Source organism: Streptomyces sp. NBC_01429 (assembly GCF_036231945.1).
Taxonomy (GTDB): Bacteria; Actinomycetota; Actinomycetes; order Streptomycetales; family Streptomycetaceae; genus Streptomyces.
The window spans coordinates 2521629-2579299 of record NZ_CP109599.1 but is presented as its reverse complement, the minus strand read 5'-3'; the positions used below and the strand labels follow the sequence as shown (position 1 = coordinate 2579299).

Annotated in this window: 51 protein-coding genes (2 of these 51 cut by a window edge); 31 read left to right on the top strand and 20 right to left on the bottom strand. The window is 72.4% G+C overall.

The genetic code is table 11. The features are described from left to right. From OG627_RS10800 to OG627_RS10790, 3 genes are all read left to right on the top strand, one after another. On the top strand, positions 1–1225 hold the 3' portion of the coding sequence (locus tag OG627_RS10800) for a trypsin-like peptidase domain-containing protein (protein WP_329063825.1). Its footprint begins 428 nt before the window's first position; 1225 of the gene's 1653 nt are visible here — the last part of the coding sequence; its start codon lies off the left edge, out of view; it ends in the stop codon at positions 1223–1225. A 151-nt stretch (positions 1226–1376) separates the two neighbouring features. Further along, the gene (locus OG627_RS10795; protein ID WP_329063823.1) at positions 1377–1871 is read left to right on the top strand and encodes a sec-independent translocase; all 495 of its coding nucleotides are present in this window, start codon (positions 1377–1379) and stop codon (positions 1869–1871) included. Positions 1872–1985: 114 nt separating this feature from the next. Next, positions 1986–2648 carry a hypothetical protein gene (locus OG627_RS10790; RefSeq protein WP_329063822.1) on the top strand — a complete coding sequence of 221 codons (663 nt, stop codon included), beginning with the start codon at positions 1986–1988 and terminating at the stop codon, positions 2646–2648. Positions 2649–2724: 76 nt separating this feature from the next. Here OG627_RS10790 and OG627_RS10785 read toward each other — a convergent pair whose 3' ends face one another. From OG627_RS10785 to OG627_RS10775, 3 genes are read right to left on the bottom strand one after another with little or no spacing between them, the layout of a single operon-like run. Next, positions 2725–3885: an Mrp/NBP35 family ATP-binding protein gene (locus OG627_RS10785; protein ID WP_329063819.1), complete on the bottom strand. Its 1161-nt coding sequence runs from the start codon at positions 3883–3885 to the stop codon at positions 2725–2727. A gap of 42 nt (positions 3886–3927) precedes the next feature. Then, positions 3928–4548: a DUF1003 domain-containing protein gene (locus tag OG627_RS10780; RefSeq protein WP_329063817.1), complete on the bottom strand. Its 621-nt coding sequence runs from the start codon at positions 4546–4548 to the stop codon at positions 3928–3930. After that, a complete protein-coding gene (locus OG627_RS10775; RefSeq protein WP_329063815.1) occupies positions 4541–5887 on the bottom strand; it encodes a magnesium transporter MgtE N-terminal domain-containing protein in 1347 nt (448 codons plus the stop codon). Before OG627_RS10775 ends, OG627_RS10780 begins: the two co-directional genes overlap by 8 nt. Positions 5888–6081: 194 nt before the next feature. Here OG627_RS10775 and OG627_RS10770 point away from each other — a divergent pair, with 194 nt between their 5' ends. Then, entirely contained in the window at positions 6082–6858 is a 777-nt protein-coding gene (locus OG627_RS10770) for a hypothetical protein (RefSeq protein ID WP_443073449.1), read from the top strand. Positions 6859–6940: 82 nt separating this feature from the next. Here OG627_RS10770 and OG627_RS10765 read toward each other — a convergent pair whose 3' ends face one another. From OG627_RS10765 to OG627_RS10745, 5 genes are all read right to left on the bottom strand, one after another. Further along, a complete protein-coding gene (locus OG627_RS10765) occupies positions 6941–7462 on the bottom strand; it encodes a hypothetical protein (RefSeq protein WP_329063811.1) in 522 nt (173 codons plus the stop codon). Positions 7463–7547: 85 nt separating this feature from the next. Beyond that, positions 7548–8099, bottom strand: a complete 552-nt coding sequence (locus OG627_RS10760; protein WP_329063809.1) for a hypothetical protein — start codon at positions 8097–8099, stop codon at positions 7548–7550. A 29-nt stretch (positions 8100–8128) separates the two neighbouring features. Further along, positions 8129–8515, bottom strand: coding sequence for a hypothetical protein (locus OG627_RS10755; protein ID WP_329063807.1), 387 nt, complete (start codon positions 8513–8515; stop codon positions 8129–8131). 19 nt (positions 8516–8534) lie between these two features. Continuing rightward, positions 8535–8930, bottom strand: a complete 396-nt coding sequence (locus OG627_RS10750; RefSeq protein WP_329063805.1) for a hypothetical protein — start codon at positions 8928–8930, stop codon at positions 8535–8537. 23 nt (positions 8931–8953) lie between these two features. Continuing rightward, entirely contained in the window at positions 8954–10078 is a 1125-nt protein-coding gene (locus OG627_RS10745) for a magnesium and cobalt transport protein CorA (RefSeq protein ID WP_329063803.1), read from the bottom strand. A 426-nt stretch (positions 10079–10504) separates the two neighbouring features. On the opposite strand from OG627_RS10745, the gene OG627_RS10740 reads away from it, so the two are divergent. Beyond that, positions 10505–11101 (top strand): suppressor of fused domain protein, encoded by a 597-nt coding sequence (locus OG627_RS10740; RefSeq protein ID WP_329063801.1) that lies wholly within the window; start codon positions 10505–10507, stop codon positions 11099–11101. A gap of 34 nt (positions 11102–11135) precedes the next feature. Here OG627_RS10740 and OG627_RS10735 read toward each other — a convergent pair whose 3' ends face one another. Then, on the bottom strand, positions 11136–12410 hold the full coding sequence (locus OG627_RS10735) for an MFS transporter (protein WP_329063799.1): 1275 nt from the start codon (positions 12408–12410) through the stop codon (positions 11136–11138). A gap of 156 nt (positions 12411–12566) precedes the next feature. Here OG627_RS10735 and OG627_RS10730 point away from each other — a divergent pair, with 156 nt between their 5' ends. The 3 genes from OG627_RS10730 (at position 12567) to OG627_RS10720 (ending at position 14943) form a co-directional block, all read left to right on the top strand. Further along, on the top strand, positions 12567–13205 hold the full coding sequence (locus OG627_RS10730; protein WP_329063797.1) for a DUF6758 family protein: 639 nt from the start codon (positions 12567–12569) through the stop codon (positions 13203–13205). Positions 13206–13284: 79 nt separating this feature from the next. Beyond that, positions 13285–14163 (top strand): PHP domain-containing protein, encoded by an 879-nt coding sequence (locus OG627_RS10725; protein ID WP_329063795.1) that lies wholly within the window; start codon positions 13285–13287, stop codon positions 14161–14163. A gap of 174 nt (positions 14164–14337) precedes the next feature. Next, positions 14338–14943 (top strand): MarC family protein, encoded by a 606-nt coding sequence (locus OG627_RS10720; protein ID WP_329063793.1) that lies wholly within the window; start codon positions 14338–14340, stop codon positions 14941–14943. Positions 14944–15027: 84 nt separating this feature from the next. Here OG627_RS10720 and OG627_RS10715 read toward each other — a convergent pair whose 3' ends face one another. Then, the gene (locus OG627_RS10715) at positions 15028–15180 is read right to left on the bottom strand and encodes a hypothetical protein (RefSeq protein ID WP_165840668.1); all 153 of its coding nucleotides are present in this window, start codon (positions 15178–15180) and stop codon (positions 15028–15030) included. A gap of 176 nt (positions 15181–15356) precedes the next feature. On the opposite strand from OG627_RS10715, the gene OG627_RS10710 reads away from it, so the two are divergent. After that, positions 15357–16304, top strand: a complete 948-nt coding sequence (locus tag OG627_RS10710; protein ID WP_329063785.1) for an NYN domain-containing protein — start codon at positions 15357–15359, stop codon at positions 16302–16304. Between the two features lie 60 nt (positions 16305–16364). Here OG627_RS10710 and OG627_RS10705 read toward each other — a convergent pair whose 3' ends face one another. Both OG627_RS10705 and OG627_RS10700 read right to left on the bottom strand, forming a co-directional pair. Continuing rightward, positions 16365–17234, bottom strand: coding sequence for an alpha/beta fold hydrolase (locus tag OG627_RS10705; RefSeq protein ID WP_329063783.1), 870 nt, complete (start codon positions 17232–17234; stop codon positions 16365–16367). A 114-nt stretch (positions 17235–17348) separates the two neighbouring features. Next, positions 17349–19121, bottom strand: coding sequence for a DEAD/DEAH box helicase (locus OG627_RS10700; protein WP_329063781.1), 1773 nt, complete (start codon positions 19119–19121; stop codon positions 17349–17351). Positions 19122–19649: 528 nt separating this feature from the next. On the opposite strand from OG627_RS10700, the gene OG627_RS10695 reads away from it, so the two are divergent. Further along, positions 19650–20396 (top strand): ferritin-like fold-containing protein, encoded by a 747-nt coding sequence (locus OG627_RS10695; protein WP_329063780.1) that lies wholly within the window; start codon positions 19650–19652, stop codon positions 20394–20396. 101 nt (positions 20397–20497) lie between these two features. Here OG627_RS10695 and OG627_RS10690 read toward each other — a convergent pair whose 3' ends face one another. The 4 genes from OG627_RS10690 to OG627_RS10675 all read right to left on the bottom strand — a co-directional run bounded on the left by OG627_RS10690 (position 20498) and on the right by OG627_RS10675 (position 22488). Then, positions 20498–20764 (bottom strand): hypothetical protein, encoded by a 267-nt coding sequence (locus OG627_RS10690; RefSeq protein ID WP_329063779.1) that lies wholly within the window; start codon positions 20762–20764, stop codon positions 20498–20500. A gap of 277 nt (positions 20765–21041) precedes the next feature. Continuing rightward, a complete protein-coding gene (locus tag OG627_RS10685; RefSeq protein WP_329063777.1) occupies positions 21042–21269 on the bottom strand; it encodes a DUF3107 domain-containing protein in 228 nt (75 codons plus the stop codon). A gap of 142 nt (positions 21270–21411) precedes the next feature. Next, complete coding sequence (locus tag OG627_RS10680) at positions 21412–22053, bottom strand: TetR/AcrR family transcriptional regulator (protein WP_329063775.1); 642 nt, start codon at positions 22051–22053, stop codon at positions 21412–21414. A 204-nt stretch (positions 22054–22257) separates the two neighbouring features. Further along, positions 22258–22488: a hypothetical protein gene (locus OG627_RS10675; protein WP_329063773.1), complete on the bottom strand. Its 231-nt coding sequence runs from the start codon at positions 22486–22488 to the stop codon at positions 22258–22260. 112 nt (positions 22489–22600) lie between these two features. On the opposite strand from OG627_RS10675, the gene OG627_RS10670 reads away from it, so the two are divergent. From OG627_RS10670 to moeZ, 12 genes are all read left to right on the top strand, one after another. Next, entirely contained in the window at positions 22601–23608 is a 1008-nt protein-coding gene (locus OG627_RS10670) for an alpha/beta fold hydrolase (RefSeq protein ID WP_329063771.1), read from the top strand. Positions 23609–23616: 8 nt separating this feature from the next. After that, entirely contained in the window at positions 23617–25098 is a 1482-nt protein-coding gene (locus OG627_RS10665; protein ID WP_329063769.1) for a DUF3152 domain-containing protein, read from the top strand. A gap of 111 nt (positions 25099–25209) precedes the next feature. Next, the gene (locus OG627_RS10660; RefSeq protein ID WP_329072557.1) at positions 25210–25308 is read left to right on the top strand and encodes an Ms4533A family Cys-rich leader peptide; all 99 of its coding nucleotides are present in this window, start codon (positions 25210–25212) and stop codon (positions 25306–25308) included. A gap of 195 nt (positions 25309–25503) precedes the next feature. Next, positions 25504–27225 carry an ABC transporter substrate-binding protein gene (locus OG627_RS10655; protein WP_329063767.1) on the top strand — a complete coding sequence of 574 codons (1722 nt, stop codon included), beginning with the start codon at positions 25504–25506 and terminating at the stop codon, positions 27223–27225. Then, the gene (locus OG627_RS10650) at positions 27222–28256 is read left to right on the top strand and encodes an ABC transporter permease (protein ID WP_329063765.1); all 1035 of its coding nucleotides are present in this window, start codon (positions 27222–27224) and stop codon (positions 28254–28256) included. The genes OG627_RS10655 and OG627_RS10650 overlap by 4 nt, the downstream gene beginning before the upstream one ends. Then, positions 28253–29242 (top strand): ABC transporter permease, encoded by a 990-nt coding sequence (locus OG627_RS10645; RefSeq protein ID WP_329063763.1) that lies wholly within the window; start codon positions 28253–28255, stop codon positions 29240–29242. Before OG627_RS10650 ends, OG627_RS10645 begins: the two co-directional genes overlap by 4 nt. 8 nt (positions 29243–29250) lie before the next feature. Further along, on the top strand, positions 29251–30984 hold the full coding sequence (locus tag OG627_RS10640) for an ABC transporter ATP-binding protein (RefSeq protein ID WP_329063761.1): 1734 nt from the start codon (positions 29251–29253) through the stop codon (positions 30982–30984). A 189-nt stretch (positions 30985–31173) separates the two neighbouring features. Continuing rightward, positions 31174–33009, top strand: coding sequence for a glycosyltransferase (locus OG627_RS10635; RefSeq protein ID WP_329063759.1), 1836 nt, complete (start codon positions 31174–31176; stop codon positions 33007–33009). Next, a complete protein-coding gene (locus tag OG627_RS10630; RefSeq protein ID WP_329063757.1) occupies positions 33006–34382 on the top strand; it encodes a hypothetical protein in 1377 nt (458 codons plus the stop codon). Before OG627_RS10635 ends, OG627_RS10630 begins: the two co-directional genes overlap by 4 nt. A 159-nt stretch (positions 34383–34541) precedes the next feature. Continuing rightward, the gene (locus OG627_RS10625; RefSeq protein WP_329063755.1) at positions 34542–35549 is read left to right on the top strand and encodes an NAD-dependent epimerase/dehydratase family protein; all 1008 of its coding nucleotides are present in this window, start codon (positions 34542–34544) and stop codon (positions 35547–35549) included. After that, positions 35537–36346 carry a spherulation-specific family 4 protein gene (locus OG627_RS10620; RefSeq protein WP_329063753.1) on the top strand — a complete coding sequence of 270 codons (810 nt, stop codon included), beginning with the start codon at positions 35537–35539 and terminating at the stop codon, positions 36344–36346. The genes OG627_RS10625 and OG627_RS10620 overlap by 13 nt, the downstream gene beginning before the upstream one ends. A gap of 72 nt (positions 36347–36418) precedes the next feature. After that, on the top strand, positions 36419–37597 hold the full coding sequence (moeZ, locus tag OG627_RS10615; RefSeq protein ID WP_329063752.1) for an adenylyltransferase/sulfurtransferase MoeZ: 1179 nt from the start codon (positions 36419–36421) through the stop codon (positions 37595–37597). Positions 37598–37727: 130 nt separating this feature from the next. Here moeZ and OG627_RS10610 read toward each other — a convergent pair whose 3' ends face one another. Continuing rightward, a complete protein-coding gene (locus tag OG627_RS10610; protein ID WP_329063750.1) occupies positions 37728–39332 on the bottom strand; it encodes an alpha/beta hydrolase in 1605 nt (534 codons plus the stop codon). A gap of 146 nt (positions 39333–39478) precedes the next feature. Beyond that, positions 39479–42283 (bottom strand): lysylphosphatidylglycerol synthase domain-containing protein, encoded by a 2805-nt coding sequence (locus OG627_RS10605; protein WP_329063748.1) that lies wholly within the window; start codon positions 42281–42283, stop codon positions 39479–39481. Between the two features lie 239 nt (positions 42284–42522). Between OG627_RS10605 and OG627_RS10600 the strand changes: the two genes are divergently transcribed. The 5 genes from OG627_RS10600 (at position 42523) to nudC (ending at position 52846) form a co-directional block, all read left to right on the top strand. Further along, a complete protein-coding gene (locus OG627_RS10600) occupies positions 42523–42936 on the top strand; it encodes an MGMT family protein (RefSeq protein ID WP_329063746.1) in 414 nt (137 codons plus the stop codon). Positions 42937–43454: 518 nt separating this feature from the next. Further along, positions 43455–46712: an ATP-dependent helicase gene (locus tag OG627_RS10595; protein ID WP_329072554.1), complete on the top strand. Its 3258-nt coding sequence runs from the start codon at positions 43455–43457 to the stop codon at positions 46710–46712. 110 nt (positions 46713–46822) lie between these two features. Next, positions 46823–50434, top strand: a complete 3612-nt coding sequence (locus OG627_RS10590) for a UvrD-helicase domain-containing protein (RefSeq protein ID WP_443073448.1) — start codon at positions 46823–46825, stop codon at positions 50432–50434. 10 nt (positions 50435–50444) lie between these two features. After that, positions 50445–51863: a dipeptidase gene (locus tag OG627_RS10585; RefSeq protein ID WP_329063744.1), complete on the top strand. Its 1419-nt coding sequence runs from the start codon at positions 50445–50447 to the stop codon at positions 51861–51863. 38 nt (positions 51864–51901) lie between these two features. Then, complete coding sequence (gene nudC / locus OG627_RS10580; RefSeq protein WP_329063742.1) at positions 51902–52846, top strand: NAD(+) diphosphatase; 945 nt, start codon at positions 51902–51904, stop codon at positions 52844–52846. Positions 52847–52921: 75 nt separating this feature from the next. Here the strand turns inward: nudC and OG627_RS10575 are convergent, their stop codons facing one another. Then, the gene (locus tag OG627_RS10575) at positions 52922–53164 is read right to left on the bottom strand and encodes a mycoredoxin (protein ID WP_329063740.1); all 243 of its coding nucleotides are present in this window, start codon (positions 53162–53164) and stop codon (positions 52922–52924) included. Positions 53165–53296: 132 nt separating this feature from the next. Between OG627_RS10575 and OG627_RS10570 the strand changes: the two genes are divergently transcribed. From OG627_RS10570 to OG627_RS10555, 4 genes are all read left to right on the top strand, one after another. Beyond that, positions 53297–55582: an ATP-dependent DNA helicase UvrD2 gene (locus OG627_RS10570; RefSeq protein WP_329063738.1), complete on the top strand. Its 2286-nt coding sequence runs from the start codon at positions 53297–53299 to the stop codon at positions 55580–55582. A gap of 180 nt (positions 55583–55762) precedes the next feature. Next, positions 55763–56101: a hypothetical protein gene (locus OG627_RS10565; RefSeq protein WP_329063736.1), complete on the top strand. Its 339-nt coding sequence runs from the start codon at positions 55763–55765 to the stop codon at positions 56099–56101. A gap of 171 nt (positions 56102–56272) precedes the next feature. After that, entirely contained in the window at positions 56273–56641 is a 369-nt protein-coding gene (locus tag OG627_RS10560; protein ID WP_329063734.1) for a WhiB family transcriptional regulator, read from the top strand. Further along, the gene (locus tag OG627_RS10555; RefSeq protein ID WP_329063732.1) at positions 56638–56961 is read left to right on the top strand and encodes a hypothetical protein; all 324 of its coding nucleotides are present in this window, start codon (positions 56638–56640) and stop codon (positions 56959–56961) included. Before OG627_RS10560 ends, OG627_RS10555 begins: the two co-directional genes overlap by 4 nt. A gap of 77 nt (positions 56962–57038) precedes the next feature. On the opposite strand, the gene OG627_RS10550 is transcribed toward OG627_RS10555, so the two are convergent. After that, positions 57039–57671, bottom strand: the final stretch of a protein-coding gene (locus tag OG627_RS10550; RefSeq protein WP_329063730.1) for an ABC1 kinase family protein. 822 nt of this gene lie beyond the right edge of the window; only the last 633 of its 1455 coding nucleotides appear in the window; its start codon lies off the right edge, out of view — the gene reads right to left on this strand; it ends in the stop codon at positions 57039–57041.

Below are 57671 nucleotides of genomic sequence, written 5' to 3'. Positions count from 1 at the left end.
GCCCCAGCCCCAGGTGCCGCACCAACTGCCGGCCCCGTCCCCGCAGTGGGGCCAGTACGACCCCTGGAGCGCCCCCGGACAGCAGCAGCCGCTCACCCAGTACGGGGAGCCGGCCGGCAAGCGCCGCCGCGTCGGCGTCGCCGCCGTCGTCCTGCTGGCCTTCGCCGGCTGTGTCCTCGGCGGCGCGGTCGGCGCGTACATCGAGCGCAACGGCGGCTTCACCCGGGTCGAACTCCCGCAGGCGGGCCCGGAGACCACCGACCGCGCCCCCGACAGCGTCGCGGGCATCGCCGCCAGCGCGCTGCCCGGCGTCGTCACGCTCCACGTCAGCGGCAGCGGCGAGCAGGGCACCGGCACGGGCTTCGTCCTTGACCGCAGCGGTCACATCCTGACCAACAACCACGTCGTCCAGCCCGCGTCCTCCTCCGGCGAGATATCGGTCACGTTCAGCGGCGGCCAGACCGCCCGCGCCAAGCTCGTCGGCAAGGACAGCGGCTACGACCTCGCCGTGGTCAAGGTCACCGGAGTCTCCGGGCTCAAGCCGCTCCCGCTGGGCAACTCCGACAACGTCCGCGTCGGCGACCCGGTCGTCGCCATCGGCGCCCCCTTCGACCTGTCCAACACCGTGACGTCCGGGATCATCAGCGCCAAGGAGCGCCCCATCACCGCGGGCGGCGAGAAGGGCGACGGCAGCGACATCAGTTACGTCGACGCGCTCCAGACCGACGCCCCGATAAACCCCGGCAATTCGGGCGGCCCGCTGGTCGACGGCCGGGCCCGGGTGATCGGGATCAACAGCGCGATCCGCGCCGCCGACAGCGGCTCCGGCCTCAGCGGCGGCCAGTCGGGCTCCATCGGCCTGGGCTTCGCCATACCGATCAACCAGGCCAAGCGTGTCGCCGAGGAGCTGATCAACAGCGGGAAGGCCACCCACCCCGTCATCGGGGTCAGCCTCGACATGGAGTACGCGGGCGACGGCGCCAAGGTCGGCGCCGAGGCGGCCGACGGCGGCCCCGCGGTGACCGAGGGCGGTCCCGGTGCCAAGGCCGGTATCCGGCCGGGGGACGTCATCACCAAGGTCGACGGACAGCGCGTGCACAGCGGCGAGGAGCTGATCGTCAAGATCCGCGCCCACCGCCCCGGCGACCGGCTGGAGCTGACCCTCGTCCGCGCCGGCAAGGAGCGGACCATGACGCTGGCCCTCGGCTCGGCGGACGGCACCTGACGGCCACCTGAAGGTACCGCCCCGACAGGTCAGGAAGGTACCGTGGAGCGGCCCGGACCCCGATCCACCGCGACCCGCCCCGGTATTCCTCGGGCCAGGACGACCCGCGTCCCCCCCGGCCGCGGCCCTGGAGAACACAAGGAGCAGCAAAGTGTTCAGTGATATCGGCGCCCTTGAGGTGGTCACGATCGTGGTGATCGCCGTGATCGTCTTCGGACCGGAGAAGCTTCCCAAGGTCATCCAGGACGTCTCGCGCTTCATACGGAAGATCCGCGAGTTCTCCGAGAGCGCCAAGCAGGACATCCGCTCGGAGCTCGGCCCCGAGTTCAAGGACTTCGAGTTCGAGGACCTCAACCCCAAGACCTTCGTGCGCAAGCAGCTCATGGAGAACGACGATCTGGGGCTGAAGGAGATCCGCAGCAGCTTCGACCTCCGCAAGGAGATGAACGACGTCGTTGACGCGGTCAACGGCCATGAGAGTGGAACCGCCGTGTCGGACGCACCGGTTTCCATGGTCAAGTCCCTGAACGGTGCGGCCGCCACCGGCGCCGCCACGACCGCTGCGGCGGCCACTCCGGACCTGCTCAAGAAGGCCGAAAAGCCCGCTCAGCCCGAACGTCCCCCCTTCGACGCAGACGCCACCTGAGCACGACCAATCCCTACGAGTCGGTAGCGGGTGGCTATCCTCCATCTGTCCGGCAGTGAGACGCCCGTCGGGGGCGGGCCACTTCGGACGTACGAGACGAGGAGGCGCCGGCAGATGGAGACGACGAGTCGGGAAGGTGCGCGGGACGCGGCCGGGCCGGCGAAGACCGGGGAGGGCCCCGCGGCCCTGCGTACGGTCGCCGGTTATCTGCGGGCCCCGTTCCCCTGGTACGGACTGGACGAGGCATTCACGGGCCCGCGCTGGCTCATGCAGGTCGGCGCCGACTCCGACGGCGTGGTGCAGCACGGCGCCACGGGCCATGGTGAAGGGCCGTCGATAAGACCGGACACGTCGGCCGCGGACAAGGGACGGTTCGCGGTCGTCGTCACGGTGGGTACGAGCCCGGTGCGCAGGACCAGCGACGGTACGGGCCAGCTGGAGGCCACCACGGCCTCCTCGGCGGCGTGGCTGGCCGGTTCGGGGCTGCTGGCCTCGACCTGGCCCGCGCTGCTGGACCACGCGCTGCGCGACGACTGGCTGAAGCAGCAGACGGAGGCTGCCTTCGAGCTGGCCGACGATCTGACCGGGGAGGCGTGGTCGGCGCTCTCGCTGCCCGTGGACGGGGTGCCCACGCCCTTCCACTACCGGGAGTCCGAGTTCGGCTGGGTGCTCGCCGGCTCGACCGCCGGCGATGTGCACCTGGGCGCGTACGGGCGCGGGATGAGCGCCTACGGCCTCGGGTTCTCGGTGATCGAGGACATCAACACGTACGCCTGAGCGGCCGGTGGGGGCGACCGCCTCCGGTCGGCCTCCGATCCGTCCGTACGGCGCCCGCGGGGGCGCCGTACGGCGCTCAGAACTTGTTGCGCGGGGTGATCCCCAGCGACATGCCCGACAGGCCGCGCTGCCGCCCGCCCAGCTTGTTCGCGATCCCGCGCAGCGCGGCGGCGGCCGGTGAGTCCGGGTCGGAGAGCACGATGGGCTTGCCCTCGTCGCCGCCCTCGCGCAGCCGTACGTCGATCGGGATCGCGCCCAGCACCGGCACCTCGGCGCCGGTCGTCCGCGTCAGCCCCTCGGCGACCAGCTTGCCGCCGCCGGTGCCGAAGACGTCGATCATCTCGTCGCAGTGCGGGCACGGCAGCCCCGACATGTTCTCGACCACACCGACGATCTTCTGATGGGTCTGTACGGCGATGGAGCCGGCCCGCTCCGCCACCTCGGCCGCCGCCTGCTGCGGGGTGGTGACCACCAGGATCTCGGCGTTCGGTACGAGCTGGGCCACCGAGATCGCGATGTCTCCCGTCCCCGGCGGCAGGTCCAGCAGCAGCACGTCCAGATCGCCCCAGAAGACGTCCGCCAGGAACTGCTGGAGCGCGCGGTGCAGCATCGGGCCGCGCCACACCACCGGGGCGTTGCCCGGGGTGAACATGCCGATGGAGATCACCTTCACGCCGTGCGCCGACGGCGGCATGATCATGTTCTCGACCTGGGTGGGCTTCCCGTCAGCGCCGAGCATGCGCGGCACGCTGTGCCCGTAGATGTCCGCGTCGACGACGCCGACCTTCAGTCCGTCCGCCGCCATGGCCGCCGCCAGGTTGACCGTCACCGACGACTTCCCGACGCCGCCCTTGCCCGACGCCACCGCGTACACCCGGGTCAGCGACCCCGGCTGCGCGAAGGGCACCTCGCGCTCGGCCGTGCCGCCGCGCAGGGATGCGGCCAGCTCGCGCCGCTGCTCGTCGCCCATCACGTCCAGCGTCACGTCGACCCGGGTCACCCCGGCGACGCGGGCGACCGCGTCGGTCACGTTCCTGGTGATGGTGTCGCGCATCGGACAGCCGGACACCGTCAGATAGACCGTGACGGCCACCGCGCCGTCGGCACCGATCTCCACGGATTTGACCATGCCGAGGTCGGTGATCGGCCGGTGGATCTCGGGGTCGTTCACCGTCGCCAGCGCATCGCGCACCGCGTCTTCCGCGGGAACGGCGGTTCCGTACGTGTCGGTAGCCATACGGAGATGGTACGGCGATCCGCGCCGCCCCACGAAAGCCCCTCAGCGGTCGCCTTCCTCGCGCCCCCGCGCGGCTCCGTCACCGGCCCCCGGCCCGTCCGGCGGCCGCCGCTCGGCCATCTCCCGCACCAGGTCCTGGAGCTCGGAGCGGATCCAGTCGCGCGTGGCGACCTCGCCCAGGCCCATCCGCAGCGCCGCGATCTCCCGGGTCAGATACTCGGTGTCCGCGATCGACCGCTCGTTCTGCTTGCGCTCCTGCTCGTGCGTGACCCGGTCCCGGTCGTCCTGGCGGTTCTGCGCCAGCAGGATCAGCGGAGCGGCGTACGACGCCTGGAGCGAGAGCACGAGCGTCAGGAAGATGAACGGGTACGGGTCGAAGCGCAGCTCGGCGGGGACGAGGATGTTCCACGCCAGCCAGACCACGATGACCAGCGTCATCCAGACGATGAAGCGGCCCGTCCCCAGGAACCGCGCGACCCGCTCCGACAGACGCCCGAACGCCTCGGGGTCGTACTCGGGCAGCTCCGGCAGGATCCCGCGCCGCCGCGGACGCGGCTGGTCGAGCCGTACCCGGCCGCCGTGCGTCAGGGCCGTCGCCCCCGCCCCGGAACCGGCCTTCGTCCGCTCCCGGCCGCCGCCCTCCCACTCCGGACGCTCAGGCATCGCGGTCCGCCTCTTCCGCCTCTTCCTCTTCCATTCCGTGCGCCGCTTCCGTCTCTTCCGTCCTGTGCGTCTCTTCTGTCCCGTCGTCGCCCGCGTACCCGGTCTCGCGCCAGTCGTCCGGCAGCAGGTGGTCGAGCACGTCGTCGACCGTCACCGCGCCCAGCAGCGCCCCGGTCTCGTCCACGACCGGCGCCGAGACCATGTTGTACGCGGCGAGGTGGCTGGTGACCGCCGACAGCGGGGTGCCCGGCGCCAGCGGCGGCAGATCGCTGTCCACGATCGAGCTGACCAGCGTGTACGGGGGATCCCGCAGGAGCCGCTGGAAGTGCACGGTCCCCAGGTACTTGCCCGTCGGCGTCTCGTCCGGCGGCCGGCACACGTAGACCTGCGCCGCGAGCGCCGGGGAGAGGTCCTGCCGCCGCACCCGGGCCAGCGCGTCCGCCACGGTCGCGTCGGGGCGCAGCACGATCGGATCGGTCGTCATCAGACCGCCGGCCGTGCGCTCCTCGTACGACATCAGCCGCCGGACGTCGGCCGCGTCGTCGGGGCGCATCAGCGTCAGCAGCCGCTCCTTGTCCGCCTCGGGCAGCTCGGAGAGCAGGTCGGCCGCGTCGTCCGGGTCCATCGCCTCCAGGACGTCGGCCGCGCGCTCCTCCTGGAGCTTGCCGAGGATCTCCACCTGGTCGTCGTCCGGCAGCTCCTCCAGGACGTCCGCGAGCCGGTCGTCGTCCAGGGCGGCCGCCACCTCGGCGCGCCGCTTCGGCGTCAGATGGTGCAGCACATTGGCGAGATCGACCGGGCGCAGCCGCTCGAAGGAGGCGACCAGGCGCTCCGCGCCCTGCCCCTCCTCCTCCAGTGAGAAGCCGGTGACGGCCGACCACGGGACGGTCAGCGCCTCCCCGCGCCTGCGCAGCGCGCCGCTCTTCCTGCCGCGCTCCACGAAGACCTTGTCGATCTCCCAGTCGCGGCGGGCCGGCAGCTGGTGGATGGCGACATCGAGGACGGTCACCTCCTCGTCGCTCTCGACCAGCCGCACCCGCCGGTCGAGCAGCTCGCCCAGGACGAGACGCTCGGTCGGCCGCTGCTCGAAGCGCCGGACGTTCAGCACACCGGTGGTGATCACCTGGCCCGACTCGATACCGGTCACCCGGGTGATCGGCAGGAAGATCCGGCGCCGGCTCAGCATCTCGACCACCAGACCGAGCAGCCGCGGCGGCCGGCCGGTGACGCGCAGCATCGCGACGAGATCGCGGACCCGGCCCATCTGGTCGCCGGTGGGGTCGAAGACCGGCACCCCGACCAGATGCGAGACGAAGACCCGGGGCGTGCCTGCCGCCATCGCCGAGCGCCTCCTTGTCGTTGATTGTCCTTCTATCCTGCGTGATTACGGGTTCAGGCTAGCCCGAGTCACTGTGGCCCGCCGTGACGGATCCGTCCGCGCGGCGTCCCCGGTACTCCGCGTCGAGACGTCGCTCCGGCCCGGGTACGCTGCGGTCTGCCACCCCCCAGCAGCGTATGAGAGGCAGTGCGTCTGTGACCGTTCTCCCATCGTCGGACCGGGCCCGCCGGGCCGTCCTCCCCGTCGCGATCTGCCTGGGACTGGCCGTGGGCCTCACGGCGTGCGGCGAGGATCCGGACGAGGGGACGAACGGGGTCGGCAAGCTCTCCGCCGCCGAGATCGACAAGAAGGCGCGGACGGCGGCGGGCACGGCGGGGGCGGTACGGCTCGCCGGCACGCTGGTCAGCGGCGGCGAGGCGTACAAGCTCAACATGCGGCTCAAGGAGAACGGCGCGCTCGGCTCCGTCGTCTCGAAGAACAGCACCTTCCAGCTGCTGCGGATCGAGGACGCGCTCTATCTGAAGGCCGACGCGGGGTTCTGGAGCCACGCGGACGACGGAGCCGGCGGCAAGGCGACCGCGACGCCCAGCGCCTCGGACTCGGAGGCGGCGGGCAAACTCGGGGACAAATATGTGAAGGTGCCCGAGGAGGACCCCGCGTACAAGCAGCTGACCGGGTTCACGGACATGAAGGTGCTGCTCGGCGGAATCCTGTCCCTGCACGGCGAGTTGAACAAGGGCGCCCGCGACCGGATCGGTGGCGTACGGACCATCAAGATCAGCGGCAGCGAGGGCGACGGCGGCACGCTGGACATCTCGCTGGAGGGCACGCCGTACCCCGTACGGCTGGAGCGCGCGGGCAACGCCGGGACGCTCACCCTCGCCGACTGGGGCAAGGACTTCGAGCTGGAGGCCCCGTCCAAGGGCCAGACCGTCGACTACGGCAGCCGGCTGCCCAAGACCGGCGAATAGGCCGGGGAACGGGCCGGGGAACGGGCCGGGAGAGGCACGCGGGCGCGACGCGCGCCGACGGTTCGCGCTTCTCCCCGCGGGACTACGCCGACCGTGCCGACTTCTTGCCGCGCCTGAACAGCAGGCGCCCCAGCGAAGCCGGTACGGGCTCACGGGTCGTCGCGCCGGTCGGCAGCGGGGCGGCCGCCAGCGAGCCGCTCGGCAGCTCGGTGGTCGAGTCCCCGGGCACCAGCCGCAGCACCCGGCACTCCCGCGCCCAGCGCTCCGTCATGACCTCCGCGTCCGGCGCGTTGAGCCGCTTGCCCTTCAGCTCGGCGACGGCCGCCTCCCACTCCGGCGAGTGCGGCGCCAGTTCCACGACGGCCGCGGTCCAGACCACCAGCCGGCCGCCCTTGTCCTTGCTCCGTACGGTCACCTCGGCGGTGGAACCGGCCACCAGTCCCGGCAGCGGCTGCTCCCCGGGGCCGTCGCCGACCAGCACCGCCGCGCCCTCGTGCCAGACGTGCCACAGCGGGCGGTCGGGGCCGGAACCCCTGACCCACACGAGGCCGGACTTCTTGGTGGCCTCCTCGACGAGCGCCGGGCCGAGCGGTGGTGGTGTCATGCCCGCAGCTTATCCAGCGTCCGGGGAGCGGCTGCCGGCCACCGGCCCTTCGCCCGCCGGCCCTTCGTCCCCGCACCCCGCCCGCTCACATCGGGATGATCCCGGACTGGGTCAGCGCGAGCGGTACGACCACCTGGAACAGCAGCAGGTCGGCGGGGATCAACTCCCACCGCCGCGAGACGACTTCCCGGTCCCGCCGCGCCGGCGCCGGCGTGTCCCGGGAAGCGGCCCTGATCGCCTCGGCCGCCCGGACGGTCCGGCTCCGGCCGCGCGAGGCGAGCATCTCCTCGATGAGCGAGCCGCCGAACGCGGCGACCTCGTAACTCCGTTCGCCGCGCGCCCGCACGGTGAGTCCGCCCTCGGTGTCGACCATCAGATACGCGCCCCAGGGAATCCAGTCCCTGCCCAGCACCCCCACCAGCACCAGCCCGCCGTCATGGATCTCCACCCGGGCCCGGCCGATCCGGAACACGAGCCAGGAGACGGCGAGCAGGACCGAGGAGACCATGAGCAGGTCGCCCAGGGAGTTGTACGTGTACGAGAGGGACCAGAGCACCGGAATCGCCACGTAGCCCGCGAAGCAGGCCGTCAGGGTGGAGTACCGGATGCTCGGTCTGCGCAGCACGCGCGGCTTCACGCGGTTCCCCCTCATCTCCGTCGGCTCCGTCATCCGCCGGTGGCGACGAAGGAGAAGACGGCCCAGAGACATACCGTGCAGGTGAAGACCCAGACGGCCCACGTCGGGGGCGCCGCCTCCTGCCAGTCGACTTTCTCCCCGGCCGCCTCGCGCCGGTACAGCTCTCTCCTCCTGCCCCTGGGGAAGGCCATCAGGGCCGCCAGCATGAAGAAGCAGCCGCCCAGGCTGAAGAGCAGCACATCGATCGACTCGCCCTTGCCGAGGCCGAGTCCGATCCCGCCGGTGAGCGGGATGAGCATCCACAGGAGCACCGAGCGCTGGCCCCAGGTGACGGTCAGCATGATGTAGGCCAGGGCGAAAACGGCGATGCCGAGCGCGAACACCAGGAATATGACCGCACGGGGTATGTCGAGCATGGATTCTCTCCCGGTCCGCTCAGAAGTCCTCGAAAAGATTCCCGCCGAGCACGAAGAGCGCCCCCATCACGCCGAAGAGCTGGATCATCATCAGACCGGACAGCTGATTCTCCTTGCTCGGGCCCTCGGCGGCCTCGCGGCTCGCGACGGCTCTGATCGACGTGGAGTGGCCGAGCGTACCGATCGCGAACGACACCATGATGACGAGGTAGTAGGCGAGCGCCGTGCTCAGCGGCCAGCCGAACTTCACCACCCCGCCCGCGCCGATCGCGACAAGTCCCAGCGCCGCGGCCACCCCGACCTTCACCTTCTGCTCCGTGGTGTCCATCAGCGGCAACCACGCGCGCAGAAAGACGGCGATCGCGAGAGCCACCGCCACGATCATGACGGGCAGTGGTACCGAGGAAAGCCGCATGGCCGCCTCCGAGGGCCCGGTACTCAGAGCCAGCCGTTGCGCTTGAGCATGCGGTGAATCGTCAGACAGATGGTGGCTATCGCGGCCAGGACCAGTGGATAGCCGTACTTCCACTCCAGCTCCGGCATGTGCTCGAAGTTCATGCCGTAGATCCCGCAGACCGCCGTCGGTACGGCGATGATCGCCGCCCAGGACGTGATCTTGCGCATGTCCTCGTTCTGCGCGACGGTCGCCTGGGCCAGATTGGCCTGAAGAATCGAGTTCAGCAGCTCGTCGAAGCCGATGACCTGCTCGTGCACCCGGGCCAGATGGTCCGCGACATCGCGGAAGTACTTCTGGATGTCCGGATCGATCAGCCGCATCGGCCGCTCGCTGAGCAGCTGCATCGGCCGCAGCAGCGGGGAGACGGCCCGCTTGAACTCCAGTACTTCCCGCTTGAGTTGGTAGATCCGGCCGGCGTCCGAGCCGCGGGTGCTGCCCTTGGCGGGCTCGGAGAACACATCGATCTCGACCTCGTCGATGTCGTCCTGCACGGCCCCGGCCACCGCGATGTACCCGTCCACCACATGGTCGGCGATGGAGTGCAGAACCGCCGAGGGCCCCTTGGCCAGCAGCTCCGAGTCACCCTCCAGCCGGTGGCGGAGATTGCGCAGCGAGCCCCGGCCGCCGTGCCGGACGGTGATGACGAAGTCCCGGCCGGTGAAGCACATCACCTCACCGGTCTCGACCACCTCGCTCGTCGCGGTCAGCTGGGTGTGCTCGACGTAGTGGATGGTCTTGAAGACGGTGAACAGCGTGTCGTCGTACCGCTCCAGCTTGGGGCGCTGGTGCGCGTGGACGGCGTCCTCGACGGCCAGCGGGTGCAGTCCGAACTCGGCCGCGACACCGGCGAATTCCTCCTCGGTCGGCTCGTGCAGGCCGATCCAGGCGAAGCCCCCGCTCTCGCGCACCCGCAGCATCGCCTCGTGCGGGGTGACACAGGGGGCGCTCACCACCCGGCGGCCCTCGCGGTAGACGGCGCAGTCCACGACCGCGCTCGACGCGGACGGGTCACGGGTGGCGTCGTAGGTGTCGTACTTGCTGTGCCCGGGACGGTTCTTGCGCAGGGACGGGCGGACCGCTGCGCGAAGGTCACGAATCATCGACATGGCGGGCTCCTTCACGGAGAGGCCGTCGGTGGGGGCGCGTGGCACAGCCCGGAATGGGGACGTGATGCGTACGTCCGCAAAGCGGGCGGCACCGCGGGGCTCACGGTGACGGCTGTTCGCTACAGACAGGCAATTACACCGGCGGGTGAAAAGTGCTCTTCCGTCGTGCGCGAGGCCGTCTGCCCTAGCGGGCGGGGCGTCGGATCACCGGGAGACGGTGCGGGCGGAAGAGCGGCTGGTACTGGCCGGATGACTTCGATCCACCGCAGCCCCACCTCCTCCGGCCGGTCCCCCGTGGGGGATGACGTGTGTCGGGACTGGAGAGCGACGCTTCAGCGTGCTGTCCCGACCAGCGGCCAAGACTATCAGCTGACAGAGGGCCAATCGGTACCCCTGCCCCAAGCGCAAGCGATCTATGCTCCCCGGATGGAAGAAATTCTCGCGCTGACCGAGGCCCGGCTCCGTACCGCCCTCGGCGAGCCGGACGCGCGGGCCGCGGTGACCTTCCTGGGCACGGACCGCTACGAGGTCCTGCGGTTCCGGGACACGGAGGGCGGCTCGGACGTGGTGCGCTACGCCACCCTGGGGATGTCGGGCCGGCCGATGACCGATCCCTCGGCGATCCTGGCCGACGCGGAACGGGGTCCCAGGGCCGAACTGGTCCTCTCCGTACGGGCCGGGACGGCCGACACCGACCAGGTGTTGCGCCCGCTCGCCGTGCTGGCCGCCTCTCCACAGGTCGAGGGCGTGATCGTGGCCCCGGGCAGCTCGCTCGACGTCGGCGCGCCCCTGTGGCCGGGGGCGCCCTTCAGCTCCGTGCTGGTGGGGGAGCCGGGCGGGCTGGTCGCGGACCTGGAGCTGGACGCGCCGATGGAGCCCGTACGGTTTCTGCCGCTGCTGCCGATGACGCCCAACGAGGCCGCGTGGAAGCGGGTCAGGGGCGCGCGGGAGCTGGAGGAGCGCTGGCTCACGCACGGCACGGATCTGCGCGACCCGCTGCGCCGTTCGGTGGCGCTGGACTGACCGGCCGCCGCCGCGACCGCCGGTGCGGGCGCGCTCAGTCCGCGAAGACCGAGACGCTGTCCTCGGTCCTGTGGGCCGGCCGCAGCCGCGCCGCCTCGTGGGTCAGCGCGCCGCGCCTGAGCCCGACGACGGCCGCGCCCACGACCGCAGCGGCCGCCGCGACCACGAACGGGACATGGACATCGGTCCACTCCTCGATCTTCGGGGCCAGGAAGGGCGCCGCCGCCGCGGCGAACCACCGGACGAAGTTGTAGCCCGCGCTCGCCACCGGCCGGGGCGCGTCCGAGACGCCGAGGGCCAGCTCGGTGAAGACCGTGTTGTTCAGGCCGATGAACGCGCCGGAGACGATCGTGCCGGCCACGGCCGCGCCGTGGCTCCCGTACCCGATGACCAGCAGGTCGGCGGCGAGCAGGACGAGCGAGCCGCCGAGCACCTTGAGCGAGCCGAAGCGCGCCTGGAGCCTCGGGGCGACCAGTACGGAGAAGGCCGCGAGCAGCAGGCCCCAGGCGAAGAAGACCGCACCCGACCGGTAGGGCGTCATGTCCAGCACGAAGGGGGTGAAGGCCAGCACGGTGAAGAACGCGTAGTTGTAGAAGAACGCCGAGGCGGCGACCGACGCGAGTCCGCCGTGGCCCAGTGCCTTGAGCGGATCCAGCAGTGAGGTCCTGCGGGCGGGCCTGGGCTGCTCCTTGAGGAACGCGGTGATGCAGACGAAGCCGATCGCCATCAGGGCCGCCGTGCCGAAGAACGGATAGCGCCAGCTCGCGTTGCCCAGCAGCGCGCCGAGCAGTGGCCCGCAGGCCATGCCGAGGCCGAGCGCCGACTCGTACAGCAGGATCGCCGTGGCGCTGCCCCCGGCCGCAGCGCCCACGATGACGGCGAGCGCCGTCGAGACGAAGAGGGCGTTGCCCAGCCCCCAGCCGGCCCGGAAGCCGACCAGCTCGCCCACCGACGACGAGGTGCCGGACAGGGCGGCGAAGACGACGACGAGCGCCAGGCCGAGCAGCAGCGTCTTGCGGCCGCCGATCCGGCTGGAGACCCATCCGGTGACGAGCATGGCGAAGGCGGTGATGAGGAAGTACGAGGTGAACAGGAGCGAGACCTGGCTCGGGGTGGCGTCGAGCCCCTTGGCGATGGACGGCAGGATCGGGTCCACGAGCCCGATGCCCATGAAGGCCACCACGGACGCGCCCGCCGTGGCCCAGACGGCCTTCGGCTGACGCGGCAGCCCGCCGGTCCCGCCCCCGTGCCCGGCGACCGCTCCCTCGCCGAACGGATCCGCTCCGCTTCCGCTCTCGCTTCCGCGCATGGGACGCCTCTCTCTCCGCTTGGTCGGTGTGATGAAAACACATTAAGTTAGGGAAGCTAATAAGTGCAATATACATCTAAATCGCTCCGTCACGGCTCGGTCCGGACGGGTGATCGTCCTTGACGCGGCGCGGGACGGGGAGGACCGTTGGGCGCTATGAGGGGCCAACCCAGTTGCCCGAAGTGCGGTGGCCGGCTCAGGGCGCCCGGTCTCTTCGCCGACTCCTGGCAGTGCGACGTGCACGGCGTCGTCCATCCACTGCAGCCGGTGATACCGCCCAGCGTCGAGGCCCTCGGGGTGGTGGTGCACCGCGCTCGGGTGCCCGTCTGGATGCCCTGGCCGCTGCCCGTCGGCTGGCTGTTCACCGGCGTCGCGTACGCGGGCGACGACCGCAGCGGAGGTCGCGCCACCGCCGTCGCCTGCTCGGGACCCGGGCCGCTCGGCGGTTCGGGGGAGCTGCTGCTCGTGGCCGAGGAGCTGGGCGTCGGGCTGGGCGCGCGCTACGCGGGCATCGAGGGGCCTGACCCGGGGCCCGCCATCTGTGTCGACAAACCACCCCAGACCAAACTTCTCGCGGCCGGCCGCCCCACTCCGCTCTGGCACGTCCCCGAGGCGCCGCAGGACCGCGCGGTCTTCGCGGGCGAGGCGCTGGGGCTGTGGCTGTGGGCGATCGTCTGGCCCGAGCAGTCCGGGCTGCTGCTCTACGACGAACTCGTCCTGACCGACCTGCGGGACGTGGGCCCCGAGGTCGAACTGCTGCCCTGCGGCGCGCTCTCGCCCCGGCTGCTGCACTGAGGGCGGCCAGGGGGCAGGGGGTGCGGGCGGTTATCCTGGAGCGTCCTCAGTCCGCCCCCGAGCCGCCGGAGTCCGCGTCGTGCGCATCGATCTGCACACCCACTCCACGGCCTCGGACGGTACGGACACCCCGGCCGAACTGGTCCGCAACGCCGCGCGCGCCGGACTCGACGTCGTCGCCCTGACCGACCACGACTCGACCCGGGGCCACGCGGAGGCCATCGCCGCGCTCGCCGACCTGACGGACGCCGCCAAGCCGCTCACCCTCGTCACAGGCGCCGAGATCTCCTGCCGCCTCGACGGCGTCGGCCTGCACATGCTCGCGTACCTCTTCGACGCGGACGAGCCGGAGTTCCTGGCGGCGCGCGAGCTGGTGCGCGACGACCGCGTTCCGCGCGCGCGGACCATGGTCGGCAGGCTCCAGGAGCTGGGCGTCCCGATCACCTGGGAACAGGTGGCGCGCATCGCGGGCGACGCCTCGCTCGGCCGCCCGCACATCGCCACCGCCCTCGTCGAACTCGGCGTCGTCGAGACCGTCTCCGACGCGTTCACCGCCGAGTGGCTCGGCAACGGCGGGCGTGCCTACGCCGAGAAGTACGAACTCGATCCCATCGAGGCGATCCGGCTGGTCAAGGCGGCCGGCGGCGTCACCGTCTTCGCCCATCCCCAGGCCGTCAAGCGCGGCGAGGTCGTCCCCGAGTCCGCCATCGCGAAACTCGCCGCCGCCGGACTCGACGGCATCGAGGTCGACCACATGGACCACGACGGACCCACCCGCGCCAGGCTGCGCGCGGTGGCCGCCGAGCTGGGGCTGCTGACGACCGGCTCCAGCGACTACCACGGCAGCCGCAAGTTCGTGGAACTCGGCGCCTTCACCACCGATCCGGAAATCTACGGCGAGATCACCCGGCGCGCCTCCGGTGCCTTCCCGGTGCCGGGCGCGGGCGGACCCGCCTGACCCCTCGGGTCGGTAACCCGGCGGTTCGTCACCCCGGTCCGTGACACCGGTCCGTGACACCGGTCCGTGGATCCGGTCTTTCAGCCGGTGCTCCGGCCGAGGATGCTCCGGCCGGTCATGCCGCTCGCCTTTCCTTTTCCTTCTTTCCGCTCTCTTCTCGCAAGGCCCTCACCTGTGTTCGACTTCGCCGTTTTCGGATCCCTCTTTCTCACCCTTTTTGTGATCATGGACCCGCCCGGAATCACGCCGATCTTCCTCGCCCTCACCTCGGGGCGGCCCGCCAAGGTCCAGCGCGCCATGGCCTGGCAGGCGGTGGCCGTGGCCTTCGGGGTCATCGCCGTCTTCGGGCTGCTCGGCCAGCAGATCCTGAACTATCTCCATGTGTCCGTACCGGCCCTGATGATCGCCGGAGGGCTGCTCCTGCTGCTCATCGCGCTGGATCTGCTGACCGGGAAGACGGACGAGCCGCAGCAGACCAAGGACGTCAACGTGGCGCTGGTACCGCTGGGCATGCCGCTGCTGGCGGGGCCCGGCGCGATCGTCTCCGTCATCCTCGCCGTCCAGCACGCCGACGGCGCCACCGGGCAGCTCTCGGTCTGGGCGGAGATCGCGGCCATGCACGTCGTGCTGTGGCTGACGATGCGCTACTCGCTGCTGATCATCCGGGTGATCAAGGACGGCGGCGTGGTGCTGGTGACCCGGCTCGCCGGGATGATGCTTTCGGCCATTGCCGTGCAGCAGATCATCAATGGCGTGACGCAGGTGATCCAGAACGCCTGACGCGTGCAGCGCCCCCGTACGGGTGACCCATACAGGGGCGCTTCGTCATTCGTGTGAACAATAGTGAACGGCGCGGAGAAGTGGTTACGAGGCCGAGGATTCGGCCGGTCGGATATAGATACGCTGGCCCATCGCGGCGGCCTGCTGCACGATCCGGTTGACGGAGGCGGCGTCCACAACGGTGCTGTCAACGGCTGAACCGTCGACGTCGTCGAGTCGCATGATTTCGAAGCGCAAGGCTTCTCCCTTCGTCTGATCCTCCTGCTGGAGAACTATGGGTGACGGGAAAGTCCGTCGCTGCCTACATCAATGTGCAACGTGTTGCCCTCTGCAAACATTCCCTACACTAAGGAAATTTTTTGGATGGCTAACTACTGGCGGGTAAGGTATCGCTCACGGAGAATGAACCGCGTATGAACGAGGCAGAAATCCACCCAGAGGACACCCCCGAGGGCATCCCGCACGGCGTCCGGGACCTCACCGAGATCGGCGCCCGGCTGGAGCGCAACAACGAGCTGCTCCAGCGCGTGCTCGCCGAGGTCGCCAAGACCCCGTCCACGCATGCCATCTTCGTCGACGCCGGTTACGTCTATGCTGCCGCCGGGTTGCTTGTGGCGGGCACCGAGGACCGGCGCGCCTTCGATCTGGACGCCGAGGGGCTCATCGAGGCGTTCATCGACAAGGCCCGCATCATCTTCGCGGACAGCAGACTGCTCCGCGTCTACTGGTACGACGGCGCGAGACGGCGGATCCACACCTCGGAGCAGCAGTCCATCGCCGAGCTGCCGGACGTCAAGGTCAGACTCGGCAACCTGAACGCCAACAACCAGCAGAAGGGCGTCGACTCGCTGATCCGCACGGATCTCGAATCGCTCGCCCGGCACCGCGCCATCAGCGACGCGGCACTGGTCGGCGGCGACGAGGACCTGGTCTCCGCCGTCGAGGCCGCGCAGGGCTACGGGGCCCGGGTGCACCTGTGGGGCATAGAGGCGGGCGAGGGACGCAACCAGGCGGAGCCGCTGCTGTGGGAGGTCGACAGCCAGCGCACCTTCGACCTGGAGTTCTGCCGGCCGTACGTCACCCGGCGCCCGGTCACCACATACGAGCACGAGGGCGAGCCGCCGCCCTCCCGGGACCAGGTCCGGTTCGTCGGCGCGCAGATCGCCGCCACCTGGCTGGCCGAGCGGGGCCGGGAGGCCATGGCGGAGCTGCTGCCGGGCCATCCGTATCTGCCGGGCCCGGTGGACCAGGATCTGCTGATCGAGGCGGAGAGACTGCTCCAGCGGTCGCTACGGGGCCACGCCATGCTGCGGCGGTCGCTGCGGGACGGCTTCTGGCAGCACCTCCAGACGCAGTACTGACTCCCGTCGCCGGACGCGCGGAGACGTGGTCCGTGCCGCGCGGCACGGACCACGTCCGGCTCAGTACGCGCCCGGGGCGTTCCCGTACGAGGGATGGGCGTCCCAGAACTCCGTCAGCGCGGCGGCGGTCTCGCGCGGCCGGTCGGTGTTGGGCGAGTGCAGCGCCCCCGTGATCACCGTCCTGCGGGCGCCCAGCCGCTCGGCCATCTCGTCGAGCAGCGGCAGCGGCCAGGTGTCGTCGTGCTCCCCGGAGATCACATGCGTGGGCAGCCGTGGCACGGCCGCCAGCTCGGCCACCAGGTCGGGCTCCCGGCTCAGCTGCCGTCCGGTCGCGATCAGCTGGGCCGGCCGGGTCCGCAGCCAGCGGGCGCGCAGGTCGGCGCCGTCAACCGGGGTCTCCTCCGGAGGATCCATCGAACGCATGACCTCCCAGAGCTGCTCCATCGGCATCGTCATGAGCGCGTCGCTCAGCAGTTTCACCCGCTCCCGCTGCGTCCGCGTGACCCGCGCGGGCCCCGAGGACATCAGCGTCAGCGTGTCGAACGGGCCGCGGTCGACCAGGACGGCCGCGCGGGCGATCTGCCCGCCGAGTGAGTGTCCGAGCAGATGTACGGAGGTGCCCAGCGCCTCGGTCTGCGCCAGCACGTCGGCCGCCAACTCGCCCTGTGCGTAAGCCTCTTCGGTGTCCGGGCCGTCCGTCTCGTACTGTCCGCGCCCGTCCACGGCGACGGCGCGGTAGCCCGCCGCCGCCAGGGGTTCCAGCAGCGCGATGAAGTCCTCCTTGCTACCGGTGAACCCGGGCAGCATCAGCACGGTGCCCCGGGGCTCCCCGTCGGGCCGCCCGTCCAGCACGGCGAACCGCCCGCGGCGGGTCGTGAGGGTGCGCGCACGCGCGCAGGGCGGCGGGGTGAAGGTCGGCGGCCTGCTCATACGACGAGGCTAACGACGCTCTCGGCGCGCCCGTGCCCGGGTACGCCGATGGCCCGGCACCCCCGTGCGGGGGAGTCGGGCCATCGGCGGTGCGTGCGGTGCCGCGCCGTGCGGTCAGTCCTGCTCGGACGCCGTCGTCGCCGTACGGGCGCGGCGGCGACGCGGCTTCGGCAGGGCCTCGCCGTCCGCGTCGGCACCCGCGGCCTCCGGCGCGGCGACCGCGTCGGCCTTGGGCTTCGTGACGCGGGTGCGGCGGCGCGGCTTGGGCTCCTCGGCCGGGGCCTCGGCGGCGGCGCTCTCGGCCGTCGCGGCCGGCTCGGCCGCGGGCTTCACGGCGCGGGTGCGTCGACGGCGCGGCTTGGGGGCCTCCGTCTCGGCCTCCGGCTCCGACGGCGCGGGCTCCGTGACCGTCTGCGGCAGCTCGACCACGGCGGCACGGGTGCGCCTGCGGCGGCGCGGGGTGCGCGGCTCGGCGCTCTCCGGGACGACGTCCATGGGCACGGCCGTCTGGAACTGCGGCTCGGGCTCGGTCACCGGTGCCGATACGGGCGCCGGTGTCGATACGGGCGCCGACGTGGCGGCCGCGTCCGGCGCGGCTCCGCCACGGGTGCGGCGACGCTGGCGCGGGGTGCGCGCGGGGCGCTCCTCCCGTACGGCGGGGGCGGGCGCCGCGGCGGACTTGCGGCCGCGGCCGCCCGTCTCGCCCAGGTCCTCGACCTGCTCGGCCGAGAGCCCGGCGCGGGTGCGCTCGGCGCGCGGCAGGACGCCCTTGGTGCCGGCCGGGATGGACAGCTCCTCGAAGAGGTGCGGGGACGTGGAGTACGTCTCCGGCGGGTCCGGGAAACCGAGGTCGAGCGCCTTGTTGATCAGCTGCCAGCGCGGGATGTCGTCCCAGTCGACCAGCGTGACCGCCGTACCGGACGCTCCCGCCCGGCCGGTGCGGCCGATGCGGTGGAGGTAGGTCTTCTCCTCCTCGGGCGACTGGTAGTTGATGACGTGCGTCACGCCCTCGACGTCGATGCCGCGCGCGGCGACGTCCGTGCAGACCAGCACGTCCACCTTGCCGTTGCGGAAGGCGCGCAGCGCCTGCTCGCGGGCGCCCTGGCCCAGGTCGCCGTGGACCGCGCCGGAGGCGAAGCCGCGCTGGGCGAGCTGGTCGGCGATGTCGGCCGCCGTGCGCTTCGTACGGCAGAAGATCATCGCGAGTCCGCGGCCGTCGGCCTGGAGGATCCGCGCGACCATCTCCGGCTTGTCCATGGAGTGCGCGCGGTAGACGCGCTGCGTCGTGTTGGCGACGGTGGCGCCCTCGTCGTCGGGCGAGGTCGCGCTGATGTGCGTGGGCTGCGACATGTAGCGGCGGGCGAGGCCGATGACCGCGCCCGGCATGGTCGCGGAGAACAGCATCGTCTGGCGCTTGGGCGGCAGCAGCTGGATGATCCGCTCGACGTCGGGCAGGAAGCCCAGGTCCAGCATCTCGTCGGCCTCGTCGAGGACGAGCCCGCGCACGTGCGAGAGGTCGAGCTTCTTCTGGCCCGCCAGGTCGAGCAGCCGGCCCGGGGTGCCGACTATCACATCGACGCCCTTCTTGAGGGCCTCGACCTGGGGCTCGTAGGCCCGGCCGCCGTAGATCGCCAGGACGCGCACATTGCGCACCTTGCCGGCGGTCAGCAGGTCGTTGGTGACCTGCTGGCACAGCTCGCGGGTCGGTACGACCACGAGGGCCTGCGGGGCGTTGGTGAGCTGCTCGGGCCCGGCCCGGCCCGCTTCGACGTCCGCGGGGACGGTGACGCGCTCCAGGAGCGGCAGACCGAAGCCGAGCGTCTTGCCCGTGCCGGTCTTGGCCTGGCCGATGACGTCCTTGCCGGACAGGGCGACCGGCAGGGTCATCTCTTGGATGGGGAACGGAGACAGGATGCCGACGGCTTCAAGCGCCTCGGCCGTCTCGGGGAGGATTCCGAGTTCTCGGAAAGTCGTAGTCAGGGTGCTGCCTCTTCTGTGAGACGCGACGCGAGGCGAACGCTGGGGGTCGTACCGCACCTGGGTACTCGGCCGGCCGTGGATTGGCCGGATGGCGCGGGACCACTGCCGTCGCTCGAGCGCTCGTGCCGCTGAGGGGGCCCCTCACTGCGAGTCGTGCGCAGCTGTGCGCACGGTCCGCGCGGAGGGCGGTCGGGGGCGGAGCCGATCGGGCCACCGACCGGGCATCCTCATGGGGCCTGTACGAGGCGACAACCTCGGACAGACACTGGTCAAACACTGTCCAACACATGCGATGGCCCACCGAAAAGTCGGCAGGCGCATTATCACTGTACCCCGGAATCGCGCATGTGTGTTGGGCGAAATCGGCGGAACGGTCCGACAGCGGTGTCTGACCAGGCCCTTACGCCCCGCGAAGAGCGGGCTATTGTGCGCTGCATGGAGACGCCCGACAACGCCACCGAGCCCGCACCCACAGCCGAGCAGCCCACCGGAATCGCCGCCCAGGACTGGGACACGGCCTCGGCCGAGCCGCAGTACCGCGCCGCCGTCGTGGATCTGCTGGGAGCCCTCGCCTACGGCGAGCTGGCGGCCTTCGAGCGGCTCGCCGAGGACGCCAAGCTCGCGCCGACCGTGGGGGACAAGGCCGCGCTGGCGCGGATGGCCGCCGCCGAATTCCACCATTTCGAACGGTTGAGCGACCGACTGCTGGCCATCGACGCCGACCCGACCGGCGCCATGGAGCCCTTCGGCAAGGCCCTGGACGACTTCCACCGGCTGACCGCGCCGTCCGACTGGCTGGAGGGCCTGGTCAAGGCGTATGTCGGGGACTCGATCGCCAGCGACTTCTACCGCGAGGTGGCCGCCCGGCTGGACACCGACACCCGCGCGCTGGTGCTGGCGGTGCTGGACGACACCGGCCACGGCAACTTCGCCGTCGAGAAGGTGCGCGCCGCGATCGAGGCGGACCCGCGCCTCGGCGGCCGGCTCGCGCTCTGGGCGCGCCGCCTGATGGGCGAGGCGCTCTCGCAGGCGCAGCGGGTGGTGGCCGACCGGGACGCGCTCTCCACGATGCTGGTGGGCGGGGTCGCGGCCGGGTTCGACCTGGCGGAGGTCGGACGGATGTTCTCCCGGATCACCGAGGCGCACACCAAGCGGATGGCCGCGCTCGGCCTCGCCGCCTGAACCGTACGCACGAGACCCGGCACGCACGGGACCCGGCGCGGAAGAACGGCACGGAGAACGAAATGAGCGCGACGGGCCCCGCGGTCAGGGGCCCGTCGGCGTCAGGGCATGGCCCGGTACAGCCGGTGGGCCGCCGGGCGCAGCAGCAGCGAGAGCAGCACCGCTCCCACCAGCAGGGCACCGGCCAGCGCGGCCAGGACATGGCCGGGGCCGAGCGCCGCGTGGGTCAGATACGCGCCGAAGAGCGCGCCGAGCGGGCCCGCCGTGTAGACGGTCCGCTGCGCCGGAAGACGGTGGGAGAACCGGTGGGCCGCGGCCCAGGAGAGACCCAGTCCGAGCAGGACAGATCCGAGGACTTCAAGGATCACTGCGATCACCTCACGACGCCGGGGGTGGCACTGCGGTGCGGGCTGGTGGGCCCAGCACGTCACTACCCGGAGTGTTCGGATCGCAACCCTTCCGGACCCCCCTGCGGCCCCGGCTACGCGCAGAGCGGAACCCGTGCCGCGCTCCCTCCCCGGGCCGCCGCCGTGGACAGCGCGAGGGCCCGGCGGGAGACTTCCCCGCCGGGCCCTCGCGGATACCCGGGTGACGCCTGACGCGTACCAGGCCGCGCCTCGGCGCGACCGTGGTGCGCGCCCGTGACTACAGCGCGCCGAATCCGACCCGTCGGGCCGCCGGCTCGCCGATTTCCACGTACGCGATCCGCTCGGCCGGTACGAGCACCTTGCGCCCCTTGTCGTCCGTGAGGCTGAGCAGCTGAGCCTTGCCGGCCAGCGCGTCGGCCACGGCTCGCTCGACCTCCTGGGCGGACTGCCCGCTCTCCAGAACGATCTCGCGGGGCGTGTGCTGCACGCCGATCTTGACCTCCACGGCTATGTCCCTCCGAACGGTCTGCGTTGCGCGATCAGCCGCGCCGTACTCCGCACACATTAGCCCGCAGGGACCATCCGGAAGACGCCGCGGCCCACGCCCGCAGCGAACACGCCCGTCAGGGGCCGCCCGGCACCCCGGGTCAGTGCGCCTCGGCGCCGTGCAGCGGGAACCCGGCGATGCCGCGCCAGGCCAGCGAGGTGAGCAACTGGACGGCCTGCTCACGGGGGATGGCCGAGGAGCTGGAGAGCCAGTAGCGCGCGACCACCTGGGAGACCCCGCCGAGCCCCACGGCCAGCAGCATGGACTCCTCCTTGGACAGGCCGGTGTCCTCGGCGATCACGTCGGAGATCGCCTCCGCGCACTGGAGGGCGACCCGGTCGACGCGCTCGCGCACCGCCGGCTCGTTCGTCAGGTCCGACTCGAAGACCAGCCGGAACGCGCCGCCCTCGTCCTCCACGTACGCGAAGTACGCGTCCATCGTCGCCTCGACGCGGAGCTTGTTGTCCGTCGTGGACGCGAGCGCCGTGCGGACCGCCTGGAGCAGCGCCTCGCAGTGCTGGTCGAGGAGGGCGAGATACAGGTCGAGCTTGCCGGGGAAGTGCTGGTAGAGGACGGGCTTGCTGACGCCCGCCCGCTCGGCGATGTCGTCCATCGCGGCCGCGTGGTAGCCCTGCGCGACGAATACTTCCTGCGCCGCGCCCAGCAGCTGGTTGCGTCGGGCGCGGCGCGGCAGGCGGGTGCCTCGCGGGCGGGCCGCCTCGGTCTGCTCTATGGCTGTCACGCCGCCTCCCAAAAATCGTTCCGGTGCGCGCGATGCGCCACTCCGCCATCGTACTTTTGGGTAACGACACGGCGCGTCGTGCGGACGCAGAATTTCACGGAGCCCGCCCTTTCGGAAGTTCTGGCCAAACCTCGGTCCCGCAGGGCGCGGGCGCGGACGCGGCACGGGACCGCCACCGGACCGGCTCCGGGGACCGCGCCCCGGCTACGGCCGGTAGTCGTCCTCGTCGTCTCCGGCGGAGCGCGCCTGCTCCGCCGCGTCCCCCTCGCTCGCCGCGTCCGGGTCGACGTCGGTCAGCGGTTCGTCGCCGTGGTGCCGTACCTCCCGCCGCTGCTCGGCCGCGTCGGCCTCGGGGACCTCCGGGGCCTGTCCGGCCGCTTCGGCTTCCTCGTCGTCCGTCGCGAAGGTGTCGGGATCTGTGGGATCGACCGCCATGCCGTCCCCCTTTCCTCACCTCCGAGCCTAGGAGCCACGGGGTTGCGGCGCCATGCGGCCTGTGAGCGCGAACACATGAATCCGGGCGTGATCGTCTCGTAACATTGCCCGCATGTCTTCGACCGAGCTGCCGGAAACCATCGCCGCCGCGGTGGCTCCGAAGGTGAGTCCCATACGGGCCGCGGCGGGGGAGCGGTTCTCCTCCGTGGAGCTGCCGGGGCTCACGCTGAACGTACGGTCACGGCCCGCGACCCGGGACGGCGTGCCGCCCGCGCTGTACGTGCACGGGCTGGGGGGCTCCTCGCGGAACTGGTCGGCGCTGATGCCGCTGTTGGAGGACGTCGTCGACGGCGCGGCCGTCGATCTGCCCGGCTTCGGGGACTCGGCGCCGCCGGGCGACGGGAACTACTCCGTCACCGCCCACGCCCGCGCCGTCGTCCGGCTGCTGGACGCGGACGGGCGTGGCCCCGCGCATCTGTTCGGCAACTCGCTCGGTGGCGCCGTCGTCACCCAGGTCGCCGCCGCCCGGCCCGATCTGGTGCGCACCCTGACGCTGGTCTCGCCGGCGCTCCCGGAGATCCGGGTGCAGCGCACGGCGGTGCCCACGGCGCTGCTGGCGGTCCCCGGGCTCGCCGCCGTGTTCAGCCATCTGACCAGGGACTGGACGGCGGAGCGGCGCACCCTGGGAGCGATGTCGCTGACGTACGGGGACCTCGCGAACATCGGCGAGGAGGAGCTGCGCGGCGCGGTGGCGGAGCTGGAACGCAGGCTTCAACTCCCGCATTTCTGGCAGGCGATGACGGGCTCGGCGCGCGGTATCGTCAACGCGTACACGCTCGGCGGTCAGCACGGACTGTGGCGGCGGGCCGAGCGGGTGCTCGCACCGACCCTGCTCGTCTACGGCGGGCGGGATCAGCTGGTTTCGTACCGTATGGCGCGCAGGGCGGCGGCGGCTTTCCGTGATTCCCGGCTCCTTACGCTCCCCGACGCCGGTCATGTCGCCATGATGGAGTACCCGGGAGAGGTCGCCCGGGCGAGCCGGGACCTCATCGGCGAGTACGAGGACGCGCGAGCAGAAGACGCGCGAGGACACGACGAAGTCGAAGACGGCAGGAGCTGATCCCGGGCGTGGGTAGACACAGCCGCAAAGGTTCCGCACCCCAGGACGCTCCGGGCGCGACGGACGTCGGGCGCGGCGCCCCGGGCACCGGCGAGGGGGCCGGCACCGGAAACGGCAGGCGGCGGCGCGGTGGCGCCGTACCGGGCGTGGACGGTCACGTCCCTCCGCCGTACGAGACCCCCGCGCACGGCGTGGCGCAGGTGCGCGGCGGGCATCCGGAACAGCGGGAGCCCGGCGGCGGTTGGGGCTCCACGCAGCGCTACGGCGACTGGCAGGGCGGCCCGGCGCGCGCCCCGCTCCAGGGCGCGGCCCCCGGCGCGGCCGCCCCGCCGCGCGGCGCGCCGCAGAGCCGTCCGGGCCCGCGCGAACAGGGCGCGGACCGCCCGGTGGTCCCCGGACCGCGCCGCGAGTTCATCGACGCGTTCGACGCCGCGGACACCTTCGAGGCGCCGGTCGCCAGGACCATCACCCGGCAGGGCGCGCCCGCTCGCGGCTTCCCGGCCCAGGCTCCCGGCACCGGTACCGGCACCACCACCGACGAGCGCCCCACCGGCGCCGGGCCGGCCGACGAGCGCACGGCCGACGGGCGGGACGGCGCGGGCGCCGGTGACGGTACGGGCGGCGACACCGCGCCCGGCGACTCCGACCCGCGGGATCCCGCCAAGGGCGGCAAGGGACGCGCCCTCACCGGGATCGCCGCCGCCGCGGTCACCACCGTCCTCGCCGTCGTCGTCGCCGGACAGGTCACCGACGGCGGCTCGGAGCCGACCGGCACCCAGGCGGCCGGCGAGCTCGACCGCACGGACCGGAGCGGGGACGCCTCGCGTTCCGACGGCAGGACCACGCCGACTCCCGCGGGGTCGGCAGGCGCGGGGGCCCCCGCCGCCCCCACGTACGCGCAGCTGATGACCCAGCAGTTCGACCTCGACGCGGATCTGACGGCCTCCGGCGAGTTCAGCGCCGTACCGGGGCTGGCCAAGGCGCCGGGCAAGGGGCAGAAGTTCCGCTACCGCGTGGACATCGAGAACGGACTCGGCCTCGACGGCGAGCTGTTCGCCGACGCCGTCCAGAAGACCCTGAACGACGACCGGAGCTGGGCCCACAACGGCGCCATGACCTTCGAGCGCGTCTCCAGTGGTCAGCCCGACTTCGTGATCACGCTGGCGAGTCCGGGCACCACCGGCTTCTGGTGCGACAAGTCCGGCCTGGACACCACCGTCGACAATGTCTCCTGCGACTCCGCCGCCACCGACCGGGTCATGATCAACGCCTTCCGCTGGGCCCAGGGCGCCAAGACCTTCGGTGCCAAGTCGATGCACAGCTACCGGCAGATGCTGATCAACCACGAGGTCGGACACCGGCTCGGACACAACCACGAGAGCTGCCGCACCCCCGGCGCGCTCGCCCCCGTGATGCAGCAGCAGACCAAGACGCTGGACATCGACGGGATCAAGTGCCGGCCCAATCCCTGGGTGTTTCCCACCGCGTGAGTCACGGGCCACGGGCCTGGCTGTGACCCGGCCGTGACCGTGTCCGCCCGTTGGGACGACCGTCTCGCGCCCGCGTTGACATCGAACGCGTGGTCGGCCATATTTCTCGACATGTCGTCCCGCCCCGCCACCGCCCACGGTCACGCCGCCTTTGAGCTCGCGCTCATCGGTGTGACGGCGCTGTGCGTGGCGGACATTCTCTGTCGCTGACGCCTGCCCGAGCGCGCCCGGCCGATCCTCGTGCCGTATCTCCCCGCGCCCCGGGCCGAACTCCGTTCGTACGCGGGCGCGGCATGCCGGACCTCTCTTCTCCTCGCCGCCGCTGTCGCCTGCGCGGACACCGGGCGTTCCCGCCCTCATCTCCGTCCTGACCGCTGCCGAGCAGCTCACCGAGAGGCCCATCCGATGCGTCAACCGTCCGTCAAGTACCGCCGCGTGGCCGCGGCAGCCGTCACCCTGGCCGTGGCAGCGGGCGCCGCCGCCTGCGGTCCTGATGACAACGCCGCCAAGACGGACGGCGCGGCCGGCGGCAAGCCGCAGAAGGGCGGCACGCTCTCGGTGCTGAACACCGAGCCGCAGACCAGCTTCGACCCGGCCCGGCTCTACACCTCCGGCGGCGGCAACGTTCCCTCGCTGGTCTTCCGTACGCTCACCACCCGCAACCGCGCCAACGGCGCGGACGGCACGAAGGTCGTCCCCGACCTCGCCACCGACACCGGTCGCCCCAACAAGGACGCGACCGAGTGGACGTACACGCTCAAGGACGGGCTGAAGTTCGAGGACGGCACCCCGATCACCACCGCCGACATCAAGTACGGCATCGAGCGCTCCTTCGCCGCCGAGCTGTCCGGCGGCGCGCCCTATCTGCGGGACTGGCTGATCGGCGGCGCCGACTACGAGGGCCCGTACAAGGACAAGAAGGGCCTCGCCTCGATCGGGACGCCCGACGCGAAGACGATCGTCTTCAAGCTCAACAAGCCCGAGGGCGACTTCCCCTTCGTCGCCACCCAGACGCAGTTCGCGCCGGTCCCCAAGGCCAAGGACAAGGGCGCCAAGTACGCCGAGCACCCCGTCTCCTCCGGTCCGTACAAGGTCGTCTCCAACGAGGGTGACGGCCAGCACATCACCCTGGTGCGCAACCCCCACTGGTCGGAGAAGACCGACGACCAGCGCCACGCCTACCCGGACAAGATCGACGTCAAGGCCGGTCTCGACGCGGCCGTCATCAACCAGCGGCTGTCCACCAGCTCGGGCGCCGACGCCGCCGCCATCACCACCGACACCAACCTCGGGCCCGCCGAACTCGCCCAGGTCAGCGGCGACAAGGCGCTCGCCGCCCGCGTCGGCACCGGCCACTTCGGCTACACGAACTACCTGGCCTTCAACCCGAAGGTCAAGCCGTTCGACAACGCGAAGGTGCGCGAGGCGATCTCGTACGCCATCAACCGCACCAGCGTGATCAACGCGGCGGGCGGCTCCGCGCTCGCCGAGCCCGCGACCACCTTCCTCCCCGAGCAGAAGGCGTTCGGCTACACGCCCTACGACCACTTCCCGGCCGGTAGGACCGGTGACCCGGCCAAGGCCAAGGAGCTGCTCAAGGAGGCCGGCTACCCCAAGGGCCTGACGATCTCGCTCACCCACTCCACCGTCCAGAACCGCGAGACCAGCCCCGAGGTCGCCACCGCCGTGCAGGAGGCCCTCAAGAAGGCCGGGATCACGGTCAAGCTCGTCGGCCTCGACCAGAACGCGTTCAACGAGGCGCGCTGGACCTACAAGGACGGCCCCGGCTTCTTCCTCTCCCGCTGGGGTGCCGACTGGCCCTCCGGCGGCCCCTTCCTGGCGCCGATCTTCGACGGCCGGCAGATCGTCAAGGACGGCTCCAACTTCAACCACGCGCAGCTGGACGACCCGGCGGTCAACAAGGAGATCGACGAGATCAACAAGCTGACCGACCCGGCCGCCGCCGCGAAGCGCTGGGGCGCGCTCGACGAGAAGATCGGTGCGAAGGCCCTCGACGTGCCGCTCTTCCACCCGGTCTACAAGCGGCTGTACGGCAAGGACGTCAAGAACATTGTGATCAGCGACTGGACCGGCGTCCTGGACATCTCGCAGGTCTCGGTCAAGTGACCACCTCGCCTCCCGCCCTTGACGCGCCCGGGACGGCGGCCGGAGCTCCGGTCCCCGCCGCCCCGGGCGCCCGTCAGGTCTGGCGACGGCTGCGCGGACGCCCCTCGGCCCTGGTGGCCGGGGGCGTTCTCGCGCTGCTGATCGTGCTGGCGCTGGCCGCGCCGCTGCTCGCCGCGATCGCGGGCCAGGACCCGAACACGTACCACGACTCGCTGATCGACTCCGCGCGCGGCGGGGTGCCGCTCGGCTCGTTCGGCGGGGTGAGCGGCGACCACTGGCTGGGCGTCGAACCGGGCACCGGGCGCGATCTGTTCGTACGCATGCTGTACGGCGCCCGGATCTCGCTGCTCGTCGCGGTCGGCGCGACCGTGGTGCAGGTGATCATCGGCGTCGCGATCGGCCTCGCCGCCGGGCTCGGCAACCGGCTGCTGGACTCCTTCCTCAGCCGGGTCACCGATCTGATGGTCGCCCTGCCGATGCTCGTCCTCGCGATCGCCCTGACGGCCGTCGTCTCCGACAGCTTCCCGCGCCCGCTGCTGCTGATCCTGGTCATCGGCCTGCTCAACTGGGGCGGTACGGCCAGGATCGTCCGGGCGCAGACCCTCACCCTCAAGAGCCTCGACTTCGTCGCCGCGGCCCGGCTCGGCGGCTCCGGCCGGCTGCGGGTCGCGCGGCGCGAGCTGCTGCCGTCGCTGGCGGCGCCCGTCATCACGTACGCGGCGATCCTCGTCCCCATGAACATCGTGAACGAGGCGTCGCTGTCGTTCCTCGGCATCGGCGTCAAGCCGCCGACGCCGTCCTGGGGGCAGATGCTGTCGAACGCGCAGACCTGGTTCCGGGCCGATCCGATGTACGTCCTGCTGCCCGCCGGAGCGCTGTTCGTGACGGTGTTCGCGTTCACCGTGCTGGGTGACGCGGTACGGACCGCGCTCGACCCGCGCGAGGCCAGCCGGCTGCGGGTCGGCACGCGTGCCGCGCGCAAGGCCCGTGGCTCAGCCAAGAACTCCGCTCCCGAGGAAACCGCCTCATGACGCGCTACCTGCTCAAACGGCTCGGCGGCGCGCTGCTCGTCCTGCTCGTGCTCTCCGTGGCGATCTACGCGCTCTTCTACCTGGCGCCCGGCGACCCCGCCCGGCTGGCCTGCGGCGAGCGCTGCTCGACGGCGCAGGTCGCGCAGGTACGGGAGCGGCTCGGGCTCGGCGAACCCGTCCTCACCCAGTACGGCCACTTCCTCCGGGGCATCTTCGCCGGACGCGACTACTCGACCGGCGCGGCGCTGCTGCACTGCGACGCGCCGTGCCTGGGTTTCTCGTACAAGACCGACCAGCAGGTCACCCAGCTGATCCTGGACCGCGCCCCGGCCACGCTCTCCCTCGCCGTCGGCGCGATGGCCGTCTGGCTGGTCGTCGGGGTCGGCACCGGGCTGCTGTCCGCGCTGCGCCGGGGCGGGATCACCGAGCGCGTGCTCACCGTGATCACGCTCGCCGCCACCGGCACGCCCGTCTTCATCCTCGGGCTGCTGCTCCTGATGCTGGTGTGCGCGTACTTGCGGTGGCTGCCGTTCCCTTCGTACGTCCCGTTGTCGGACGATCCCGAGCAATGGGCGTGGAACATGCTGCTGCCCTGGCTCACGCTGGGCTTCTTCGAGAGCGCCAAATACGCGCGGTTGACGCGCAGTTCCACGCTGGAGACGCTGGCCGAGGACCACATCCGCACCTTCCGCGCCTACGGCGTGGGCGAGCGGGGACTCGTCGGGCGGCACGCGCTGCGCGGCGCCCTGCCGCCGGTGATCGCGCTCAACGCGAACGACTTCGGCACGGTGATGGGCGGTGCGGTGCTCACCGAGACGCTGTTCGGCATCCCGGGGATCGGCAAGACGCTGGTCGACGCGGTGCGGGTGGTCGATCTCCCGGTGGTGGTGGGCGTCGTGCTGGTGACGGGCACGGTCGTCGTCCTGGCGAACGTGGTGGCCGATCTGCTGTACGCGGCGGCCGACCGAAGGGTGGCACTGCGGTGACGGATCAGATGAATCAGACGGATCGCACGGATCGCACGGATCGGACGGACCGGATCGACCAGGCGGATCGGCTGGTCGAGGTCGTGGACCTCACCATCGACTTCACGGCGGGCGCCGGGAGCGCGGAGGAGACCGTACGGGCCGTGGACGGCCTCTCCTTCGGGCTCGCGCCCGGCCGGGCGATCGCCCTGGTCGGCGAGTCGGGCAGCGGCAAGAGCACCGTCGCGAGCGCGCTGCTCGGCCTGCACCGGGGGACCGGCGCCCGGGTCGGCGGCAGCGTGCGCGTGGGCGGTACGGACGTGGGCGGCGCCACCGACCGGGAACTGCGCGCGCTGCGCGGCGCGGTGGCCGCGATGGTCTTCCAGGACCCGCTGTCGTCGCTGGACCCGTACTACGCCGTGGGCGACCAGATCGCCGAGGTCTACCGGGTCCACACCGATGCCTCCCGCAAAGCCGCCCGTACCCGGGCCGTCGAGGTGCTCGACCGGGTGGGCATCCCGGACGCGGCCCGCCGGGCGCGGTCCCGGCCGCACGAGTTCAGCGGCGGCATGCGCCAGCGCGCGCTGATCGCGATGGCGCTGGCCTGCGAACCGCGCCTGCTCATCGCCGACGAGCCGACCACGGCCCTCGACGTGACCGTGCAGGCGCAGATCCTCGACCTGCTCCACGAGCTGCGCCACGAGACCGGCATGGGGCTGCTGCTGGTCACCCATGACGTGGGTGTCGCGGCGGAGAGCGTCGAAGAGGTGCTGGTGATGCGGCAGGGACGGGAGGTGGAGAGCGGTCCGGTGGCCGAGGTGCTGGGGAAGCCGCGGGACGCGTACACGCGCGCGCTGCTGGCGGCGGTGCCCCGGGTGGACGCGCCGCTGACCCGCGTCGACGTGCCGCCTCGTGCCGAGCCGCTGATCGAAGCCGTCGGCCTGCGGCGGGAGTTCCGGCGGGGACGGCGGACCGTGGCGGCCGTGGACGACGTGTCGCTCACCGTCTCCCCCGGGGAGACCCTGGGCATCGTGGGGGAGAGCGGCAGCGGCAAGACCACGCTGGGCCGGATGCTCGTACGGCTGCTCGACCCGAGCGCCGGGCGGCTGACGTACCGGGGTACGGAGATCGGCAAGGCGTCCGAGAGGGAGCTGCGGCCCTACCGCCGCGAACTCCAGATGGTCTTCCAGGACCCGGTCTCCTCGCTCAACCCGCGCCGCTCGGTGGGCGAGTCCGTGGCCGACCCGCTGCGGGCCGCCGGCGTGCTGGACGAGGGGCGGATCGTCGCGCGCGTACGTGAGCTGCTGGAGCGGGTCGGGCTCGATCCGGACCGCTACGACCGCTATCCGCACGAGTTCAGCGGGGGACAGCGCCAGCGCGTCGGAATCGCCCGCGCGCTCGCCGCCGAACCCCGGCTCATCGTCTGCGACGAGCCCGTCTCCGCGCTCGATGTGACGACCCAGGCCCAGGTCGTGGCGCTGCTCGCCGAGCTCCAGCGGGAGCTGGGCCTGGCGCTGGTCTTCATCGCGCACGACCTCGCTGTGGTGCGCCAGGTCAGCGACCGGATCGCGGTGATGCGCGGCGGCCGGATCGTCGAACAGGGCACGGTCGAGCAGGTGTACGGAGCGCCGCGCGACCCGTACACCCGGCAGTTGCTGGCGGCCGTGCCCGCGCTGGATCCCGCGCTCGCGGCGGAGCGTCGCGCCGTCCGCGCGGCCCGGGAAACGCCGCAGAGCGCGGACCAGGAAGTGGCCCTGGCCTGACACTCCGTATCCGGATGGCTCTGTAGCGCCACAGAACGCCACCGGTACGGGAAAGTTACGTGCATTCACCCCTTCTGGTGGTGCGACGGACAACCGTCCGTCGTACCACCGGGTTGTCCGCTTACGGTCGTCCCGCTGTGAGTCGTCGATCAACGACGGCTGTCCACAAGGGAGATCGGGGGTGCGCTCGTGCGGATCGGACTGCTGACGGACGGTGGATACCCGTACGCGACGGGTGAGTCCAGGCTCTGGTGCGACCGGCTCGTGCGCGGGCTCGCACCGCACGAGTTCGACATCTACGCGCTCAGCCGCAGCGCCCAGCAGGAAGCGCACGGCTGGATACAACTGCCGCCCCAGGTCGGGCGGGTGCGCACCGCGCCGCTGTGGGCCCCGGCCGACGACGGCCACTGCTACGGACGGCGCCACCGGCGCACGTTCGCCGCGCACTTCGCCGAACTGGCCGCCGCCGTCTGCTCGGCCCGCGCCGACGACCCGGCCCCCGACGCCCCGGGCTCCGCCGCCGCGACCGCCGCCGACCGCTTCGCCGCTGGCCTCTACGGCCTGGCCGACCTGGCGCGGGAGCGCGGCGGGCTGTACGCCGCCCTGCGCTCGGAAGCCGCCGTACGGCTGCTGGAGTCCGCTTGCCGCGCGCCCGGTGCGCGCCGGAGCGTGCAGTCCGCCAACGTGCCCGATTTCCTGGCCTTCGCCGACCAGTTGGAGCGCGCTCTGCGCCCCCTCTCGCTCGACTGGTACGGGGACGACGACCTGGCCGCCGTCGACCTCTGCCACGCCGCCTCCGGGGGCTCCGCAGCCCTGCCGGGACTGCTGGCCAAACGCTTCTTCGGAGTGCCGCTGCTGGTCACGGAGTACGGCGTGCGGCTGCGGGCGCACTACCTGGCCACCAGCGCGCCGGCCGACGGCGGTGCGCCGACCGCCGGTGCGCCGGGCGGCGGCGGTCCGGGCGGCGGCGGTCCGGGCAGGGGCGGTCCCGGCGCCGGTGACGGGCGCGCCGAGGCGTCCACCGATCTCCGTACGCCGGTGCGCACGCCGGTCCGCGCGCTCCTCGCCTCCTTCCACGGCCTGCTCGCCGCCGAGGTCTACCGGCAGGCCGGCGTCATCACCCCCGGCAACGCCCACGCCAGACGCTGGCAGGAGCGGTGCGGCGCCGACCGGGCCAAGCTGCGCACGGTCTACCCCGGCATGGAGGCCCGTCGGTTCGACGGCGTGGGGGACGGCGCGGACGGCAAGGGCGCCGGTGACGGCGGCGGCGACCCGACGACGCTCGTCTGGGTCGGCAGGATCGAGCCCGGCAAGGACCTGATCTCGCTGCTGCACGCCTTCGCCGAGATCCGCGCCGCCGAACCGGACGCGCGGCTGCGCATCGTGGGGGCGCCCGTCGTGGGTCCCGAGGCCGCCGCCTACCTCGCGCACTGCCAGGGGCTCGCCGCCCATCTCTTCCCCGACGAGGCGGCCGACGCGCACGCCGTCGGGGACAACCCCGTCTCCTTCGAGGAGATCGGTGGCCCCGAGGCGCCCGACCTGCCCGCCGTCTACGCGGCGGCCGGGGTGGTCGTCCTCTCCAGTGTCGTCGAGGGCTTCCCGATCAGCCTGGTCGAGGCGATGTTCTGCGCCCGCGCCACGGTCTCCACGGACGTCGGCGCGGTCGTCGAGGTCATCGGCGGTACGGGTCTGGTGGTGCCCCCGCGCAATCCCCGGGCGCTCGCCGACGCCTGTGTCGCGCTGCTGCGCGACTCCGAGCGCCGGGCGCGGCTCGGCGCGGCGGCGCGCGCCCGCGCGCTGGAACTCTTCACCGTCGAGCAGAACCTCACGGCTTTCCGCGCCCTCTACCTGGAACTCATCTCGCGGGCGCCCGTGCGGCGCGGGGCCGAGGCCGTCGACGCCGACGGGGAGCCGCTGCTGTTCGCCCACCCGCCCGAGACCTATGTGCCCGGCCCCTGGACGGCCGGCAGCCGGGCGCCGGCGGTGCGCGCGGACCGCGACCGTCCTACGGAGGAAGCCGCATGACCGCCCAGCCCACCCCGCCCGCGTCGCTCGCCACCGACGCCCCGGCCCCCGCGAGCCCCGGCCCGTGGGACGAGCGCTCCCGGGCGCTGCTGCCGGCGGAGCTTCCTGCGGCGCCTGCGGCCCCTGTGCCCGCTGCCGCGCCCGCCGCCAAGCCCGCCGCGCGCCGCGGCCCCGCCGATCCGGTCAAGGCGCTGATGCACCGGCACCGCGCGCTGTGCGAGCGCGCCGTCGACCCGCTGGAGATCGCGGCCGGGCTCGAAGCGCACGGGATCACCGACAGGACCGCCGCCCGCTTCCGGCACCGCGACGTCTTCTCGCTCGCCGAGGAGCTGTACGCGCGCGTGCCGCACGGAACGGACAGCGGCGCGGCACACGGCGCTCACGGCGACGGCGCGTACGGCGCGCACGGCGAGGCGACGCACGGCGCGCCCGACGCCACCCACCACGGCGCGCACGGCGCGTACCCCTCCACCGGCCGGGAACCCGCCTCTGCCGCTCCCGCCGCCCGCGACAGCAGAGCCACCGGCCGCGCCCGGTGGACGGCCCTCGCGCTGCTGCCCGGCGCCGTCGCCGCCGCCACCCTCGTCGGCCTCGACCACAGCGCCGGACAGGGCCGGCTCGCGATAGGACTGGCGGGGGCCCTCGCGCTCTCCGGCGCGCTCTCCGCCTGCCTGCGGCGCGGACCGCTGCGCGCCGGGGGCCGTAGGGTTCCCGCCGCCGGACTGTGGACCTACTGGCTGCTCGCCTACCTCCTGTGCGGTGACGGACTGCTGGCCGAACTGGTCGCCGGCGGTCCCGACGGCCCCTGGCCCGCGCCCCTCACCCCACCGGCCGCCCTCGCCCTCGCCGTCGCCCCGGCCGCCTGGTGCGCCCACCTCTTCTCCGTACACGCGCGCCGCAGACTCCGCGGCAGCCGCGGGCTCGCCGACTTCGCCGCGGGCGCCCGGCCCCTGCTGCTCTCCCTCGTCGGCCTGTATGCCCTCGTCGTCACCGGTCTGTCGCTGCTCACGACGCTCGTCCTCGGGGACGGCGGCGACGGCGCGCTCGCCCCCACCGTCGCGCTCGCCACCCTCTTCCTGCTCGCCCGGCTGCTCACCGTGCACGGCTTCCCCGAATCCGCTGCCACCGGGCTCGCCGCCGCCTGCGCGGTCGAGGCGCTGGCCTGCGCGGCCACCCTGGCGGGCCGGATCCCCGGCTGCGACGCCCTCGCGGCACCCGTCAGGGCCGTCGTCCTGAACTGGGGCGCCGGAGCCGTGTCCACGCTCGCCTGCGCGGCCGCCGCCCTTGGACTCCTCAGCCACGCCGCCGTCGCCCTCTCCCGGGCCTCGGCGCACACCGAACCCAGCTGTCCGCCGCATCTGTCGCATCTGTAAAGAAGCGCCCGAAAAGAAGCATCTGTAAGAAGCACCCGCGAAGAACACCCGCGAAGAACACCCGCGAAGAACACCCGCAATGAAGGAGAAACCAGAGATGAGTCCGCACTCTCCAGCACCGGCCGCGCAACCGGCCCGTCGGTACACGGGGGCCGCGCGATGAGGGTCCTGCTGCTCGGCGCCAACGGATTCCTCGGCCGCTTCGTGGCCGACCGGCTGCTCGCCGACCCCGCCGTCCACCTCACCGCGCTCGGCCGGGGCGACGACGCCGACGTACGGTTCGACCTGGCCGGCGGCAGCCCGGGGGCGCTCACCCGCTTCCTGGACGCCGTCCACCCCGGTGTCGTCATCAACTGCGCCGGGGCCACCCGGGGCGGCGCGCGCGAGCTGACCCGCCACAACACGGTCGCCGTCGCCACCGTCTGCGAGGCGCTGCGCCGCAGCGGCTGCGGCGCCCGGCTCGTGCAGCTCGGCTGCGCGTCCGAGTACGGGCCCTCGCCGCAGGGCTCCTCGACGGCCGAGGACGCCGTACCGAGGCCCGGCGGGCCGTACGGGGTGAGCAAGCTCGCCGCCTCCGAACTCGTCCTGGGGTCCGGGCTCGACGCCCTGGTCCTGCGGGTCTTCTCGCCCGTCGGCCCCGGCACCCCCGCCGGCTCCCCGCTCGGCCGGCTCGCGGAGGCGATGCGCCGCGCCATGCAGTCGGGCGACGGCGAGCTGAAGCTCAGCGGGCTCGGCGTCCAGCGCGACTTCGTGGACGTACGCGACGTGGCGCGCGCCGTGCACGCCGCCTCGCTCTCCGCCGCCCAGGGCATCGTCAACATCGGCACCGGCCGCGCGGTCAAACTCCGGGACGCGGCGGCCGTACTGGCCAGGGTCGCGGGCTACCCCGGCGCCCTGCACGAACTCGACGTCCCCCAGGGCGGCGGCGGACCCGGCGGCCACGGCGATCCGAGGCTGCTGCGGGCCGCTCACGCCACCATCGGCCACCCCAGGTCCGAACCGGTGGCCGAGCACCTGGGCGCCGGCCCCTCCCCGTACCCCGACGGCTGCGGAGCCTGGCAGCAGGCCGATGTACGCACCGCGCGCGACCGGCTCGGCTGGCGGCCCCGGATCAATCTGGAGGAGTCACTCGCCGATATCTGGATGGAGGCAGCGTGCCGTATCTGACCAGCGCGGACGGCCGGCTCTCCGCCACGCGGGAGAGCCGGCTCGGCTTCGGTGTGCCGGGGTACGCGCATCCGCTGCTCGCTCCGGTCGAGTGGGCCGAGCTGACCCGGCCGGGCACCCCGCTGCACTGGGCCGTTCTCAATGTCGCCGACGGTCCCGGCGACCGGCCCGACCCGCACTGCCTCGCGGCGGCGGGCCGGCTCACCAACACCGGCACCAGAGTGCTCGGCCATCTCGACCTGGCGTACGGCGCCCGGCCCTTCGGCGAGATCGCCACCGACGCCGGACGCTTCCTCGACTGGTACCGCGTCGGCGGGTTCTTCCTCGACCGCTGCCCGGCCGGCCGCGCGGAGCTGGCCGACGTACGGCGGACGACGGCGGTCCTCGAAGCGATGCTGGACGACGGTCCCGGCTCGCCGCCCGAGCAGGCCCACGAACGCCGGTACGACGGCGGGTACATCGTCCTGGGGCACGGCAGGCATCCGTACCCCGGATACGCGGGGGCCGCCGACCAGTTGGTCACCTTCTCCGGGCCGTGGACGGATTACCGCTGGTCACAGGCGGCTCCCTGGACGGCGGACTATCCGGCCGAGCGCTTCGTCCATCTCGTCCACGGGGTGCCGCGCACCCATCTGGAGGAGGCGATGCGGATCGCCCGCTGGCAGGGCGCGGGCACGATCTTCTTCACCGACCGCACCGGTCACCACGACCGGACGGGCCACGGCAGCCCCTTCGAGGCGCTGCCCGGCTACTGGGACGAGATCGTCTCGCGAGTCGGACCGGGTGTCTCGGAATGAGAAGGGCCGTGGCAGTGTTGCAGGGAGAACATCCGTATTGAATGACCGACCAACCCCCTTGTTGAGGTCTCTGTGTCGTTGCCACCCCTGGTCGAGCCCGCTGCCGAGCTGACCGTCGACGAGGTCCGCAGGTACTCCCGTCATCTGATCATCCCGGACGTCGGGATGGAGGGTCAGAAGCGGCTGAAGAACGCCAAGGTGCTGTGTGTGGGCGCCGGAGGTCTCGGCTCCCCGGCCCTGATGTACCTGGCCGCCGCCGGTGTCGGCACGCTCGGCATCGTGGAGTTCGACGAGGTCGACGAGTCGAACCTCCAGCGGCAGATCATTCACAGCCAGGCCGACATCGGCCGGTCCAAGGCGGCGTCCGCACGGGACTCCGTCCTCGGGATCAACCCCTATGTGAACGTGATCCTTCACGAAGAGCGGCTCGAGGCCGAGAACGTGATGGAGATCTTCTCGCAGTACGACCTGATCGTGGACGGCACGGACAACTTCGCCACCCGCTACCTGGTCAACGACGCCTGCGTGCTGCTGGACAAGCCGTACGTGTGGGGCTCGATCTACCGGTTCGACGGCCAGGCCAGCGTGTTCTGGTCCGAGCACGGCCCCTGCTACCGCTGCCTCTACCCGGAGCCCCCGCCCCCCGGCATGGTCCCCTCCTGCGCCGAGGGCGGCGTGCTGGGCGTGCTCTGCGCGTCCATCGGCTCCATCCAGGTCACCGAGGCGATCAAGCTCCTCGCGGGCATCGGCGACCCGCTGGTCGGCCGGCTGATGATCTACGACGCCCTGGAGATGCAGTACCGCCAGGTCAAGGTCCGCAAGGACCCCGACTGCGCGGTCTGCGGCCCGAACGCCACCGTCACCGAGCTGATCGACTACGAGGCGTTCTGCGGCGTCGTGTCCGAGGAGGCGCAGGAGGCGGCGGCCGGATCGACGATCACTCCCAAGCAGCTCAAGGAGTGGATCGACGACGGCGAGAACATCGAGATCATCGATGTCCGGGAGCCGAACGAGTACGAGATCGTCTCGATCCCCGGCGCCAAGCTGATCCCGAAGAACGAGTTCCTGATGGGCACCGCCCTGGCGACGCTGCCGCAGGACAAGAAGATCGTCCTGCACTGCAAGACGGGTGTCCGCAGCGCGGAGGTCCTCGCGGTCCTCAAGTCGGCGGGCTTCTCCGACGCGGTGCACGTCGGCGGCGGAGTCATCGGCTGGGTGAACCAGATCGAGCCGAGCAAGCCCATTTACTGAGGCGTTTGAAGCGTCTGAGGCGTCTGAAGCGTTCGAGATGTGCGCCGAAGGCTCCGGCGGTACGACGGCGGGGCCGGTACACCTCAGGTGTACCGGCCCCGCCGTGTGTGCCGTGCCCGGTCCCAAGAGGTCAGCGGCAGACCGTACCGGCCGACGGGACCTTGCCGTTCAGCAGATAGTCGTTGACCGCGCCCTGGACGCACTTGTCGCCGCTGTCGTACGACCCGTGGCCCTGACCGTGGTACGTGACCTCCACGCCGACCCCCTTGCCCAGCGCGTCGGACATCGCCTTGGCGCCCGCGTACGGAGTCGCCGGGTCACCGGTGTTGCCGATGATCACGATCGGGGCCGAGCCGTGCGCGCTGACGTCCGGGTGGGTCCACTGCCCGGCCACCGGCCACTTGGAGCAGCTCATCAGCCCCCAGCCGAGGAAGTCACCGAAGACGGGGGACGCCTTGCGGAACTCGGGGAGCTTCGCCTTCGTCTGCGCCAGGGTGTAGCGCTCCTTGGAGTCGGCGCAGTTGACCGCAGCGTTGGCCGCCTGGATGTTGCTGTACTTCCCGTACTGGTCGCGCCCGTTCATCGAGTCGGACAGCGCGAGCAGCAGGGCGCCGTTGCCGCCGTCCGCCTCGTCGAGACCCTGCTCCAGATACGGCCAGAAGTCCTTCGAGTAGAGCGACTGGGCGATGCCGTTGGTCGCCTGGGTCTCGGTCAGCTTCCGGCTGCCGATCCCCGTGATGGGCCGCTTGCCGATCCGGTCGAGCAGCTTGGTGATGAAGGACTCGATCTCCTTCGGCGTGGTGCCCGGCAGCTTGCAGGCGCTGCCGCGCGCCACACAGTCCTTCTCGAAGTTGGTCAGGGCGAGCTGGAAGCCCTTCGCCTGGCCGATCGAGCCCTGCTCGGAGTCCTGGGTGGGGTCGACCACGGCGTCGAAGACCGCGCGGCCGACGGACTTCGGATACAGGTGCGCGTAGACGCCGCCCAGTTCGGTGCCGTACGAGATCCCGAAGTAGTGCAGCTTCTTGTCCCCGAGGACCTGGCGCATCAGCTCCATGTCGCGCGCGGCGTTGGTCGTACCGACGTGCGGGAGCACCTTGCCGGAGTTCTTCTCGCAGGCCGAGGCGAAGTCCGACAGTCCCTTGACGTACGTCTTCTGCTCGGCGGGCGTGGACGGCGAACCGTTCTGGGCGAAGTACGCGTCGAGCTGCTGGTCGCTCTCGCACCGGACGCCGGCGCTGAGGCCGACCCCGCGCGGGTCGAAGCTGACCAGGTCGTAGCGGGCGCGGAGCTTCTCGTAGTCGCTCGCGAAGGCGGGCAGCCCGGTGATGCCCGAGCCGCCGGGGCCGCCGAAGTTGAAGACGAGCGAGCCGATCCGCTGCTTCGTGTCGCGCGCCTTGGCCCGGATGAGGGCCAGGTCGATCGTGTCACCGTCCGGCTTGGCGTAGTCGAGCGGCGCCTTCATGGTGGCGCACTCCCACGGCGTGCCGCCGGGCAGCGGGGACGGCGAGGGACCGCCGCCCTCCGAGGCCGACGGCGCGGGGCACGCCTTCCAGTCGAGCCGCTGGGACGCGAGTTTGCCGGGGGCGTCGGCGCTCCGGGACGATCCGGCGGGGGAGTTGCCTCCCACCGAGTTCCCGCTGCGGGAGTTCCCGCTGTCGGAGCATCCTGAGGCGGCCAGCAGTGCGGCGGCGGTGACGGCGAGAGCCGTGCCGCGCCGGGCGGAGAAGGTTGGCATGTCTCCATCGTGCGGGCAGGTCCGACGGCCCGCGCGGGGCGGCGGGCCATGCGGGTGGACGCCGACGACGGAGCGCCTGTCCCGGGCCCGGTACGACCGGTGTCGTACCGGGCGCGGGCCCGGACAGGCGGGGCCCGTTTCGGACCTCAGAGCGCTCCCTTGCGGGTGAGGTGCGAGAAGCTCAGCCATCCCGGCAGCACCGGCAGCCACAGCGTCAGCAGCCGGTACAGCAGCACCGCCGGCGCCGCGACTTCCTTCGGCAGCCCGACCGCCAGCAGACCCAGCGTCAGCGCGCCCTCGACCGCGCCCACCCCGCCCGGGGTGGGCGCAGCCGAGCCGAGCGCGTTGCCCGCGAGGAAGACGACCGCGATGCTCGCGTAGCTCAGCTGCTGATTGCCGTTGTCGAAGGCCCGGATCGACGCGTCCAGACACATCACGAACACGCCCGTCAGCAGCAGCATCCCGCCGATGCCGGTGAGGAGCTTCATCGGCCGCTGGAGCACGTCCAGCATGCGCGGCACCACCCCGGCGAACAGCGAGCGCAGCCGCGTCACCACGAACTTGCGCAGGAACGGGATGGCCGTCACGACCAGCACCAGCACGGCGACCGTCAGCAGCCCGGCGATCACGGTCCTGGACGGGGTGAGCGACGCCGTCTTCTCCGTCCCCGTCAGATAGCCGAAGGACAGCAGCAGCAGGATGTGCGCGCCGAGCCCGAACAGCTGCGACGCGCCGACGCTGGCGACGGCGAGTCCCGGCCGTACCCCGGCGCGCTGGAGGAAGCGCGTGTTGAGCGCCACGCCACCGACCGCGGCCGGGGCGACGATCTTGACGAAGGAGCCCGCGACCTGCGCCATGACCGTGCGCCGGAACGGCACCCGTTCGGGGACGAAGCCGAGCAGGCTCATCGCCGCCGCGACATAGCTCAGCGCGGAGAACGCCAGCGCCGCCAGCACCCAGCCCCAGTGCGCGTCGCTGACGACGGTGCTGAAGTCCACCTGGGTGATCTGGGTCAGCAGGAAGTACGCGGCGACCGCCCCGGCGATGAAGCTGAAGAGCGTACGCGGCTTGATCCGTTCGAGCCTGACGGGCTCGACCGGCGCCTGCGGCCTGATCAGCAGCACCTGCTGGCGCATCTGGGAGAGCAGGTCCTCCTCGCGCGCCTCGTCCAGAGCCTCGTCTATGGCCCGCTTCTCCGCCTGCTTCTCCGCCCGCAGGGACTTCCGCGCGGCCTTGCGGTCGCCGTCGGCGGCGATGGTCTCCGCCACCTTGGCGCGCTTGTTCGTCTCGGACGCCTGGAGCACCGCGTCCCGTTCGCGCTGCGAACGCTCGCGGGCCAGCCGGCGCAGCGTCGCGCGGGTGGAGCGGCTCAGCGCGATGGGCTGGAGCAGCGGCAGCGAGTCCGCGATGGCGTCGGGGCCGAGCACCTCGACCGCGGCGGCCACCGAGCGCTCCGCGCCCACCCGCAGCCCCATCGTGGTGAGCATCTGGGCGGTGTCCATGCGCAGCACCAGATCGCCCGCCGCGATCTCGCCGCCGCGCAGCTCGGTGAGGATCACCTTGCCCGTACGGTCCACGACGAGCGCGTCACCGGTGAGCCTGCGGTGCGCGATGCGCCGCGACTGGAGCGCTCTGACCTGGCGCCAGGCGCCCCGGAGCAGTTCGTCGGTGATCTCCGCGTCCGGCAGCGAGTCCAGCGAGCGGGCGCCCAGGTGCTCGTAGACGAGCATGACGGCGTCGGGACCCAGCTCGGAGGTGGCGATCAGCTTGGGCGCGTTCGCCCCGGCCGCGATGGCCGCGTACGCGAGCAGCGCCTCCTGTTCGAGCGCCTGGCGCAGGGAGGGGATGGATCTGCGGGTGGTGATGGAGCGCAGCGTCAGCTGCCGCCAGACCCGGTAGAAGAAGCCCTGTGCCTGCTGTTCGCGGTCGACGACGGTGACATCGAGCGGCGGCCCGTCCTCCAGGGTGACCAGATAGCGGCGGCCCCGGTCGCCCTGCTCGCTGGAGTCGGTGACGTCCTCGGCGCGCATCGCGCTGACCGGGCGGAAACCGACATGGCGCAGACCCGCCATCAGAGTCTGCCCGGTCGGCCGTACGTTGGGGGAGCCGACCGCGTAGAGCGTGCCGTAGGCGACGGTCCAGCCGATCAGCACCGTCAGCATGATCGAGAACGGTGTGGTGTACCCGGCGACCAGCATCGCGAAGGCGTCGAGCAGCAGCACCACCCACAGGACCACCCGCCAGCGGGGTCTGCGGGCCATTCCCACCGCCGTCATGTACGCGATGACGGGGGCGAGATAGCCGTGTACGGGGTCGGTGATCCCGGCGCCGCCGAGCTGCGGCCGGGTCAGCGCCGCCTCGATGGACTCCGGGGCTGCGCGGGCGACCCACAGGTCGGTCGCGAGCGTCACGCCGTGGGCCAGCACGGCGGCGAGCACACCGTCCGCGATGCGCAGACCGTCGCGCTTGATCAGCCGCTCGATCGCGAACGCGACCGGTACGAGCAGGACGGCGATGCTGGAGACCAGCCCGGCCAGCTTGACGATCAGGTCGGGGGCCTGGCCGGTGCCCTTGCTGATGTCGTGTTCCAGCCCGGTGGTGGTGCCGTGGGCGAAGGCGGAGAGACCCAGCAGGAGGGCGATGGCGAGGATGCCGACCAGCAGACGCAGCAGGTCGGAGGGGCGGTGGACCCGGGCGGCGAGCAGCGGCTCGTCACCGGAGACGCGGTCGGCGCGGGTGGCGCCCTCGTCCGCCTCGTCCTCGCGGGACTTCTCGTGGGTCGCCTCTTGAGGGGCTTCGTGCGGGGTGTCGCGAGGAGAGCCGGGACGAGTGCCGGGGGGAGTATCGGGAGGACTGCCGGGGGGCGCTTCACCGGCCGGGCCGGGGGCGCCCGGTCCGGTGTCCGGACGCGACTGGTCGCCGGAGGTGCCGGCCGCCTCGGAAGGCTGCACGGTCGGTCCCTCCGCCGAATCGGTCTCTTCTTGATCTCGTATCACCAGTCACCGCCCGGATGATGGTGGCACGAGCGGATGACAGACGGGGGCATCAGGGTGCATTGCGGGGGCATCGGACGCGCGAGTTGCGGCCCTTTGCGCGCGTACGTGCCCGAGGTGACCGCCGGTACGCGCGGGGACACGGTGGGCGGGCCGCCCGTGGCCCGCTGTCGGTGGGGTGCGGCAGGATGGAGCGGATGAGGAACGACGATGCCGGGGAAGCGGCGGAAGCCGAGGGGACCGGGGAGCCGGTGGGCGAGGGGGCGGCGCGGCTGCCCGACTACGCGGAACGGGTGCTGGATGTCGCCGAGCTGATCCCGCCCGGAAGAGTGATGACGTACGGCGATGTCGCGGAGTGGCTCGGCGACGGAGGCCCGCGTCAGGTGGGCCGGGCCATGGCGCTCTACGGCGCCGCCGTGCCCTGGTGGCGTGTGGTCCGCTCCGACGGCGCGCTGCTGGCGGGGCACGAGCTGCGGGCCCTGGACCGCTACCGCGAGGAGGGCACGCCGCTGCGCGAGGCCGCGCGTACGGCGGAGGGGCATCTGCCGCGCCTGGACATGAAGCGGGCGCGGTGGGACGGCGCGGGCACGGGCGATATGGCTCACATATGACAGCTTCCGGCATCCGGCCGTCCGGCGGGAGTCGCCGGGCAGGACCGAAGGACCGTACGGCTGACGCGGCGGTCGGGTGCGGCGGCCTCCCGGTGAGCCGCCTCCGGGCGGGCGGCCTCCGGATGAGCGGCCTCCGGGCGACGGGCGGTACGCGGCCCGGCCGCCCGACGGCGTAGCGTCGTCGGCACACACCAGCCGCACCCCGCGCCCCACCGGTGCCCTCAGCACCGCGGGCGCTCCGGCCCGGGCACGGACACCCGTCTCGTGCCCGGGCTCCGTCACCACCAGCACCCCTTCCAGGACCGGCGATCCACGTGAGCTTCCCTTCATCCACCGGGTCTTCCACCGGTTCTCCGCCCGGGGCCGCCCCCGGGCCCGTCACCCGGCGTGCTCCGTACCGCCGGGCAGGGCAGCGGCCGTCGGGTACGTACCGGCTGGTACGCACCGCGCCGGTCGCGGTGGATCCTCCTGTGCTGGACGCAGCGCAGCGCCGTGTGGTTGACCATGGGGCCGGACCGATGCTGGTGCTGGCCGGGCCGGGCACGGGCAAGACGACGACGCTGGTGGAATCCGTCGCCCGGCGGGTCGCCCGGGGCACCGCCCCCGAACGGATCCTCGTCCTGACCTTCAGCCGCAAGGCGGCGGTGGAGCTGCGCGACCGGATGGCCGTCCGGCTCGGCGCCGCGCGCGCGCCGCAGGCGACCACCTTCCACTCCTTCTGCTACGCCCTGATCCGCGCGCACCAGGAGGCCGAGCTGTTCAGCGAACCGCTGCGGCTGCTCTCCGGGCCCGAGCAGGACGTGGCCGTACGCGATCTCCTCGCGGGCCAGCTCCAACTGGAGCGCGAGGGGCACCAGCGGGTGCGCTGGCCGGACGAGCTGCGGGCGTGCCTGACCACGCGCGGCTTCGCCGACGAGGTACGGGCCGTCCTCGCCCGCAGCCGCGAACTGGGGCTCGGACCCGACGCCCTGGCGGCGTTCGCGCGGCGCACCGGGCGGCCCGACTGGGGGGCCGCCGCGGCCTTCCTCGCCGAGTACCTGGATGTCCTGGACATGCAGGGGGTGCTGGACTACGCGGAGCTGGTGCACCGCGCGGTGCTGCTCGCGGAGCGCCCGGAGGTCGCCGCGCGGATCGTCGCCGGGTACGACGCGGTGTTCGTCGACGAGTACCAGGACACCGACCCGGCGCAGGTCAGGCTGTTGCACGCGGTGGCGGGCCGGGGCCGCACCCTGGTCGCCTTCGGCGACCCCGACCAGTCGATCTACGCCTTCCGGGGCGCCGATGTGAACGGCATCCTCGACTTCCCCGACGCCTTCCCGCGCTCCGACGGCCGCCCGGCGCCGGTCGAGGTGCTCACCACCTCCCGCCGCTCGGGCGACCGGCTGCTGGCGGCGACCCGGCTGCTGACCCGCCGGATGCCGCTGACCCGGCTCCCCGCCGAGAAGGTACGCACGCACCGCGAGCCGACGGCGGTACGGGAGGGCGGCCGGGTCGAGACGTACACCTTCCCCACCCCGTCGGCGGAGCTGGACAACATCGCCGACATCCTGCGCCGCGCCCATCTGGAGGACGGGGTTCCGTGGCAGGACATGGCCGTGCTGGTGCGTGCCGGCGGCCGCACCATCCCCTCGATCCGCCGCGCCCTGACCTCGGCGGGCGTTCCGCTGGAGGTGGACGGCGACGACGTTCCGCTGCGCCACGAGCCGGCGGTGGCCCCGCTGCTGACGGCGCTGAGGGCGGTGGCCAGGGCGTCGCTGCGGGCCGCGGCGGAGGCCACGGGGCCGACGGATCGCGCCGACTCCGCCGATCCCGCCGACCCCACTGATCCTGTCGACTCCGCTGATCCTGTTGACCCCACCGACCTCACTGACCCCACCGACCTCGTCGAACCCGGGGAGGGCGCGTGGCTCGATGCCGAGACCGCCCTCACCCTTCTCGCGTCGCCCCTCGGCGGCATGGACACGGCCGATCTGCGGCGCCTCGGGCGGGCCCTGCGGGACGAGGAGCGGGCCGGCGGGGTGGCGGTGCCCGCGCCGTCCGACGTACTGCTGGCGCGGGCCGTCGCGGAGCCGGAGCGGCTGGTGGCGCACGATCCCGCGTACGCCAGGGGCGCGCAGCGGCTCGGCGCGCTGCTGCGCAAGGCGCGCGAGCTGCTTCAGGGCGGCGGTACGGCCGAGGAGGCGCTGTGGGAGCTGTGGCAGGGCACCACCTGGCCGGGGCGGCTCGAACGGTCAGCCCTGCGCGGCGGCGCCGGTGGCCGTAACGCCGACCGCGACCTCGACGCCGTGTGCGCCCTCTTCGACGCGGCGGCCCGCGCCGAGCGGCGCACCGGAGGCCGCGGCGCGCTCAACTTCCTGCTGGAGCTGGACGCGCAGGACATCGCCGCCGACACCCTCACCCGGCGCGCCGTACGCCCCGACGCCGTCCGGCTGATGACGGCGCACCGCGCCAAGGGGCTCGAATGGCGGCTGGTCGTCGTCGCGGGTGTGCAGGAAGGCCTCTGGCCCGACCTGCGACGGCGTGGCTCCCTGCTGGAGGCGGACCGGATCGGCCGGGACGGGCTGGCCGAGCCCCTCTCGCCCGGCGCCCTCCTTACGGAGGAGCGACGGCTGTTCTACGTCGCCGCCACCCGAGCCCGCGACCGGCTCGTCGTCACGGCCGTCAAGGCGCCCGCCGACGACGGCGACCAGCCCTCCCGCTTCCTGCCGGAACTGGGCGTCGAACCCCGCGACATCACCGCCCGTCCCCGCCGCCCGCTCGCCGTCGCCCCGCTGGTCGCGGAGTTGCGCGCCACCACCGTCGACCCGGAAGCGACCCCGGCGCTGCGGGACGCGGCGGCCCGGCGCCTCGCCCGGCTCGCGGCCCTCGCCGACGACGAGGGCCAGGTGCTCGTGCCCGCCGCGCACCCGGACCGCTGGTGGGGGATGTACGAGCCGACCCGGGCGCCGGAACCGCTGCGCGACCGGGACCGACCCGTCGCGCTCTCCGGCAGCGCCCTGGAACAACTGGCCAACACCTGCGCGCTCCAGTGGTTCCTGGGGCGCGAGGTGAAGGCGGACGCGCCCGCCACGGCCGCCCAGGGGTTCGGCAACGTCGTCCATGTCCTGGCCGACGAGGTCGCCTCCGGCCGCACCCCCGCCGACCTCGCCGTCCTCATGACCCGGCTGGACTCCGTATGGGACGCGCTCGCCTTCGACGCGCCCTGGAAGTCCCAGCAGGAGAAGGAGCACGCGCGCGTGGCGCTCGAACGCTTCCTGCGCTGGCACGTCATGGACCGGGGCGGCCGGACCCCCGCCGCCACGGAGCACGGCTTCGACGTCACCCTCGAAGCGGGTCCGTACGAAGTACGGATCCGCGGCTCCATGGACCGGGTGGAGCGGGACGCGGAGGGCCACGCCTACGTGGTCGACTTCAAGACCGGCAAACAGGCCCCCACCAAGGACGAGGTGGCCCGCCACCCCCAGCTCGCCGTCTACCAGCTCGCCGTGGGCGAGGGCGCCCTCGACGACGTCTTCGACGGCCGCCGCCCGCCGTCGGCCGGTGCCGAACTCGTCCAGCTGCGCCAGCCGGCCCCCAAGAAGGAGGGCGGCGAGGAACTCCCCAGGATCCAGGCGCAGGAACCGCTCACCGGGGAGTGGGTCGGCGAGCTGCTCACCACGGCGGCCGGCCGCGTCCTGGACGAACGCTTCACCCCCTCCACGGGCCAGCACTGCGCGCACTGCGCGTTCCGCGCGTCGTGCAGCGCGCAGCCGGAGGGGCGGCAGGTCGTGGAATGAAACACCCGCGCGGCCGCCGACCAGCGGCCGTGGAACGAGACACCCGCGCGACCGGCGGCCACGCCTGCCGCCCCCGTCCGTTGTCAGTGGCGGCCGATAACCTTCCCGACATGTCCGTGTCCGTACCCCTCACCGATCCCGAGCGGCTCAAGGAGCTCCTCGGGATCCCCTTCACCCCGGAGCAGATGGCCTGCGTCACCGCGCCGCCCGCCCCGCAGGTGATCGTGGCCGGAGCCGGCTCGGGGAAGACGACGGTGATGGCCGCCCGGGTGGTGTGGCTGGTGGGCAGCGGACAGGTCGCGCCCGAGCAGGTCCTCGGGCTCACGTTCACCAACAAGGCGGCGGGCGAGCTGGCCGAGCGCGTCCGCAAGGCGCTGGTCCGCGCCGGGGTCACGGATCCGGACCCCATCGCGGGGGACGATCCCCCCGGCGAGCCGCGCATCTCGACGTACCACGCCTTCGCCGGCCGGCTCCTCACCGACCACGGCCTGCGGATCGGCCTCGAACCCACCGCCCGGCTCCTCGCCGACGCCACCCGCTTCCAGCTCGCCGCGCGCGTCCTGCGGGACGCGCCGGGACCGTATCCCGCCCTGACCAAGACCCTCCCCGCCCTGGTCAGCGATCTGCTCGCGCTCGACGCCGAGCTGGCGGAGCACCTCGTGGCGCCCGCCCGGCTCACCGCCCACGACACCGAGCTGCTCGCCGCGCTCGACGGGGTCAGGCTCAGCAACGCCGAGCTGCGCAAGATCCCCGAGACCGCCGCCGCCCGCCGCGAGCTGCTCGAACTCGTCGGGCGCTACCGGGAGGCCAAGAGCGCCCGCGATCTGCTCGACTTCGGCGACCAGATCGCCCTCTCCGCCGAGCTGGCCGCCACCAGACCCGAGGTCGGGGCCCTGCTCCGCGACGAGTTCCGGGTCGTCCTGCTCGACGAGTACCAGGACACGTCGGTCGCTCAGCGCCTGCTGCTCTCCGCGCTCTTCGGCGGCGGTACGGGCCACGCCGTGACCGCCGTCGGCGACCCCTGCCAGGCCATCTACGGCTGGCGCGGCGCCTCCGTCGCCAACCTCGACGACTTCCCGGCCCACTTCCCGCACGCCGACGGCGCCCCCGCCGCCCGCCACTCCCTCAGCGAGAACCGCCGCAGCGGCGGCAGGCTGCTGGACCTCGCCAACGGCCTCGCCGGGCCGCTGCGCGCGATGCACGAGGGCGTCGAGGCGCTGCGCCCCGCGCCGGGCGCGGAGCGCGACGGCAGCGTGCGCTGCGCCCTGCTGCGCACGCACGCGGAGGAGATCGAGTGGCTCGCCGACTCCCTCGCCCATCTCGTGCGCACGGGCACGGAGCCCGCCGAGATCGCCGTGCTGTGCCGGACGGCGGGCGACTTCCCGCAGATCCAGGCCGCGCTGGTGGCCCGTGACGTGCCCGTCGAGGTCGTCGGTCTGTCCGGGCTGCTCCACCTGCCGGAGGTCGCCGACCTCGTCGCGGTGTGCGAGGTCCTCCAGGACCCCGGCGCCAACGCCTCGCTGGTCCGGCTCCTCACCGGCCCCCGCTGGTCCATCGGCCCCCGCGACCTGGCGCTGCTCGGCCGTCGCGCCCGGCTGCTGGTCCACCGGTCCGCCGGCGCCTGCGCGGACGACGACCCCGACGCGCGGCTCGCCGCGGCGGTCGAGGGCACCGACCCCGCCGAGGTGATCTCGCTCGCCGACGCCCTCGACACCTTCCTGGAACCGGCGGGCACCCCCGAGGACGGGCTGCCCTTCTCCGCCGCCGCCCGGGTCCGCTTCGCCCGCCTCGCCGCCGAGCTGCGCGAGCTGCGCCGCTCCCTGGCCGACCCGCTCATGGACGTCCTGCACCGCGTCCTCGCCACCACCGGCCTCGAAGTCGAACTCTCCGCGTCCCCGCACGCCCTGGCCGCCCGCCGCCGGGAGACCCTCGGCAACTTCCTCGACATCGCGGCCTCCTTCGCCGCGCTCGACGGGGAGGCCGGCCTGCTGGCCTTCCTCGGGTTCCTCCGTACGGCCGCGCAGTACGAGAAGGGCCTCGACAACGCGCTGCCCGGCGGCGAGAACACCGTGAAGGTCCTCACCGCCCACAAGTCCAAGGGCCTGGAGTGGGACGTCGTCGCCGTCCCGGGACTCGTCACCGGCCAGTTCCCCAACACCAGGGCCCGCGAGGCGTGGACCGCGCAGCCCAAGGTCCTCCCGCACCCCCTGCGCGGCGACGCCCCGACGCTCCCCGGGGTCGTCTCGTGGGACGCGAAGGGCCTCAAGTCCTTCAAGGAGGACATGAGGGAGCATCAGCACACCGAGGAGCTGCGCCTCGGCTATGTCACCTTCACCCGCCCCCGCTCCCTCCTGCTCGGCTCGGGCCACTGGTGGGGTCCCTCCCAGAAGCGCCCCCGGGGTCCTTCGGACTTCCTGCACGCCCTCCACGACCACTGCGCGGCGGGTCACGGCGAGATCGAGGCGTGGGCGGACGAGCCCGAAGAGACCGAGGAGAACCCGTCCCTGGCGGCGGAGACCACCCCGCACCCCTGGCCGCTGCCGCTGGACGCGCGGTCCTTCGCCCGCCGCCGGGAGGCCGGGGCCACGGTCCTGGCCCACCTGGAGGAGCTCCGGGCGGCCGGAGACGGGAGCGAGGGGAGTGACGGGAGCGAGGACTTCGGAGCGGGAGAGCCGGGAGATCCGGGGGAGCCCGGAGATCCGGGGGAACCGGACTTCTGGGACGGGCTGCGGGAGGACGCGTACGAGCCGGACGTGTACGGGCCGGACGTGTACGGGCCTGATCCGTACGAGCCCGATCCGTACGACGCCGATCCGGGTGAGCCCGCTCTCCACGAACCCGGCCCGCCCGATCCGTACGAGCCCCCGGCGCCCGTCCCCGCCCCCCGGCCGCCGTCCGGCGCGGCCGGGGAGGCGCCGCTCACCCCGGAAGAGCCGCTCACCCCCGAAGAGGCCCGCACCCTCGCCTCCTGGGACCGCGACCTCGACGCGCTCGCCGGTGAGCTGCGCCGCGCCCGCGCCACCGTCCGTGACGTACTCGTGCCGCCGTCCCTGTCCGCCTCCCAGCTGCTGCGGCTGGCCGCCGACCCCGACGGCTTCGCCCGGGAGCTGGCCCGGCCCATGCCGCGCCCGCCGCAGCCGGCGGCCCGCCGGGGCACCCGGTTCCACGCCTGGGTCGAGTCGAGGTTCGAGGAGATACCGCTGCCGATGCTCGGCCCCGACGAGCTGCCCGGCGGTGACGAGGACGAGCCGGAGATCACCGACGAGCGCGACCTCGCCGCGCTCAAGGAGGCGTTCGAGCGCACCCCGTACGCCCGCCGCACGCCGTACCGGGTGGAGACGCCCTTCCACCTCACCCTCGCGGGCCGCGTCGTCCGGGGCCGAATCGACGCCGTCTACCGCCACCGGGCCACGGACCCGGCCACCGGTGCCCCGTCGTACACGTACGAGATCGTGGACTGGAAGACCAACCGGGCCCGTACCGCCGACCCCCTCCAGCTCGCCGTCTACCGGCTCGCCTGGGCCGAGCAGCTCGGCATCCCGCTGTCCGCCGTGACCGCCGCCTTCCTCTACGTGCGGACCGGGGAGGTCGTCTGGCCCGAGCGCCTTCCCGGCCGCCCCGAGCTGGAGCGTCTCCTCACCCACGACGACCGGAGCGAGGACACCCGTGCGGACCGGCCGCCGTCGCCTCCGGCAGACGAGACCGCTCGCCGGGCCCGTTAGGCTCGACATCATGAGCGACACTCCGGACAGCGTCGTCCGTACGTACGTCCAGACCCACCGCACGGCCTTCCTCGACGCCCTCGCCGAGTGGCTGCGCATTCCTTCCGTATCCGCAGACCCCGACCACGACGCTGACGTGCGGCGCAGTGCCGACTGGCTCGCCGCCGAACTCAAGGAGACCGGCTTCCCGGTCACTGAGATCTGGGACACACCCGGCGCCCCCGCCGTCTTCGCGGAGTGGCCCTCAGACGACCCGGCCGCGCCGACCGTGCTCGTCTACGGCCATCACGACGTGCAGCCCGCAGCCCGCGAGGACGGCTGGCACACCGACCCGTTCGAACCGGTGGTGAAGGACGGCCGCATGTACGCGCGCGGAGCGGCCGACGACAAGGGGCAGGTGTTCTTCCACACCCTCGGGGTGCGGGCGCATCTGGCCGCCACCGGACGCACCACCCCCGCCGTCCACCTCAAGCTGCTGGTCGAGGGCGAGGAGGAGTCGGGCTCCCCGAACTTCCGCGGCCTGACGGAGCGGCATGCCGAGCGGCTCGCCGCCGATGTGGTGATCGTCTCCGACACCGGGATGTGGTCCGAGGACACCCCGACCGTCTGCACGGGCATGCGCGGCCTCGCCGACTGCGAGATCGAGCTGTCCGGACCCGACCAGGACATCCACTCCGGCTCCTTCGGCGGAGCCGTCCCGAACCCGGCCACGGTCGCCGCCCGGCTGGTCGCCGCCCTGCACGACGAGGACGAACGCGTCACCGTCCCGGGCTTCTACGACGGCGTCGCCGAGCTGACGGAGACCGAGCGCGCCCTCATCGCCGAGCTGCCCTTCGACGAGGACGAGTGGCTGCGCACGGCCTCGTCCCACGCCACCCTCGGCGAGGCCGGCTACTCCACCCTGGAGCGCGTCTGGGCCCGGCCGACCGCCGAGGTCAACGGCATCGGCGGCGGCTACCAGGGGCCGGGCGGCAAGACGATCATCCCGTCGTCCGCCATGGTGAAGCTCTCCTTCCGGCTGGTCGCCGGACAGGACCCGGACCGGATCGAGCGGTCCGTACGGGAGTGGGCCGAGGCCCGGATCCCGGCCGGGATCCGCCACCGGATCACCTTCGGCGCGGCCACCCGCCCCTGTCTGACCCCGCTGGACCACCCCGCGCTCCAGTCGGTCGTACGGTCCATGGGCCGCGCCTTCGGCCGGAAGGTCCGCTTCACCCGCGAGGGCGGCTCGGGACCGGCCGCCGACCTCCAGGACGTGCTGGGCGCGCCGGTGCTCTTCCTGGGCGTCTCCGTACCGTCTGACGGCTGGCACGCTCCGAACGAGAAGATCGAGATCGAACTGCTCCTCAAAGGCGTGGAGACCACCGCCCACCTCTGGGGTGACCTGGGATCCGTCCCGGCCGCCGCCCCGCGCCGAACACTCCGCTGATCGAAACCCGACCCACCCGGGGGAGTTGGAAGTTACCTGTGAGCACCCTCAGCAGTGACGCCACCGCACACCGACCCATCGGCCTCACCGCCCACAGCGGCATCGACCGGGCCGCGCACCACCGTCTCGACGAAGCGTGGCTGGCCGCGGCCTGGAGCCACCCGACGACCCGCGTCTTCGTGGTGTCCGGCGGACAGGCGCTGATCGACGACACCCCGGACGGGCGGACCGAACTGGTCATGACCCCGTCCTTCGAGGCGCCTCTCACCGAGACCCACCGCTACTTCCTCGGCACGGACGAGGCCGGGGTCCGCTACTTCGCGCTCCAGAAGGACACGCTGCCGGGACGGATGGACCAGTCTGCGCGTGCGGCCGGACTGCGCGAGGCCGGACTGCTGCTCTCCGCGCGCGACGCGGGGCTGATGGTGCACGCGGTGGCGCTGGAGAACTGGCAGCGGCTGCACCGCTTCTGCTCCCGCTGCGGCGAGCGCACGGTGATCGCGGCGGCCGGCCATATCCGGCGCTGCCAGGCGTGCGGGGCCGAGCACTACCCGCGTACCGACCCCGCGGTGATCATGCTGGTCACGGACGAGCAGGACCGCGCGCTGCTGGGCCGGCAGGTCCACTGGCCGGAGGGCCGCTTCTCCACGCTCGCGGGGTTCGTGGAGCCCGGGGAGTCGATCGAGCAGTCCGTGGTCCGCGAGGTCTTCGAGGAAGCGGGCGTCTCGGTCGGGGACGTCGAGTACGTCGCCAGCCAGCCGTGGCCCTTCCCGTCCAGCCTGATGCTCGGCTTCATGGCGCGCGCCACCTCCTCGGAGATCACGGTGGACGGCGAGGAGATCGAGGAGGCCCGCTGGTTCTCCCGGGAGGACCTGCGCACCGCGATCGAGTCGGGCGAGATCCTGCCCCCGGCGGGCATCTCGATCGCCGCGCGCCTGGTGGAGCTGTGGTACGGCAAGCCCCTGCCGAAGCCCGAGAACTGAGACGTACGGGAAAGCCCCCGCCTGACCACCTCGCGTTCGGGTGGTCCGGCGGGGGCTTCGCGGCAGCGGGCGCCGTCAGGCGCCGACCTTCTCCTTGACCTGCGCCAGGGAGGGGTTCGTCAGCGTCGAGCCGTCGGGGAAGAGCACGGTCGGAACGGTCTGGTTGCCGCCGTTCGCCTTCTCGACGAAGGCCGCCGAGTCCGGGTCGTGCTCGATGTTGATCTCCGTGTACGCGATGCCCTCGCGGTCCATCTGGCCCTTGAGCCGACGGCAGTATCCGCACCACGTGGTGCTGTACATCGTCACAGTGCCCGGCATGGTCTCTCGCACTCCTCTGTCTCGCTGGACGCGCCGTCCGTCGTACCGGTACGCCGCTGGCCCTCTGTCGAACGTACGTGACCCGGCGACCATTCCCGGCCCGGTTCCGGGCGCCAACACCCCGGGCCGTTGATGGGATTGGTACGACCATCACGCCTCCCCTGTGGACAACTTTCCCGGGGGGCCCGGGCGACCTGGCAGCATGGCGGGGTGACAGCAGCAACGTACTCCCCACTCTTCCCGCAGGAATCCGGCGGCGGCCAGATCGTGACGCCGCCACGCGATGCCGACGCGGTGCTCGACGGGCTCGACCCGGAGCAGCGCGAGGTGGCGACGGCCCTGCACGGGCCGGTGTGCGTGCTGGCGGGGGCCGGCACGGGCAAGACGCGCGCCATCACGCACCGGATCGCGTACGGGGTGCGGGCGGGGATACTCCAGCCCGGCAGTGTGCTGGCCGTCACGTTCACCAACCGCGCGGCGGGCGAGATGCGCGGGCGGCTGCGCCAGCTCGGCGCGGGCGGCGTCCAGGCGCGCACGTTCCACTCGGCGGCGCTGCGCCAGCTCCAGTTCTTCTGGCCGAAGGCGGTCGGCGGTGAGCTGCCGAGGCTGCTGGACCGCAAGGTCCAGCTGGTCGCCGAGGCCGCCGCCCGCTGCCGGATCCGGCTCGACCGCAATGAGCTGCGGGACGTGACCGGCGAGATCGAGTGGGCGAAGATCACCCAGACCGTGCCCGCCGACTATCCGGCGGCCGTGGCCAAGTCCGTGCGCGAGGCGCCCCGTGACCCGGCGGAGATCGGCCAGGTCTACGGGATGTACGAGCAGCTGAAGCGCGAGCGCTCGGTGATCGACTTCGAGGACGTGCTGCTGCTGACGGTCGGCATCCTCCAGGACCGGCACGACATCGCAGACCATGTGCGCCGGCAGTACCAGCACTTCGTGGTGGACGAGTACCAGGACGTCAGCCCGCTCCAGCAGCGGCTGCTCGACCTGTGGCTGGGGGAGCGGGAGAGCCTGTGCGTCGTCGGTGACGCCAGCCAGACGATCTTCTCCTTCACCGGCGCCACCCCGGACCACCTGCTGAACTTCCGCGCCCGGCACCCGGGGGCGACGGTCGTGAAGCTGGTCCGCGACTACCGGTCCACCCCGCAGGTCGTCCATCTGGCCAACGGCCTGCTGAACCAGGCGCGTGGCCGGGCCGCCGAGCACCGGCTGGAACTGGTCTCGCAGCGCGACCCGGGCCCCGAGCCGGTCTGCACGGAGTACGCGGACGAGCCCAGCGAGGCCGAGGGCACCGCCCGCCGCGTCCGCGATCTGGTCGCCGCCGGCGTCCCGGCCGGCGAGATCGCCGTCCTCTACCGGATCAACGCGCAGTCGGAGGTCTACGAACAGGCCTTGGCCGACGCTGGCGTCCCGTACCAGCTGCGGGGCGCCGAGCGGTTCTTCGAGCGCCAGGAGGTGCGGGAAGCGGGCGCCGCGCTGCGGGGCGCCGCCCGCTTCGGGGGGAACGACGCGCTGCTCGACGATGTCGTGGAGCTGCCCTCGCAGGTGCGCGCGGTGCTCTCCACCAAGGGCTGGACCACCGAGCCGCCGGCGGGCTCGGGCGCCGTCCGGGACCGCTGGGAGTCGCTGGCCGCCCTGGTCAGGCTCGCCGAGGACTTCGTGCGGGCGAAGCCGACGGCCACGCTCGCCGATCTGGTGGCCGAGCTGGACGAGCGCGCCGCCGCGCAGCACGCGCCCACCGTGCAGGGCGTCACGCTCGCCTCGTTCCACGCGGCGAAGGGCCTGGAGTGGGAAGCGGTGTTCCTGGTGGGCCTCACCGAGGGCATGATGCCGATCACCTACGCCAAGACCGATGAGCAGATCGAGGAGGAGCGACGGCTCCTCTACGTGGGGGTGACCAGGGCGAGGCTCCATCTCTCCCTCTCCTGGGCGCTCTCACGCTCCCCGGGGGGCCGGGCCTCCCGGCGGCCCACCCGCTTCCTGAACGGGCTCCGGCCGGGCTCCACGGCCCCCGGCGCGCGGGGCGCGGGGCCGGGCGCGGGCGGATCCGTCGAGCGCGGCGGCGCGGCCCGGCGCAAGCAGCGGGCCCCCGCGCGCTGCCGGGTGTGCCGCAAGACGCTCACCGACGCGGGCGAGATGAAGCTCATGCGCTGCGAGGAGTGCCCGTCGGACATGGACGAGGCGCTGTACGGGCGGCTGCGCGACTGGCGCGCCGACCAGGCGGAGCGCATCGGCCAGCCCGCCTTCTGTGTCTTCACCGACAAGACGTTGATGGCGATCGCCGAGGCGGTGCCGGGCACCGAGGGAGAGCTGACCATGATCTCCGGCGTCGGCGTCCGGAAACTTGACCGCTTCGGCGCGGATGTGCTGGCGATCTGCGCAGGTGAGGACCTTGCCGGGGATAATACGGACAGCTGATGCGAACGCGGCGAAAAAATAGTTTGCGCCCGCCCCGCGAATCCCCATAGGTTCTTAACCACGGAAACGGCGGCTTCTCCGAAGCCCCTGTCCCGTGCTCTACTTATCTCAGCTGTACTTGTCCATATACGTACGACTGGCTCAGGCCGGTCTTCGAGACGCCGAGAGGAGGCGATTCCAGTGATCAGCATCAACACAGGCTTCACCAGCCCCGAGAAAATGACCGGTCTCTCGGTCGTCTCCGCCTGCTCGCTCGGCGCCTCCCGTTCCGAACTCATTGCCAGCGGACTGTCCGGCTCCCTTGCCGCCCGTCCCGTGGATCTGTCGGCTCTCCCCGTCCGGGAGCGTCCGGTCCTGGAGAGCAATGAGCGACCGACCAAGGCACCGGAAGCAGGAGTAGCGGCGGCACAGGCCACGGCCTATGCCTTTGCGGCGACCGGTGCCGAGGCAAAGAAGCAGACGCAGCATCACACGATGTGGGCCTTCCGTGGGCTCGAACCCTGGAGTGATCCAGCCTGATTCACCATCAGGCAGGCGCCTTCAGGGCCGCGGAACCCCACCCGGGATCCGCGGCCCTTTTGTTTGTCCCGAACGGGGCGGACGGCGAGAAGGGGCCTCCGGGCAAGCAACACCCGGTACCAGCAGACACCGGCCAACAGGCCGGACCGACCAGACGAGGAAGACACCGCCGTGCAACTCGAAGCGCACGCCACGTCCGCACCGCCTTCCGAAACGAACTCCCCGCCCGTGCCCACGGAGGACTCCACCTTGACCCCCCTCACCGCGCTCACCGCGCTCGACGACGCCATCGAGAACCTCGGCGTACCCGTCCCCTGCCGTGCCTACGACCCGGAGGTCTTCTTCGCGGAGTCCCCGGCCGACGTCGAGTACGCCAAGACCCTCTGCCGCACCTGCCCGCTGATCGAGGCGTGCCTCGCCGGCGCCAAGGAGCGGCGCGAGCCGTGGGGCGTCTGGGGCGGCGAGCTGTTCGTCCAGGGCGTGGTCGTGGCCCGGAAGCGTCCCCGTGGACGTCCGCGCAAGAACCCGGTCGCGGCATGAACGTCTCCGGAACCATCGATCGCCCCTACACGCACGATCCCCAGAAGCAGGCTCCGATGACCTCTTCCACGCGCGAGCCGTCAGGCTCCGCCACCCCAGTTGTCAGCACCATGGGCGCGAACGCATCGCGTCAGAACAGGACCCGCGAGATGCAACTCATTCCAGAAGCCCTGGCTCGCGCGCATATGAACGAACGCCTGCGGGAAGCCGCGGTGGAGCGCCGGGCCATGCGCCTGGTCTCCGCCCGGCGCATGCAGCGCCGCGCCGAGCGCGTCTCCATGCGCGCCCGTCGCGCGCTGGCCATGGCCGTCATGCAGTAGAAGTTCAGGCGCGCGGTGTCACCACCGTCGCTGTACCCGGCGGGGCCGGTCCGCAAGGACCGGCCCCGCCGGGCCGTTCAGGCGTCCGCCTCGATCGCGGCCCCGCCGCCGGCTCCCGTGTCCTCCGGCTCAGGCTCCGGCCCCGGCCCCGGCAGGAACCCGGGCAGCCACGACGTCAGCTCCTCCCGGAGCCCCACCGTCGCGTTCAGCTGGCACAGCACACCGATCGTGCTCAGCGTGACCCGGTGGATCAGCAGATACGACGGGGGCAGATTCAGCTGCTTGCCCAGCTGATGCGCGGGGGAGCGCGGATCGGCGATCCGGGTGGCCTGCTCACGCATCCAGCTCCGGGTGAAGGTGAACTCCTCCACCGCAGTCGGCTCGATGATCGGCAGCAGATACTCCAGCACCGCGTCCGGGTCGAGGTCGATGGAGCCCTTGACGAAGCCCTCCTCGCACAGCCGGTCGTACACCGACTGGGCGTCGCCCTCCAAGGCCGTCCGCAGCGCCTCCCCGATGATGTCCGGCAGCCCGCCCGGCAACCGGTCCACCGTCCCGAAGTCCAGCACCCCGAGCCGGAACGCGCCCTCGCCGCCCTCGTCGCCCCCGGCCCCGACCTCGACGCCGGCCGCCGGCTCCTCCCCGGCACCGGCCGCGGGCGGCAGCAGCCGGAAGTTCCCCGGGTGCGGATCCGCGTGCAGCAGCCCGGT

Excerpts from the sequence above, each read along its gene's own strand:
- OG627_RS10655 (WP_329063767.1), top strand. The coding sequence starts at position 25,504 with ATGCGTCAACCGTCCGTCAAGTACCGCCGCGTGGCCGCGGCAGCCGTC.
- OG627_RS10695 (WP_329063780.1), top strand. The coding sequence starts at position 19,650 with ATGGAGACGCCCGACAACGCCACCGAGCCCGCACCCACAGCCGAGCAG.
- OG627_RS10660 (WP_329072557.1), top strand. The coding sequence starts at position 25,210 with ATGTCGTCCCGCCCCGCCACCGCCCACGGTCACGCCGCCTTTGAGCTC.
- OG627_RS10740 (WP_329063801.1), top strand. The coding sequence starts at position 10,505 with ATGGAAGAAATTCTCGCGCTGACCGAGGCCCGGCTCCGTACCGCCCTC.
- OG627_RS10600 (WP_329063746.1), top strand. The coding sequence starts at position 42,523 with ATGAGGAACGACGATGCCGGGGAAGCGGCGGAAGCCGAGGGGACCGGG.
- OG627_RS10610 (WP_329063750.1), bottom strand. The coding sequence starts at position 39,332 with ATGCCAACCTTCTCCGCCCGGCGCGGCACGGCTCTCGCCGTCACCGCC.
- OG627_RS10575 (WP_329063740.1), bottom strand. The coding sequence starts at position 53,164 with ATGCCGGGCACTGTGACGATGTACAGCACCACGTGGTGCGGATACTGC.
- OG627_RS10745 (WP_329063803.1), bottom strand. The coding sequence starts at position 10,078 with ATGTCGATGATTCGTGACCTTCGCGCAGCGGTCCGCCCGTCCCTGCGC.
- OG627_RS10630 (WP_329063757.1), top strand. The coding sequence starts at position 33,006 with ATGACCGCCCAGCCCACCCCGCCCGCGTCGCTCGCCACCGACGCCCCG.
- OG627_RS10585 (WP_329063744.1), top strand. The coding sequence starts at position 50,445 with ATGAGCGACACTCCGGACAGCGTCGTCCGTACGTACGTCCAGACCCAC.
- OG627_RS10625 (WP_329063755.1), top strand. The coding sequence starts at position 34,542 with ATGAGGGTCCTGCTGCTCGGCGCCAACGGATTCCTCGGCCGCTTCGTG.
- OG627_RS10755 (WP_329063807.1), bottom strand. The coding sequence starts at position 8,515 with ATGCTCGACATACCCCGTGCGGTCATATTCCTGGTGTTCGCGCTCGGC.
- OG627_RS10750 (WP_329063805.1), bottom strand. The coding sequence starts at position 8,930 with ATGCGGCTTTCCTCGGTACCACTGCCCGTCATGATCGTGGCGGTGGCT.
- OG627_RS10645 (WP_329063763.1), top strand. The coding sequence starts at position 28,253 with ATGACGCGCTACCTGCTCAAACGGCTCGGCGGCGCGCTGCTCGTCCTG.
- OG627_RS10780 (WP_329063817.1), bottom strand. The coding sequence starts at position 4,548 with ATGCCTGAGCGTCCGGAGTGGGAGGGCGGCGGCCGGGAGCGGACGAAG.
- OG627_RS10595 (WP_329072554.1), top strand. The coding sequence starts at position 43,455 with ATGCTGGTGCTGGCCGGGCCGGGCACGGGCAAGACGACGACGCTGGTG.
- OG627_RS10775 (WP_329063815.1), bottom strand. The coding sequence starts at position 5,887 with ATGGCGGCAGGCACGCCCCGGGTCTTCGTCTCGCATCTGGTCGGGGTG.
- OG627_RS10640 (WP_329063761.1), top strand. The coding sequence starts at position 29,251 with ATGAATCAGACGGATCGCACGGATCGCACGGATCGGACGGACCGGATC.
- OG627_RS10710 (WP_329063785.1), top strand. The coding sequence starts at position 15,357 with ATGAACGAGGCAGAAATCCACCCAGAGGACACCCCCGAGGGCATCCCG.
- OG627_RS10700 (WP_329063781.1), bottom strand. The coding sequence starts at position 19,121 with ATGACCCTGCCGGTCGCCCTGTCCGGCAAGGACGTCATCGGCCAGGCC.
- OG627_RS10790 (WP_329063822.1), top strand. The coding sequence starts at position 1,986 with ATGGAGACGACGAGTCGGGAAGGTGCGCGGGACGCGGCCGGGCCGGCG.
- OG627_RS10730 (WP_329063797.1), top strand. The coding sequence starts at position 12,567 with ATGAGGGGCCAACCCAGTTGCCCGAAGTGCGGTGGCCGGCTCAGGGCG.
- OG627_RS10570 (WP_329063738.1), top strand. The coding sequence starts at position 53,297 with ATGGGATTGGTACGACCATCACGCCTCCCCTGTGGACAACTTTCCCGG.
- OG627_RS10705 (WP_329063783.1), bottom strand. The coding sequence starts at position 17,234 with ATGAGCAGGCCGCCGACCTTCACCCCGCCGCCCTGCGCGCGTGCGCGC.
- OG627_RS10785 (WP_329063819.1), bottom strand. The coding sequence starts at position 3,885 with ATGGCTACCGACACGTACGGAACCGCCGTTCCCGCGGAAGACGCGGTG.
- OG627_RS10735 (WP_329063799.1), bottom strand. The coding sequence starts at position 12,410 with ATGCGCGGAAGCGAGAGCGGAAGCGGAGCGGATCCGTTCGGCGAGGGA.
- OG627_RS10675 (WP_329063773.1), bottom strand. The coding sequence starts at position 22,488 with ATGGCGGTCGATCCCACAGATCCCGACACCTTCGCGACGGACGACGAG.
- OG627_RS10590 (WP_443073448.1), top strand. The coding sequence starts at position 46,823 with ATGTCCGTGTCCGTACCCCTCACCGATCCCGAGCGGCTCAAGGAGCTC.
- OG627_RS10555 (WP_329063732.1), top strand. The coding sequence starts at position 56,638 with ATGAACGTCTCCGGAACCATCGATCGCCCCTACACGCACGATCCCCAG.
- OG627_RS10765 (WP_329063811.1), bottom strand. The coding sequence starts at position 7,462 with ATGACACCACCACCGCTCGGCCCGGCGCTCGTCGAGGAGGCCACCAAG.
- OG627_RS10670 (WP_329063771.1), top strand. The coding sequence starts at position 22,601 with ATGTCTTCGACCGAGCTGCCGGAAACCATCGCCGCCGCGGTGGCTCCG.